Consider the following 54,423-nt stretch of genomic DNA (forward strand, 5'->3'; position numbering starts at 1 on the left):
CCCAATACCCCGAACACTCCGAACACTCCGGGTGGTGGCGGTAACAACACTCCGAACACGCCTAACACCCCGAACACTCCGAACACTCCGAGTGGCGGTGGAAACAACACTCCGAACACGCCTAACACCCCCAACACCCCCAACACCCCGGACTAAAGATCGATCACATGACGGAGCCGCGCAGTGGAAACACTGCGCGGCTCCGCCGCGTGACGTGAAAGTCAGCGGTGTGCTGTGCTTCGGAAGCCGTTACCCCGCGTTCGTGCCACCCGGCGTGTTCGGGGTGTTCGGCGTGTTCGGGGTATTCGGGGTGTTGGGGGTGTGGGAGCCGTTGGGGGTATTCGGGGTGTTGGGAGTGTTCGGGGTGTTGGGCGTGTTCGGAGTGTTCCCGCCCCCCGGGGTGTTCGGCGTGTTCGGGGTGTTGGGCGTATTGGGGGTGTTGGGGGTGTTTGGAGTGTCGGCACCACCCCCCGCGTACGGAGCGTAGGGCGCGTACGGAGCGTAGGGCGCGTACGGCGCGTACGGCGCGTAGGAGAGGCCCGCCGCTGCCCGGCGCGTCGGCGCGGAGGCCGCCTGTGCGGGTTGCGCGAGGCGCAGCACGTGAGCGATCTCCGGAAGCCGGGGGAGCGGCGGCAGCTCCGGCAGCGGAGGGAGCTGGGGGAGGTGGGGGAGCTGCGACAGGTGGGCGATTCCCGGCGACGAGGTGACGGGGGCGCGTGACGAGTCGGCGTGGGCTGCCCCCGTGCCGAGGACGGCCAGGCCCCCCACCGCCAGGGTGGCGATCACGATCCGCTGGAGCTTGTGCATGAAATCCGTACCCTCCGTGCTCTGCATCCGTGCGCGTTCGATTACCTGATGTAATCGGACGGTCGCCAAAGCTACACAGCGTGGCGGAACCGCGACGGCCGGGAGGGGAGTGGCGCGCTCTCCGTCACCCGTTCGACCTCGCCGCCGGGCCCCTCGCCCGCCCACCCGGCGCGCTCCGCCGTACCGGCGCATGCTGGCAGTAGAGGCCGGCGGAGCCGCCGGTGAGCCGCGTCCTGACACGTCCGGCACGGCTCGATTGACGAAACATACGGAGTCATGCATAGTTATGCCTGTCAGTGAATGCATCGTAAGGAGAAACCCGTGACCGAGCGCGTCGTACTCGCCTACTCGGGCGGCCTGGACACCTCCGTCGCCATCGGCTGGATCGCCGAGGAGACGGGCGCCGAGGTCATCGCCGTTGCCGTGGACGTCGGCCAGGGCGGCGAGGACCTGGACGTCATCCGCAAGCGCGCGCTCGCCTGCGGTGCCGTCGAGGCCGAGGTCGCGGACGCCAAGGACGAGTTCGCCAACGAGTACTGCCTCCCGGCGATCAAGGCCAACGCCCTCTACATGGACCGCTACCCGCTGGTCTCCGCGCTCTCCCGGCCCGCGATCGTCAAGCACCTCGTCGCCGCCGCCAAGAAGCACAACGCCTCCGTCGTCGCCCACGGCTGCACCGGCAAGGGCAACGACCAGGTCCGCTTCGAGGCCGGCATCCAGGCGCTCGGCCCGGACCTGAAGTGCATCGCCCCGGTCCGCGACTACGCGATGACCCGGGACAAGGCGATCGCCTTCTGCGAGGAGAAGCAGCTCCCGATCGCCACCACCAAGAAGTCCCCGTACTCCATCGACCAGAACGTCTTCGGTCGTGCCATCGAGACGGGCTTCCTGGAGGACATCTGGAACGCGCCGATCGAGGACATCTACGAGTACACCTCGAACCCCGCGCTCCCGCGTGAGCCCGACGAGGTCGTCATCTCCTTCAAGGAGGGCGTCCCGGTCGCCATCGACGGCAAGCCCGTCACCGTGCTCCAGGCCATCCAGCAGCTCAACGAGCGGGCCGGAGCCCAGGGCATCGGCCGGATCGACATGGTCGAGGACCGCCTGGTCGGCATCAAGTCCCGCGAGGTGTACGAGGCCCCGGGCGCGATCGCACTGATCACCGCCCACCAGGAGCTGGAGAACGTCACCGTCGAGCGCGAGCTGGCCCGCTACAAGCGGCAGGTCGAGCAGCGCTGGGGCGAGCTCGTCTACGACGGCCTGTGGTTCTCCCCGCTCAAGCGCGCCCTGGACGGCTTCATCAACGAGGCCAACCAGCACGTCACCGGCGACATCCGGCTGACGCTGCACGGCGGCCGCGCCACGGTCACCGGCCGGAAGTCCGAGGAGTCGCTGTACGACTTCAACCTCGCCACCTACGACACGGGCGACACGTTCGACCAGTCCAAGGCGCAGGGCTTCATCGACATCTTCGCGCTCTCCGCGAAGATCGCCGCGAAGCGCGACCTCGGCTGATCCCTCAGCACGCCGTAACCCTTGCGACCGCCTCCCCGTTACCTCCGCGCGGGGAGGCGGTCGCACACTGGAAGCAGTCCTCAAGGAGCATCAGCAGTGAGCAGCAACAACGGTGACGTCCGGCTGTGGGGCGGCCGGTTCGCCGACGGCCCGGCCGAGGCCCTCGCGAAGCTTTCCGCCTCCGTCCACTTCGACTGGCGGCTGGCGCCGTACGACATCGCCGGCTCCCGCGCGCACGCCCGCGTGCTGCACAAGGCCGGCCTGCTGACCGCCGACGAGCTGGACCGCATGATCGCGGGCCTGGACAAGCTCGAGGCGGATGTGGCCGACGGCTCCTTCACCGGCACCATCGCCGACGAGGACGTGCACACCGCGCTGGAGCGCGGCCTGCTGGAGCGGCTCGGCCCGGACCTGGGCGGCAAGCTGCGGGCCGGCCGGTCCCGGAACGACCAGGTCGCCACCCTCTTCCGGATGTACCTGCGGGACCACGCCCGGATCATCGGCGGCCTGATCGCCGACCTGCAGGACGCGCTGGTGGGTCTCGCCGAGACCCACGCGGACGTGGCCATGCCGGGCCGGACCCACCTCCAGCACGCCCAGCCGGTGCTCTTCGCCCACCACGTGCTGGCCCACGTCCAGTCCCTCTCCCGGGACGCGGAGCGGCTTCGCCAGTGGGACACCCGCACCGCCGTCTCCCCGTACGGCTCGGGCGCCCTGGCGGGCTCCTCGCTCGGCCTCGACCCGGAGGCGGTCGCCGCCGACCTGGGCTTCGAGCGCGGCTCGGCCGGGAACTCCATCGACGGCACGGCCTCGCGTGACTTCGTCGCCGAGTTCGCCTTCGTCACGGCCATGATCGGGATCAACCTGTCCCGGATCGCCGAGGAGATCATCATCTGGAACACGAAGGAGTTCTCCTTCGTGACCCTCCACGACGCGTTCTCCACGGGCTCCTCGATCATGCCGCAGAAGAAGAACCCGGACATCGCCGAGCTCGCCCGCGGCAAGTCGGGCCGCCTGATCGGCAATCTGACCGGCCTGCTCGCCACCCTCAAGGCGCTCCCGCTCGCCTACAACCGGGACCTCCAGGAGGACAAGGAGCCGGTCTTCGACTCCTGCGACACCCTCGAGGTCCTCCTCCCGGCCTTCACCGGGATGATGGCCACCCTCACGGTCCACCGGGAGCGGATGGAGGAGCTCGCCCCGGCCGGCTTCTCCCTGGCCACGGACATCGCCGAGTGGCTGGTCAAGCAGGGCGTGCCGTTCCGGGTGGCGCACGAGGTCGCGGGCGAGTGCGTCAAGGTCGCCGAGTCGGAGGGCAAGGAGCTGGACGAGCTCACCGACGACCAGTTCGCGAAGATCTCCGAGCACCTCACCCCCGAGGTCCGTACGGTCCTCAACGTGCCCGGAGCCCTGGCCTCCCGCAACGGCCGCGGCGGCACCGCCCCCTCGGCGGTCGCCGTCCAGCTCAACGAGCTCAAGGCGGACCTGGTCATCCAGCACGCCTGGGCCCGGCACAAGCAGTAACAGCACACCGACAGACCCCCGAGGGGGCGGCCGGGGCGGACGGGCCCCGACCGCCCCCTCGGCGCATCCCCGGCCCCTTCCGCCGGCCGCGCCTGCCCGTCCGCCCCCTACACCGCCCAGGCCGCCAGCGCGTCGAAGTCCGGCCTGGTCAGGCCTGTCCGCTCGTCTATGCGCATCAGCAGGGCATGCGCGAGGTGGTGGCGGTCCACGTACTCGCGGTCGCGGTCCGTGATGTCGTCGTCGATCCAGGCGAAGGGGCGGCCGCCCGCGTATTCGAGGATGTACTGGGTCTTCCAGAAGGTGCCGGCCGGGGCGCGGCCGTGCATCTGCGGCCAGTCGATGAACGGCAGCCGCGGCAGGCCCAGGTGCGGGCCGATCCAGTCGTTGGCCTCGTCCTTCCAGGTGGTGGCCCACACCAGCTCGTACGCCTCCGCCAGAGCGAGCAGCTCCGCGCCGTGGCCGTGGTTGAGCCAGACGCGCAGGGGCTTGGCGCTCTCCGCCCCGGTCCAGCCGGTGGGGCGCATCCGATGGGTGGTGTAGCCATCGGGCCGCCGCTCGGCCTGGGCGGCATACGGGTTCAGCGGTCCGTCGACGTCGATCAGCAGCAGTGGCTTCATCGCCTCAGGGTTCCTTTCCGCCCGGCTCCGGGCAGCTGATTTTTCGCTCGCCCACCCGCTCCGAGTGGGTCATCGCTGCCCCGAATGAGACATCGACGTCTCATTCGAGGTATGCTTGTCTCATGGCCATGGATCGTGATCAGGTGCTGCGCGCTGCCGCCGCCCTGCTCTCCCGCAAGTCGACCGCCACGATGGACGAGGTAGCGAAGGCCGCCGGCATCGGCCGGGCGACCCTGCACCGGCACTTCGCCGGGCGGGACGCCCTCGTCCGCGCGCTGGAGGACCTCGGCATCAGGGAGTTCGAGGGCGCCTTCGACCGGGCGCGGCTGGACGACGGCTCCGCCGTCGAGGCGCTGCGCCGGCTCGTCGCCGAGTCCGAGACCGACGCCCAGCTGCTGGCCTTCCTCGTCACCGAGAACCAGCTGTTCGAGGGCGACCAGGTCAACGAGGGCTGGGCCCGGCTCGACGCCCGGGTGTCCGCCCTGTTCAAACGGGGCCAGGAAGAAGGCGACATCCGCATCGACCTGAGCCCGGCATGGCTCACCGAGGCCCTCTACGGCCTCATCGGAACCTGCGCCTGGGCCGTCATGGACGGCCGGGTCGCGGCCAAGGACTTCCAATACATGATCACCGAGCTGCTGCTCGGTGGCGCCCGACGGAGTGTGGAGAAATGAGCGGGACCCAAGCACTGACCGGACCGAGCGGAACGGAGGTCAAGAGCCCCGGACGCTGGCTGGCCCTGTCCGTACTCGTGCTCGCGGTGCTGCTGGTCGCCGTGGACGCGACCGTCCTCGGTCTCGCGACGCCCGCGCTCTCCGAGGACCTCGAACCGTCAGGCAGCCAGCTGCTATGGATCGGCGACATCTACTCCTTCGTCATCGCCGGCCTGCTCGTCTCCATGGGCTCCCTCGGCGACCGGATCGGCCGCAAGAAGCTGCTGCTCACCGGTGCCACCGCGTTCGGTGCCGTGTCCGTTCTCAACGCGTACGCGACCAGCCCCGAGATGATGATCGTGGCCCGGGCGCTGCTCGGCGTGGCCGGCGCGACCCTGATGCCCTCCACCCTGGCGCTGATCCGCAACATCTTCCACGACCCCAAGGAGCGCAGCCTCGCCATCGGCATCTGGGGCGCCACCGCCTCCGCCGGTGCCGCCGTCGGCCCGGTCATCGGCGGGTTCCTGCTCCAGCACTTCTACTGGGGCTCGGTCTTCCTCATCAACCTCCCGGTGATGGCCGTCCTCGTCCTCGTCGGCATCAAGCTGCTGCCCGAGTCGAAGAACGCCGTCGCCGGCCCCTGGGACCTGATCAGCGTCGCCCTTTCGCTGGTCGGCGTCATCGGCGTCGTATACGCCGTCAAGGAAGCCGCCACGCACGGCCTGACCGGGGAGGTCTGGGCCGCCGCGGTGATCGGCGCGGGCTCCCTGTACGCCTTCGTGCGGCGCCAGTTCACCCTCGCCTCTCCGCTGCTCGACATGCGGCTGTTCCGGCACCGCGGCTTCTCCGGGGCCGTCCTCGCCGACCTGCTGACCGTCTTCGGCCTGTCCGGACTGGTGTTCTTCCTCTCCCAGTTCCTGCAACTGGTCCAGGGGCGCGAGCCGTTCGAGGCCGGCCTGGCCGAACTCCCCGCCGCCCTCGGCGCCGTGGTCACCGGTCTCATCGCCGGCCGGTACGCCCGGCGGTACTCGGTGCGCGGGATCGTCACCGGCGGCCTCGCCGCCATCGGTCTGGCCCTCGGCGCGATCACCCTGGTGCACAAGGAGACCGGCTACCCGCTGCTCGGCGCGGCCCTGCTGGTCGTCGGCCTCGGCGCGGGCTTCTCCTTCACCGTCACCGCGGACGTGATCCTCTCCAGCGTGCCCAAGGAGCAGGCCGGTTCGGCCTCCGCCGTCTCCGAGACGGCGTACGAACTCGGCGCCGCCCTCGGCATCGCCCTGCTCGGCTCCATCGTGACCGGCGTCTACAAGGGCTTCACCGCCCCGGCCGGCGTCCCGGCCGAGGCCGCCCGCGCCGCCCACGAGTCGCTGGGCGGAGCCGTCGAGGCCGCACACGGCCTGGACCCGGCCACCGGTACCGCCATGGTGGAGGCCGCGCAGGCGGCGTTCACCGACGGCCTCCGGCTCGCCGCCGGAGTCGGCGCGCTGGTCCTGCTCGGGACCGCCGTCGCCGCCTGGTTCCTGCTCCGCGGCCAGAAGCTCCAGGACGGCATCGAGCACTGACCGATTTCCGGGGTCCGCCAACCGGACGGTGCGCGCCCGTGGTTGACACCATGATCACGGGCGCGACACCATCCCGGTGATGGAGATGACCGATCTGACCCCTGCCGAGCGGCGCATCCGGGACGCCTTCACCCGGGGCGAGGGCGTCGACTTCCGTGAGGGTCCCGACGAGAACTCCGCCGACGGGGCCTCCTGGGGCCCGGAGCGCACCGTACGCGCCGAGGTGCTGCGGGCCCTGCTGGTCAGCGGCCGGGCCGCGGACGGGGAGGTCGCCGGCCTGAAGGTCTACGGCGCCCGCATCACCGGCAAGCTCGACCTGAAGTACGCCGTCGTCGACCACCCCGTCCGGCTGCGCGGCTGCTGGTTCGAACGCAAGCCCCTGATGTACGGGGCCCAGCTGAAGGCGCTGGTGCTCGGCGACTCCACCCTGCCCGGTCTGACCGCCGCGAACCTGCGGGTGGAGGTGGTGCTCCGGCTCTCCGACTGCACCATCAACGGACCCGTCCGGCTGGCCGGTGCCCGGATCACCGGCGGCCTGTTCCTCAAGGACACGGTGATCCGGCGCTCGGCCCAGCCCGACGAGGCCGACGAGCCCCCGCTCCAGCTCAACCACGCCGACATAGGGACGGACATCATCGCGAGCGGCCTCACCGTGCACGGTCCGCTCCGCATCACCGGCGCCAACGTGGCCGGCCAGATCAGCCTGGACCGGGCCAGGCTGCTCAACCCCGGCGGCATGGCCCTGGAGGCCGAGACCCTCTCCGTCGGCACCGACCTGCGCTGCCACCGGCTGGAGGCCCAGGGCATGGTCAACCTCACCGGTGCCCGGGTCCCCTGCCAGCTCAACCTGACCCGAGCCCGCCTCTCCAATCCCGACGGCGTGGCCCTGCGCGCCAGCAGCGCCGTCATCGCCGAGCTGTGGCTCCGCAAGTGCCCGCCGATCGAGGGCATCGTCAACCTGCGCCGGAGCCAGCTGGACATGCTCTACGCGGAGCCCGAGGTCTGGCCCCCCGTGGTGCGGATGGACGGGCTCACGTACCGGGTGCTGCACCCCACCCTGCCGGCCGAGCAGCGGCTCCCGCTGCTGGAGCGGGAAGAGGACGGCTACCACCCCTACGCCTACGAGCAGCTCGCCACCGCGTACCGGACCGTGGGCGACGAGGCCGCCGTACGCACCGTCCAGCTCGCCAAGCTCCGCCGTCACCGCGGCACCCTGCCCCGGCTCGCCCGCCCCTGGGGTGTGCTCCAGGACGCCACCGTCGGCTACGGCTTCCGCCCCATGCGGGCCACGGCGTGGCTGCTGGCGCTGCTGCTCGTCGGGACGGCCGCCTTCGCGGCCCGGCACCCCCGCCCGCTGAAGGCGGGGGAGGCCCCCGAATTCAACCCGGTCTTCTACACCCTGGACCTGATGCTGCCGATCATCGGCTTCGGGCAGGAGCAGGCGTTCGCCCCGGCCGGCTGGCAGCAGTGGCTCTCGTACCTGCTGATCGTGACCGGCTGGATCCTGGCGACCACCACGGCCGCCGGCGTCAGCCGCTCCCTGCGCCGGTCATAGCCGTGCCCCGGGGCGTACACCCCGGGGCACGGCACGGCACGGCACGATGCGGTGCGCGGCTCAGGCCGCCTTCGCCTTGGTCGCGTACATGTCGACGTACTCCTGGCCGGAGAGACGCATGACCTCGGCCATCACCGAGTCGGTCACCGCGCGCAGCACGTAGCGGTCGCGGTCCATGCCCTCGTAGCGGGAGAACTCCATCGGCTCGCCGAACCGGACCGTGACCCGGCCCGGACGCGGCATGCCCGCGCCGCCGGGCTGCAGCTTGTCCGTGCCGACCATCGCGAACGGGACCACCGGCGCGCCCGTCATCAGGGTGAGCCGGGCGATGCCGGTGCGGCCCCGGTACAGCCGGCCGTCGGGGGAGCGGGTGCCCTCCGGGTAGATGCCGAAGATCCGGCCCTCCTCCAGCACCCGGCGGCCGGTCATCAGGGCCGCGACGCCGCCGTTGGCACCGTCCCGGTCGACCGGGATCATGCCCGCACCGGTGAAGAACCAGGCCATCAGCCGGCCCTTGAGCCCCTTGCCGGTCACGTACTCGTCCTTGCCGATGAAGTGCACCGTGCGGTCGCAGACCAGCGGAAGGATCATGGAGTCGATGAAGGTCAGGTGGTTGCCCGCGAGGATGACCGGACCACTGCCCGGGATGTGCTCGGCCCCCTCCACGCGGATGCGGAACATCATGCGCATGACGGAACCGACAGTGGCTTTCAGAAGCCTGGTACGGAACAACGGTGAGCCCTCCGGCATCGACAGGCGGGTGCGCACCGCGCGGGCCGGCAGCAGTGCAGGTGTGGCGGTGCAGGTGTGGACGATACTCGCGGGTTCCGTTCCCGCGCACATCGGGTTCACGTGATGGATACGTCGTGTTGACGCACGTTTCCGCCATGTTCCGGCAGGAGTGGCCCGTTCGACACGCCCCGCTGCCTACGATCGCGGCGCCGATTCGGGCCGAAGGTTCCGGTGCGGCCGGTGATCCCGGCGCTCCCGGACCGCCGGCAGACAAGGATGACCGGGAGACGACGATGACACAGGGCGGGGCGGCACGGCGCACGGTGCTGGGAGCGGCGGTGCTCGCGGCGGGCGGCGGCGCGCTGGGACTCGGCGCGGGGACGGCGCACGCGGACGGTCCGGCCCCGGCCGGCGGGCAGGCCGATGCGGCCGGGCGGGCCGATGCGGCCGGAGCGGGCGACCGGTCCGGCGGGGGCGGCTACCGGGACCTGCCGTACCCCACGGTGATCGGCCACAGGGGCGCCAGCGGCTACCGCCCCGAACACACCATCGGCTCGTACCAGCTGGCCCTGGACCTCGGTGCCGACGTCATCGAGCAGGACCTGGTGCCGACCCGCGACGGCCACCTGGTGTGCCGCCACGAGAACGAGATCGGCGGCACCACGGACGTCGCCGACCATCCGGAGTTCGCCTCCCGCCGCACCACCAAGACCGTCGACGGCGTGGCGGTGACCGGCTGGTTCACCGAGGACTTCACCCTGGCCGAGCTGAAGACCCTCCGCGCGAAGGAGCGCATCCCCGCCCTCCGCCCGCGCAACACCCTCTACGACGGCCGCTGGCCCGTGCCCACCTTCGAGGAGGTGCTGCGCTGGGCCAACCGGGAGGGCCGCCTCCGCGACCGGCGGATCTGGCTGCACGTCGAGACCAAGCACCCCAGCTACTTCCGTTCCCTGGGCCTGGGCCTGGAGGAGCCCCTGGCCCGGCTGCTGCGCCGGTACGGCCGCGACCGCCACGACTCGCCCGTGTTCCTGCAGTCCTTCGAGCCCTCCAGCATCCAGCGCCTGTCCCGGCTGGTCTCCGCGCCCCGGGTGGTCCTGCTCTCCCAGCCGGGCACCCGCCCCTGGGACTTCGAACAGGCCGGGGACCCGCGCACGGTGGCCGACCTGGTCAAGCCCGAAGGCCTGAAGTGGATCGCCGGCTTCGCCCAGGGCATCGGCCCCACCCTCGACCTGGTCATCCCCAGGGACGCGGCCGGGAAGCTCGGGACCCCGACCACACTGGTCCGCGACGCGCACGCGCAGGGCCTGGTGCTGCACCCGTGGACCGGACGCAACGAGAACAACTTCCTGCCCGCCGACTTCCGCAAGGGCACCGACCCGGCCGCCTACGGAGACGTGTTCGGCGCCTACCGGACGTACTTCGAGCAGGGCATCGACGGCATCTTCAGCGACAACCCGGACACCGCGCTGCTCGCCGCCGAGGACTTCCGCCCCGGCCGCCGGCCCGTCAACCGGTAACCGGATCCTCCCGTACGAGTGGGGCGCGGCCGCCGGGGAAACCGGGGGCCGCGCCCGTCGCGTCCCGCCGGGCATGAAACGCGTGAAGGTGGAGAAGGCCGGTCCGGCGCAGGGGTCCGCGGGGCAGGTGGACATGGTGACGGAACTCGGCCCGCTGCTCTCCGCGGAGGCCGCGGCGGAGGCCCCGGCCGCGGGAGTGGACCCGGCCGACATCGAACAGGAGGTCTGGGTACGCCTCCTGGAACGCGGACCGGCCCGGCCGCCGGAACCCGCCCGCTGGCTGCGCGGCGCCGTGCGCGCCGAGGCCCGCCGTGCCCGCCGCCGCACCCGCCGCGAGGTCCCCTGCCGCGAGGTGCCGCACCGGGAGGACGCGTACGGCGGCCCGCCGGGTGCCCGTACCGCCCCCGAGGAGGAGTTGCTCGACCGGGAGACGGGGCTGGTTCTCCGAACGGCGGTCGCCCGATTGCCGGGACGGTGCCCGGAGCTCATTCGGGCACTTCTGTCGCCCAGAGACCTCACTTACCGTGAAATCGCAGGAGAGTTGGGTATCTCACAAGGAAGTTTGGGGCCCATACGTTCCCGTTGCCTGGGATGTCTGCGCAGAATGCTGGCTGCAGAGGTTGCGGCACCCGGCCCGTGGGGAAGGGAGCCGTAGAACGACGGGCCATCAGGGTGAGCGGAGGCATGCGCACATGGGCATGAGCGTGACCATTTCGTCGGCGGCCGCCGAGGACGCGGAGCAGATCTTCAAGCTCCAGTACCTCGCGTTCCAGAGTGAGGCCGAGCTGTACGGCAACTACCGCATCCAGCCCCTCACGCAGTCCTTCGACTCGCTCAAGGAGGAGCTGGCCTCGGACACCGTGCTCGTGGCCCGGCTCGGCGACGAGGTGGTCGGGGCCGTCCGGGGCAGGACCGACGAGAACGGCACCGGCAGCATCACCAAGCTCTGCGTCCACCCCCGCCTTCAGGGCCACGGTCTGGGCGCCCGCCTGCTGCGCGCCATGGAGGAGTCCCTGGCCGGCACCGCCAAGGCCGCCCGGTTCCGCCTGCACACCGGGCGCAAGAGCGAGTCCAACCTGCGCATGTACCGCAAGGCGGGCTACGTCGCGGTCGGCGGCCGTACCGCCTCCGACGGCATCGAGCTGGTCATCCTGGAGAAGGAGGCCAAGGACGCCGCCGACTACGCGGTCAGCGCGTAGCGGCGGCAGCGGCGGGCGCGGACCGGCGCAGCCACAGCATCCCGGTGACCGGCAGGATCACCGGGATGAACAAGTAACCCATCCCGAAGTCCGACCACACCGTCGCGTCGGGGAACGACTCGGGGCGCACCAGCGTCCAGGTGCCCACGGCGAGCACACCGACCAGCTCGGCGGCGCAGCACACCAGCGCCGCCCTGCGGGCGGCCTCCCCGCCGCGCACCAGCGAGTACGTGATGAACGCGTAGACCAGGGCGGCCGACGCCGACAGCGAGTAGGCCAGCGGCGCCCGGTCGAACTCGGTGGCGATCTGGTAGAGCGAGCGCGAGAGCGCGCCCACCACCATCACCCCGTACAGCCAGACCAGCAGCAGTCCCGGTCCGGACACCAGACGTCCGGGCCGGGTCCCGTCCGCCGGCGCCCGCCCGTCCTGCGGGGTCGCGGTCGTGTCGGCCGCCGTCGTCTCAGGCACCGGTGCCTCCCCAGATGTCGTGGAGCCGTACTTCGAGGACGGCCAGGACCACCGCGCCCGCGGCCACGGTCACCGACCCCCACTTGGTGCGCTCGGACAGCGAGAGCATCCCGGCGGCCGGGACCGCCGCGAACGCGCCGAGCAGGTACGCGGTGAAGATCACCCCGCCCTCGTCGGGCTTCTCGCCCTGCCCCAGCTTGACCAGCCCGATCACCAGCTGCGCCAGGGCCAGCACGGTCACCACGGCCATGCCGATGAAGTGCCAGTCCTTGGTCGGCTGGTTCCGGTAGGCGGCGAAACCGCACCACGCGGCGAGGGCCAGTGAGGCCACACCGAGGGCGATCGTCAGGGCGTCGAGCATGCAGCGAGCGTATTACGGGCCGAAAGACCCGATGCGCGCGCCCCTGCGCCCGGCACCCCGCGGACCGTGGTCTTGACCACAGCGCGTCGGCCATCGGGCTCCGTGCGGCCAAGGTCGTATCCGGCCCCCGGGCTGTGTCGGCGCAGGTCACGGCGGGGAACGGGGGTTCGGGACGACCGCGCGACACTGCCCCCGGTGTCCGGAATGCGGCCGAAATCCGTCCGCTATCCGGACATCGTTGATCGGTCAGCGATTCCTTCTGCTTTACTGGGGCCCATGACCACGACGAGCAGCCGCACCCTTGCGACCGAGGCGATGATGACGCCCGGTGCTCGTTGTATGTGTCGAATGTGCGCCTTCTGAGGGCCCTTCTCCCACGCGCCTCGCGCCCCGAAGCGAGACCCCGGCCGAGCCTGTCCGCATCCCGGACGGCTCCTGCCCGCGTCCCCCAGATGATTCGCCCCCGTGCCCGGCCGCCCGTCCGCGCCGCGCACTCGACAGCGACGGAAATCCTGTGATCACCACATCAGGCCTCACGAAGGTCTACCAGTCCCGTGGCCGTGAGGTCACCGCCCTGGACGGCATCGACCTGCACGTCCGCGAGGGTGAGGTCTACGGAGTCATCGGCCAGAGCGGCGCCGGCAAGTCCTCCCTCATCCGCTGCATCAACCTGCTGGAACGCCCCACCACCGGCACCGTGACCGTCGACGGAGTCGACCTCACCGCCCTGGCAGGCCGCGGCCTGCGCGCGGGCAAGGAACTCCGCCGGGCCCGCAGCCGCATCGGCATGGTCTTCCAGCACTTCAACCTGCTGTCCTCGCGGACCGTCCGGGCCAACGTCGAACTGCCCCTGGAGATCCTCGGCGTCTCCGGCCGCGAGCGGTCCCGCAAGGCCCTCGAACTCCTCGACCTGGTCGGCCTCGCCGACAAGGCGGGGGCCTACCCCGCCCAGCTCTCCGGGGGCCAGAAGCAGCGCGTCGGCATCGCCCGCGCCCTGGCCGGCGACCCCAAGGTGCTCCTCTCCGACGAGGCCACCAGCGCCCTGGACCCCGAGACCACCCGCTCCATCCTCCAGCTGCTCCGCGACCTCAACCGGCAGCTCGGTCTGACGGTCCTGCTCATCACCCACGAGATGGACGTCGTCAAGACCGTCTGCGACTCGGCCGCCCTGATGAAGCGGGGCCGTGTCGTGGAATCGGGCCGGGTCTCCGAACTGCTCGCCACCCCCGGCTCCGAACTCGCCAGGGAACTCTTCCCGCTGACCGGCTCCGCCACCACCGAGGAGCACACGGTCATCGACGTCACCTTCCACGGCGACAGCGCGACCCAGCCGGTCATCTCCCAGCTGGCCCGCACCTACAACATCGACATATCGATCCTCGGTGCGGCGATGGACACCGTCGGCGGCAGGCAGATCGGCCGGATGCGCATCGAGCTTCCCGGCCGCTACGAGGACAACGTCGTCCCCGTCGGCTTCCTGCGCGAGCAGGGCCTTCAGGTGGACGTGATCGACGGCGTGGACGCCGAAATCGCAGAGCTCGCCGAGCTCGTCAAGGATGCCAAGGACGGTGCCCGGTGACCTGGTCGGAGATGCAGCCCCTGCTCGGCCAGGGCACGTACGACACCCTCTACATGGTCCTGTGGGCCACCGTGGTCACCCTCCTCGGCGGCCTCCCGCTGGGCGTGCTGCTGGTCCTCACCGACAAGGGCGGCCTGCTGCAGAACCGTCCCTTCAACAAGGTCCTCGGCGTGGTCGTGAACATCGGCCGCTCGCTGCCCTTCATCATCCTGCTGATCTGGCTGATCCCGGTCACCAAGTGGGTGATCGGCCTGATCACCGGCATCCCCACCTACATCGGCCCCACCGCCATGATCGTGCCGCTCTCCATCGGCGCCATCCCGTTCTTCGCCCGCCTGGTGGAGACGGCCGTCCGCGAGGTCGACCCCGGGCTCGTCGAGGCCGCCCAGGCCATGGGCGGCGGCATCCCCACCGTCGTGTGGAAGGTGCTGCTCCCGCAGGCCCTGCCCTCCCTGGTCTCCGGCCTCACCACCACCGTCATCGCCCTGACCGGCTACTCGGCCCTGGCCGGCGCCGTCGGCGGCGAGGGCCTCGGCAGCCTGGCGATCACCTACGGCTACCAGCGCTTCGAAGGCGACTTCATGCTCGCCACCGTCGTCGTCCTCATCGTGATCGTCACCGCCGTCCAGCTGATCGGCGACGGAGCGGTACGGCTGCTCGCCCGCCGCGGCCGGACCGCCTGACCCGCAGGCCCCCTCACACACAGACCTCACCCCCCTCACAGCCCGCACTTGTCGTGCTCGGGCGTAGACCGCACCACCCAAGAAAGAGGCACTCTTCGTGCGCAACACCATCAAGCTCACCGCCGTCGCCGTCGCCGCCGCCACCGGCGCGCTCGCCCTCGGCCTCACCGCCTGCGGCAGCTCCTCCGACCCGGCCCCCGCCAAGAAGGCCGACGGCTCCGTCGACACCAGCGCCCCGCTCCTCGTGGCCGCGTCGCCGACCCCGCACGCCGACGTCCTGAAGTTCGTCAAGGACAACCTCGCCGGGAAGGCCGGGCTCAAGCTGGACGTCAAGGTGTTCACCGACTACGTCCTGCCCAACAAGGCCACCGAGGACGGCCAGGTCGGCGCCAACTACTTCCAGCACAAGCCCTACCTCGACGACTTCAACGCCAAGAACGGCACCCACATCGTGCCCGTCGTCAACGTGCACCTGGAGCCCCTCGGCCTCTACTCCAAGAAGGCCAAGGCCCTCACCGACATCAAGGCCGGCCAGACCATCGCCGTCCCCAACGACAACACCAACGAGGGCCGCGCCCTCCAGCTGCTCGCCGAGAACAACCTGATCACCCTCAAGCAGGGCGTCGGATCCACCGCGAAGCTGTCGGACATCACCGACGCCAAGGGCCTGAAGTTCAAGGAGCTCGAGGCCGCCACCCTGCCCCGCGCCCTCGGCGAGGTCGACGCCGCGGTGATCAACGGCAACTACGCCATCGAGGCCGACCTCAAGCCCAAGGAGCAGGCCCTGGCGCTGGAGAAGGCCGAGGGCAACCCGTACGCCAACTTCCTCGCCGTGAAGAAGGGCAACGAGAACGACCCGCGCGTGGTGAAGCTCGCCGAACTCCTGAACTCCCCCGAGGTCAAGAAGTTCATCGAGGACAAGTACGCCGGCTCCGTCATCACCGCCTTCGGCAAGCCGCAGGCCTGACCCGGCAGCACCCCGAAGGACCCCGCGGGACCCCATCGGACCCCGCGGGACCGGTGGCCCCGCACCCCACGAGCCAGGGGTGCGGGGCCCAGCCATGCACACCGCACGGCGCATGCTGCATGCTGTGGCTCTACGGCCCGCACAAACCGTCCCGCAACGCTGTCTCACGGCATGGAGCTGCGCATGACTACCACCTTCCCGGACGTCTCCATCAGCACGGACCGGTTGGTGCTGCGCCCGTTCGAGGAAGCCGACGCCGCCGCGTTCGCGGAGATGATGAACGACGAACTCGTCACCGCCTGGACCAGCGCGCCGCATCCCTGTACCCGTGCCGACGCCCACCGCTGGGCCACCCGCGGCGCCCACGCCGAACGCACCGAGGGCCGCGGCATCGTCTTCGCCGTCGCCGAGTTCCTCACCCAGAGACTCGTCGGCGCGGTCCACCTGCAGGGCACCGACTGGCGGACCCGCACCACCGAGGTCGGCTACGTCACCGCCCCCTGGGCCCGCGGCGAGGGCTACGCCAGCGAGTCCGTCCTCGCCGTCGCCCACTGGCTCTTCCGCGACCAGCACTTCGAACGCCTCGAACTGCGCACCGCCGCCGACAACACCGCGGCCCAGCAGGTGGCCCAGAAGATCGGCTGCATCAGTGAGGGCGTCCTGCGCAACGCCTGGATAGTGCGCACCCAGACGGCCGACGGCCAGTGGACCGAGGTCCGCACCGACCTGATCGTCTGGAGCCTGGTGCCCGAGGACCTCGACGACCTGGACGAGCTCGACGGCTACCACGGCCATCCGGCCGAAGCAGGCGGGTACGCCGTCTCCACGCACTGGAACTGACACCGCCGCCGGGTAGTCTCATGTGCCCGTGTCCCGTGTGACCACACTCCCACCCCCACCAGGATCTGGAGACTGACGACGATGGCCGACCGGGTCACGGTGATCGGCTGGGACGGCTCGCCCCTCACCGCGGCCGCCAGGTCCGCGCTCTCCGCCGCCACCCTGGTGGCCGGCGCCGCACACCATCTCGCCCTGCCCGAGATCCCGCCCACGGCCGAACGCATCCGGCTCGGCAGCCTCGGCCTCGCGGCCCGCCGCATCGCCGGCCACCGCGGCACCGCCGTCGTCCTCGCCGACGGGGACCCCGGCTTCTTCGGCATCGTCAGGACCCTCCGCGCGCCCGAACACGGCCTCGAAGTCGAAGTCGTCCCCGCCGTGTCCTCCGCCGCCGCAGCCTTCGCCCGGGCGGGCATGCCCTGGGACGACGCCCAGGTCGTCGTCGCCCACCGGCGCACCCTGCGCCGTGCCGTCAACGTCTGCCGCGCCCACCCCAAGGTCGCCGTCCTCACCTCGCCCGGCGCCGGCCCGGCCGAACTCGCGCTGCTCCTCGAAGGGGTCCACCGGACCTTCGTCATCTGCGAGGAACTCGGCACCGACCGGGAACAGGTGACCGTACTCACCTCCGACAAGGCCGCCGACCACACCTGGCGCGACCCCAACGTCGTCATCGTCATCGGCGGCGGAGGGCAGGTCGGACAGGGCGCCAACGAGGCCGGCTGGCTGCTCGGCCACCCCGCCGGTGACAGCCCCCGCGGCTGGGCCCGCCCCGACCCCGACGCCACCGAAGGCGGCTCCGCCCAACTGCGGGCCGCGCAGCTCGCCCGCCTCGGCCCGCGCACCGGCGACCTGCTGTGGGACATCGGCACGGGCTCCGGCGCCCTCGCCGTCGACGCCGCGTCCTTCGGTGCCGCCGTCATCGCCATCGACTCCGACGCACACGCCTGCGAACGGGCAACTGCCGCCGCCCGCAAGCGCGGAGTCCAGCTCCAGACCGTGCACGGCACCGCCCCCCACGTCCTGGAATCCCTGCCGGAGCCCGACGTCGTACGCATCGGCGGCGGGGGCGTTCCGGTGGTCCTCGCCTGCGCCGACCGCCGCCCCGAACGGATCGTCACCCACGCCTCCACCCGCGACGAGGCCGAGGCCCTCGGCCGGGCCCTGACCGAAGGCGGATACACGGTCGAATGCTCACTCCTCCAGTCCGTGGGCCTGGACCCCCGCACCTGGGACGAACAGGAACGTTCCGTGGTGTTCCTGCTGGCAGCGGTACGCCCCGCGCCCCGCTGACCACACCGCCCGGGGTAGGCTGGCCGATCGTCGTACCGGGAGGACGCGTGACGTGGCGCAGTCCACAGTGGACCGGAGCGCTAATGGCCGACACCGCGGCGAACGGGCGCGACAATGCTTAGTGGTTGTCGGCGGCGGCGTGCCTGAGGTGTTCGTGCCGTGCGACGACCGCGCTCGTTCGCCGTGGCCTGCCGGTCATGGCGCCCGGCCCTGCCGGCCGTGCGGGCGCCGGGCGACGGAGGAAGTACAAGCGATGGGCGAGGGGTACGCATGACCGACACCGGCCAGGTTCCGGGCGAGGGCCTTCCGGACAACGCGGACATGATGGATCAGCAGGGCATCCCCGCGCCGATTCCCCCGCAGGCCCCGGCTCCCGGCGGTTACGCCTTCCAGGACCTCGCGGACAACCCCGAGGACGAGGACGAACTGCTGCTGATGCCCAGCGGCCAGGGCGTGGGCGGCTCGTGGAGCGACCCGCAGGTGGTGCCTCAGGCACCCGTGTACCCCGTCGAAGGCTACGTCGAGGGTTACCCGATGGGCTCGTACCCGGAGGGCTACCCGGTCGAGGGCTACGCCGAAGCGCCTTATGCGGACGGGGCGCACGAAGCGGGCGGCCGGGACTCCGGCTCGCTCGACCTCGGCGGCATGCACCTTCCCGGGTCGCCGGTGGCGCCGCCCGTCGCCCCGGTGACACCCATGGCCCCGCCCGCCCGTCGCCCGCTGCACATGGGTCCGCCGATGCCGGACGCCTCCGGCGGCGTCGTACGGTCCCTCGCCGACCGCGGCCCGGCCCCCGCTCCCGTCGCCCCGCCGGTGGCCGTGCCGGCACCGCAGCCCGCACCGGGCCCCGAGTACCTCGACGTACCCGTCCAGCCCGGTGTGCCGTGGTCGGCCGCGCCGGTGGAGGACGTCGCGCCGGTGGAGGACGTCGCGCAGGCGGAGCAGGCCGTGCCCGTGGAGCAGGCCGTGCCCGCGGGTGCCGAGGCCCTCGTGCCGCCGGTGGAGGCGGCTGTGCCGGTGGAGCAGGTCGAGCAGGCGGTGCCGGTGGATCCGGCCGTATCGCTGGTGGCGCCGGTGACGGATGCCGCGGGAGCGGTGGAGCAGGAGCAGGAGCCGGAGCAGCCGCTGGCGGTGGAGGACGCGTCCGTTCCGCAGGCCCCGCAGGCCCCGCAGGTCGTGCAGGTTCCGCCGGTTCCGTCGGAGCCCTCGGTGTCCGTCGTCCCGGATGAGGCGGTCGTTCCGGTCGCCGACGTCGAGCCGGTGGCCCAGGGTGGGGCCGCCCCCGCCGAGTCCGTCGTATCCGCCGAGTCCGTCGCTCCTGGCGAGCCCGCCGCTCCCGCGGAGCCCGTCGTTCCCGCCGAGTCCGTCGTTCCCGCCGAGGACGTTGCCGCCGCGGAGGGTGTCCTTCTGGTGGAGGGTGTCGTCCCGGCCGAGGACGCCGTCCCGGTCGCGCCCGTCGCGGTCGAGGTGTCCGCGTCTCCCGAGTCGCCCCTTGCCCCGGTCTCGCCCGAGGTGCCCGTTGCCCCGGCCGCGGAGCAGGCGCCGGAGCCCGCCGTCGACCCCGCCGTCGCAACGGCCCCGTCCGAGGCGGCCGTCCCGGCGTTCAGCGAGCCGGCGTTCACCGAGCCGGTACCGGCCGCCGAGGCGGTCCTCGTCGAGCCCGTCCCCGCCGAGGCCGGCGGTCTGTTGGCCGCCGCCGTTCCGGCGGGTCCCGCCGGAACGCCAGTCCCCGTGGCCGCTCCGGGCGTTGAGCAGCCCGTCGCACCGGTGGCACCGGTGGCCGAGCAGGCTGTCGAGCAGTCCGCCGCGCCTCTGGCCGAGCAGGCGGCCGCACAGGCCGCGCAGGCTGTCGAGAGCGCCGCCGAGAACGCCGCCGTACCGGTGGGCGAGCAGGCGGTCGAGGCCGCGGAGCCGGAGGTACTTCAGGTCCACCCGCAGCCGGAACCGGTCGGGGCCGTCGTACCGGCCGAGGCCGAGGTCGCCCCGGCGGCGCCGGAGATGCCCGGGGTTCCTGAGGCCCCCGAGGCCCCCGAGGCGGCTGCGGAGCCGGAGGCCCCGGTCGGCGAGCCCGCACCCGGTTACGCCGACGCCGAGCGCGAGGCCGTCCTCCGCGTGATGCGCGAGCGCCGCGACATCCGCAACGGCTTCCGCAGCGACCCCATCCCGCACGAGGTGCTGCTGCGCGTCCTCGAGGCCGCGCACACCGCCCCGAGCGTCGGCCACTCCCAGCCCTGGGACTTCGTGGTGATCCGCTCCGCCGAGACCCGGCGGACCATGCACGAGCTGGCCCAGCGTCAGCGCGAGGCGTACGCCAAGTCCCTCCCGAAGGGCCGGGCGAAGCAGTTCAAGGAAATGAAGATCGAGGCCATCCTCGAGACCCCGGTGAACATCGTGGTCACCGCCGACCCCACCCGGGGCGGCCGCCACACCCTCGGCCGGCACACCCAGCCGCAGATGGCCCCGTACTCCTCCGCCCTGGCGGTGGAGAACCTGTGGCTCGCCGCCCGCGCCGAGGGTCTCGGTGTCGGCTGGGTCTCCTTCTTCGACGAGCGGGAGATGGTCCGCACGCTCGGCCTGCCGGAGCACCTGGAGGTCGTCGCCTACCTGTGCGTCGGCTACGTCGACGAGTTCCCGGACGAGCCCGAGCTGATGCAGGCCGGCTGGTCCAAGCGGCGCCCGCTGTCCTGGGTGGTCCACGAGGAGACGTACGGCCGCCGGGCCCTGCCGGGCGAGGAACCGCACGACCTGCTCGCGGAGACCGTGGGCAGCATCCGCCCGCTCGACGCCAAGGCGCTCGGCGAGGCGTGGGAGCGGCAGAAGCGCATGACCAAGCCGGCGGGCGCGCTCGGCATGCTGGAGATCATCTCCGCGCAGCTGGCCGGTCTGTCGCGGGTCTGCCCGCCGCCCATCCCGGAGCCGGCGGCGGTCGCCATCTTCGCGGGCGACCACGGCGTCCACGCCCAGGGCGTCACCCCGTGGCCGCAGGAGGTCACGTCCCAGATGGTGGCGAACTTCCTGGGCGGCGGGGCGGTCTGCAACGCCTTCGCCAACCAGGTGGGCGCCGAGGTCTGCGTGATCGACGTGGGTGTCGCCGGGGACCTCCCGGCCACTCCCGGCCTGCTGCCGCGCAAGGTCCGGCCGGGCACCGCCGACCTCACCACCGGCCAGGCGATGACCCACGAGGAGGCCGTCGCAGCGATCGAGGTGGGCATCGAGACGGCCCGCGACCTGGTCGCGGCCGGCAACAAGGCGCTGCTCACCGGCGAGATGGGCATCGCCAACACGACCGTCTCCGCGGCGCTCATCTCGGTGTTCACCGGGGTGGACCCCTCGGAGGTCACCGGCCGCGGCACCGGCATCAACGACGAGACCCACGCCCGCAAGGTCGATGTGGTGCGCCGTGCGCTGGAACTGCACCAGCCCGACCCGGCGGACCCGATCGGAGTCCTCGCCGCGATCGGCGGGCTGGAGCACGCGGCGATGGTCGGCCTCATCCTGGGCGCGGCCTCGCTCCGTACGCCGGTGATCCTGGACGGCGTCAGCGCGGGCGCGGCCGCCCTGGTGGCCCGCGCCATCGCCCCGGAGTCCCTCTCGGCCTGCATCGCCGGCCACCGCAGCGCGGAGCCGGGGCACGTGGCGGCCCTGAACAAGCTCGGCCTGCGTCCGCTGGTCGACCTGGACCTCCGCCTCGGCGAGGGCACGGGCGCGCTCCTGGCCCTCCCGCTGGTCCAGAGCGCGGCCCGGGCGATGCACGAGGTCGCGACGTTCGACTCGGCGGGTGTCACCGAGAAGTAGCAGTACGGCGGACCGGCGCCGAAGAACGACGACCGGCAGCGTGCGCCCGCCGCTCCCGCGGCCCCCGACCGGGGCTGCGGGAACGGCGGGCGCCGTACGTCCACGACCGCGCGGACCACGGGCGCCCGACCGAAGCGCACCGCACCGCGAACCACGGGGGGAGAACGGAACATGCGCAGTGCCGTCGTCACGGCCGGGAACGACCGCATCCGGTGGGCCGAGATGCCGGGTGCCGAACCGGCCCGGGTGTACGTCCACGGGCTCGGAGCCACCTCGCCCGCCTACTTCGCGGCTGCCGCCGCCCACCCGCTGCTCGCGGGCCGCCGCTCCCTGCTGGTCGACCTGCTCGGCCACGGACACAGCGACCGGCCCGCCGACTTCGACTACCGGCTGGAGAGCCACGCCGACACCCTCGCCGCGGCACTGACCGCCGCCGGGGTCACCGGGGCCGAGGTGATCGGCCACAGCATGGGCGGGGCCGTCGCGATCGTGCTGGCCGCCCGTCACCCCGGGCTGGTCTCCCGGCTGCTGCTGGTCGACGCCAACCTGGACCCGGCGCCCCGCGTCCCGGTCGCGCCGGGCAGCAGCGGGATCGCCTCGTACAGTGAGGAGGAGTTCCTCGCCGGCGGCCTGGCCGAGGTCCGCGGCCGGGTGAGCGAGCACTGGTGGGCCACCATGCGCCTGACCGACCCGGCGGCCCTGCACCGCACCGCCGTCCACCTGGTGACCGGGACCGTCCCGACCATGCGGGAACTCCTGCTGGACCTGGACGTGCCGCGCACCTACCTGCTGCCGGAGGCGGACGGTCCGCTGACGGGCGCCGACGCGCTCGCGGCGGCCGGGGTCCGGGTGGTACCCGTTCCCGACTGTGGTCACAACATCATGCTGGACAACCCGGACGGGTTCGCCGCCGCGGCCGCGGAGGCCCTCTCGGCACCGTAGCCGCACCGGCCGGCGGGGTGGTGGCGGAAGGGGCCGGGCGGGCTGGAGGGGCCCGGTCCCAGGTCGCGGGCGGGCGGCGCCGTAAGGTGGACCCCGCAGCACAACACCGCACGTCAGTACCCCCGAACCACCCCGACACCACCTCATCACCCCGCCGCTCCAGCGCCGCAGCGGCACCCGAAGCACCACCGCCGCCCTCAGGAGCCGCACCGCCATGGCCGAACACCCCGCCTACCCCGTAGGGCTTCGTCTCGCCGGCCGCCGCGTCGTCGTCATCGGCGGCGGCCAGGTCGCGCAGCGCCGCCTCCCCGCCCTCGTCGCGGCCGGCGCCGACGTGCTGCTGATCTCGCCCTCCGCCACCCCGTCCGTGGACGCCATGGCCGAGACCGGGGAGATCCGCTGGGAGCGCCGCCGGTACCAGGAGGGCGACCTCGCCGACGCCTGGTACGTCCTCATCGCCACCCAGAACCGTGACGTGAACGACCTGGTCTCCGCCGAGGCCGAGCGCAACCGGATCTGGGCCGTCCGTGCCGATGACGCCTCCGCCGCCACCGCCTGGACTCCGGCCACCGGCCGCAGCGAGGGCGTCACCATCGCCGTCCTCACCGGGAACGACCCGCGCCGCTCCGCGGCCGTCCGGGACGCGGTGGTCGAGGGCCTGCGGGACGGCTCGATCGGCGCGCCCGCGCAGCGCCGCGCCCACGTGCCCGGTGTCGCCCTCGTCGGCGGCGGGCCCGGCGACCCCGACCTGATCACCGTGCGCGGCCGCCGGCTGCTCGCCCAGGCCGACGTGGTCATCGCCGACCGGCTCGGTCCCCGCGACCTGCTCGACGAACTCCCGCCGCACGTCGAGGTCATCGACGCGGCGAAGATCCCGTACGGCCGGTACATGGCCCAGGAGGCCATCAACAACGCGCTCATCGAGCACGCCAAGGCCGGGAAGGCCGTCGTCCGGCTGAAGGGCGGGGACCCGTACGTCTTCGGCCGGGGGATGGAGGAGCTCCAGGCGCTGGCCGAGGAGGGGATCCCCTGCACCGTGGTCCCGGGCATCTCCAGCTCCATCTCGGTGCCCGGTGCCGTCGGCATCCCGGTCACCCACCGGGGCGTCGCCCACGAGTTCACCGTGGTCAGCGGGCACGTCGGGCCCGACGACCCGCGGTCCCTGGTCGACTGGGAGTCGCTCGCGAAGCTCACCGGCACGCTGGTGATCCTGATGGGCGTCGACAAGATCGGCCGGATCGCCGAGGCGCTGGTCCGGTACGGGCGTTCCGCCGACACCCCGGTCGCCGTCATCCAGGAGGGCACCACGGCCACCCAGCGCCGGGTGGACGCCACCCTGGCCACCGTCGGCGAGACCGTGTTGGCCGAGGAGGTCCGTCCGCCGGCCGTCATCGTCATCGGCGAAGTCGTGAACGTGCACCGGCCCGAGGGCACCGGCACCGCCGTCTGACCGGAATCCCACCGGCCGACCGTACCGGCGGCCGCCGAGCCGTTGGCACCACATCCAGGACAAGGCAGTATCACCCTGTGGCTGATCTCATCACCATCAAGGACCCCGACGACCCGCGCCTGCGCGACTACACGGGCCTGACCGACGTCGAACTCCGGCGCAAGCGCGAGCCCGTCGAGGGCCTGTTCATCGCCGAGGGCGAGAAGGTCATCAGACGGGCCAAGAGCGCCGGCTACGAGATGCGGTCCATGCTGCTGTCCTCGAAGTGGGTCGATGTCATGCGGGACGTCATCGACGAGCTTCCGGCCCCCGTGTACGCGGTCACCCCCGAACTCGCGGAGCGGGTCACCGGCTACCACGTGCACCGCGGGGCCCTGGCGTCCATGCAGCGCAAGCCGCTGCCCACGGCGCAGGAGCTGCTCGCCGGCGCCCGCCGCGTGGTCGTCATGGAAGCGGTCAACGACCACACCAACATCGGTGCCATCTTCCGCAGCGCCGCCGCGCTCGGCATGGACGCGGTACTGCTGTCGCCCGACTGCGCGGACCCGCTCTACCGGCGGTCCGTGAAGGTGTCGATGGGAGCGGTCTTCTCCGTTCCGTACGCCCGCCTGGAGACCTGGCCCAAGGGGCTGGACTCGGTCCGCGAGGCCGGGTTCAAGCTGCTGGCCCTGACGCCGCACGAGAAGGCCTCGCCGATCGACGAGGCGGCCCCGCAGAACCTGGAGAGGGTCGCGCTGATGCTCGGCGCCGAGGGCGACGGCCTCTCCACGCAGGCCCTGGTGGCCGCCGACGAATGGGTGCGCATCCCGATGGCGCACGGAGTGGACTCGCTGAACGTGGGCGCGGCGGCGGCCGTGGCCTTCTACGCGGTGGCCACCGGCTCTCCCAAGGGCTGACCGGCCGGGTCGACCGGCCGGTGCCGGCTCAGAACGAGAAGGCGCCGGAGCGCATCTTCGCGAAGTGGTTCATGACCCGGATCCCGGGCGCGGGTGCGGCACCGTCCGTGTAGGCCACGGCGGTGCCGAGGCCTTCGGCCAGGGTCCTCAGCTTCTGCAGCACCACCCGGTCGTCGACGAGCTCCTCGACCGGAACGCTCCGATGGGTCTCCTGCAGGACCTCGATGTGCTGGTCGAGGCGGCGGCCGGCGGCCTCCCGGTCGTTGTCGTACAGGTCGTCGAGCGCGCGGTACGTGACCTCGCTGGTCCGCAGTCCCACCGCGTGCACGATCACCGTCTCCTCGTCGAGCGAGGTCCCCTCGGCCAGCGCCAGCTCCCGGCTGCGGCTCTGCCTCGCGAGCGTGTCGGCGTACTGCACGGTGGCAGTGCCGAGCCCGTCCGACGGCTCCCGTCCCTCCGGGACCCGGACCTCCAGCACCACCCAGTACGTCTCGCCGAAGGCCAGGTCCGGGGCGAAGATCCGGATCCCCTTCTCCCCGGTGATCAGATCCGGCAGCACCTCGGTGCCGTACCGCTCCCGCGCGGTCCGGGCGGCCTCCGCGGCCTCCCGGAACACCCGGGTCCGTTCCCTCGGGTCGGACACCAGGTCGTGCCCGTACAGGTGCCACACCTCGACCTCGGGATCGACGTCGATCCTGAGCTGCACGTCGATGGCCGCCAGGTGGTCCCGCCGCTCCAGGTCCTCCAGCAGCCCGGTGCCGACGTCCTCGGGACGGGTCACGAACGCCGAGCTGCCGCCCGCCGTACCGGCGAGGGCCGACAGTTCGGTCATCCGGGCGTCCGCGCCGAAGCCGAAACAGGACAGGGTCAGGTCACCGCGGAGCCTCGCCGCGAGGTTCCTGCGGATCACCGTCCAGTTCCGCTCGCCCGAGGTCGGGTCGCCGTCCGAGAAGAGGTAGAGCCGGTTGACCGTACGGGCGGTGCTCGCCCGGCGGCCGATCTCCGCGATTCCGTACTGCACCCCGAGGTTGATGTCCGTGCCGCCGGAGGCCGTCATCCCGGACACGAGCTGTGCGAAGCGCACTTCCGGCAGATCGGCCTTGCGCGTGGCGGGGAGCAGCGTGGCCACGTCGGTGGCGAAGGTGACGATGCCCAGGCAGTCGGTGGGGCGCAGGCGCCGGTAGATCTGCTGGAGCGCGGACTTCACGGTGTCGAGCTTGGAGCCCGCCATGGAGTAACTGGTGTCGACGACGAAGACGAGGTTGACCGGCAGCGGCTCCTGGGGCGGGGCTTCCTTCGTGGGGCCGGCAGCCGCCTTCAGGGCGATCTCGACGAAGTGGGTGGTCGCCTCGCGGGCCTTCGAGTCACCGGGTACGGCCGCGATGCCGTGGCTGACGGAGACGGCCTCCCCGGCGGGCGGCCCGGGCACCTGGTCGGTGCGGGAGGCGACGAAGTCGTCGAAGCGGATCTGGTCCTGCCCGATGAGCACGCCGTTCTCGATCAGTTCGGTGATCCCGAGCTGCGACCGGGTGCCGTAGGCGGTGCTGCGGCGGATGAAGAGCCCGTCGTGGGGGAGGGGTTGGCCGGGATCCCGGCCGGGGCCGGTGCCCGTGGGCGGGACCGAGGCACGGCGGGTGATGCTGCGGGCGCTCTGGTACACGAGGCCGGTGTTGGCTTGGCCGCCCCAGACGTAAGCGTCGTAGCTCCTGTCCTCCCCGGAGTCGGACGACCCACGGCGAGCGGGGCGTGGGCTCGTCGGCAGGTCCCGGCCACCCGAGTCATTGCGCAGGAAGTCGGGTACATCGAGGTCGTCGTCCCCCGACGAGGCAGGCCCGGTCGACTCCCGGGCACGGTCGTACCTTGGCTGAGGCGCGGATTGCGCGGGAGGCCGCTGTGGATATCCGAGCGGAGGTTCCGACTCCAGGTCCTCCAGTCGCTGCACCTTCTCCAGCACCCGCTCGCGGTGCTCGCGCTGCCGCCTCATACGGTCCTCGTGCTCCAGCTGCTCCATGCGCTCCGGTGCTCGCCTGAGCTCCTGGGCGTCCGCTTCTCCGGGCCGAGGTGCCCCGCGTCGCGGCTCCGGATGCCGTACCCGTCCCGTGGAGTGGATGACCGCCCCGCGCTCCAGCCAGCGCCGGACCGGGCTCCGGTGGGGGAGGTCGGGGCCTGCCACCCTGCGCCACAGCCGGTCCCGGACCGGGCTCCGGCCGCCGGTGTCGGTGGCGAAGGCCTCCTTGTGGATCACCACCGTGGCCCCGGGATCGAGGGGGACGGCGCCGAGTTCCCGGTCGACGAAACGCTCGTACGTCGCCAGGTCGTGCACGGCCTCGCCCCTGTAGGGCGCCAGGTGCAAGGCGTAGCGCCGACAGGCCTTCTCGCGACTGGCCAGCCGGAGCGGGTCGACCGGGGCGAAGGGGTCCGAGAGCAGCAGCACCGGCCGGCCCCCCGTCCAGTCGTCTCGGTCGGGCCAGGTAGCCTCGGCCCCCTCGTCGCAGAGCCGCAGCGTGGCACCGAGCGCGAGGAGGCCTTCGAGGAGGTCCTGGTCCCGCTCCATCAGCCGCTCCCGGAGCGCCCCACCGTCGAGGGAGGGCCGGACGAGCACCGCGGCGCCGGGGTACCGGTCGAGTAAGCCGTCGACCTCCTGCGGATCGTGGACCGCCCTCCTCGGCAGGCGCAGCCCCCGCTTCCGCGCCCGGTGGCGGATCTCGGCCTCCGCTTCCGGGAATGCCGGGGTGTCCCCCGATGCCGATCGCGGCAGGTAGAGCAGGGCCTGGAAGCCGCTCGGGCCGTCCCAGAAATCGTCCGTCATGCGCGTTTCCTCCGGTATCGGTGAGTCAGTGGGACGCGGCACGACCCTGCCGCGCCGGCAGGGGGCAGCGTGCGTCCAGTTGCGTGCCGGTCCGCACGCCGACCTCGAACATGCCCTCCGCCCGCAGGTGCCCCAGCCACACGTCCAGGTCCTCGTCCAGCCCTTCGGACGCCCTGGCGAGCTCCACCGCCTGGCCGAGGGCGGCGGGCTCCTGGGAGACGAGCAGGATCCTGATCTTCAGTGCGATCCCGTGCGGATTGCGCGGCTCCAGCCGCAGGGCCTCCGCCACGTATCCCGATGCGGTCGGGGTGTTGCCCCTGGCCAGCGCGATCCTGGCCATCCAGTACCAGTACTCCTCGGAACCCCGGTCCGTCCCGGGCGCTTCCAGAGCGCGTTCGGCCTGGTCCGGCTCGCCGGCCGAGACCAGCCGGGCCACACGCGGGAAGGTCCGCTCCTCCACGGCCCCCTGGCGCGCCGGGCGCATGAACCGCACCGCCACCACCAGGGCCGCCAGCAGGAAGAGCAGCAGCGCTCCGACCATCACCATGAAGTTCAGCGCACCCGCGCCGTCGGCGAGCGTGGCGAAGATGCCCAGGACCGCGATGGCGAAGGTGAAGGTGATCACTGCCGCGAACAGGCCCGTGGCCTGCGCGGGCGTGAGCGTCCGGAACATCTTCGTGCGGATGAGGTTCCGGATGAAGTCCCGGTAGATCATGAACAGGACGCCGAGGGCCACGCCCCCGAACCCGGCGATGGCGCCGAGTATCTGAAAGTCCAACATGCCACGGACTGTAGGACCTTGGGCCATGGCGACGCAGGGATACCGCCGGAGATTCCTGCCCGGAGGGGACCCCCTAGGGGGTGTCTCGCCGATCACGCCGGGCTCGCGGCGTGATCGACAAGACACCCCCTAGAACTGCTGCGCCGCCGCGATGCCCAGAGCCACGATCAGCGTGACCACCACGAACACGATGAGCCGCTGGCGCAGCAGCCGCCGGTCGGGCCCGGCCGGCCGCCGGCCGCCCGTGGTGCTCCGCGGGGCGGGCCGCCCGTTGGTCCGGGGGCCGGTACGAGGTCCCGTGCGCGCGGTGTCCCGGCCCCCGCCGGGCCGTGCCTGGCCGCCGTCCCGGGACGGGTTGCGGGTGCCGCTCGGTGTGCCGCCCGTCGGCCGCGGGGCCGGGGTGCCCGCCGGGCGGCGTTCCGTGCGCTGTTCGGCGTACTGCTCCGCCAGCCGCCCCGAGGGCCGCTCGGCCCGTTCCGGGCGGTCCGTCCGGGGGCGGCGGTCGGGGATCCGGCCGTCGGTCAGGCCCTGCGCCTCGCGCGCCGCGATCTCCTTCAGCCGCATGGACAGCTGGAGGGTGCTCGGCCGCTCCTCCGGGTCCTTGGCCAGGCAGGCCCGGATCAGCGGGGCGAGCGCGTCCGGGACCCCGTGCAGCTGCGGCTCCTCGTGCACCACGCGGTACAGCATCACCTCGGAACTGCCGTGCCCGAAGGGGGAGTCGGCGGTCGCCGCGTAGGCGAGGGTGGCGCCCAGCGCGAACACGTCGGTGGCCGGGGTGACCGCGGCGCCGCGCACCTGCTCGGGGGCGAGGAACCCGGGTGAGCCGACGGCCGTCCCCACGTGCGTGAGGGTGCTCGCGCCGGTCGCCCAGGCGATGCCGAAGTCGATGATCCGCGGGCCCTTGGGGGACAGCAGGATGTTCGAGGGCTTGAGGTCACGGTGGACCACCCCGGCCTCGTGCACGGCGACCAGGCCCTCGGAGAGCGCGGCACCCACGGCGGCGATCTGCGCCGCGGTCAGCGGGCCGTCCTCCGCCACCCGGTCGTGCAGCGAGGGGCCGGGCACGTACTGGGTGGCGAACCAGGGGCGCTCGGCTTCCAGATCGGCGGCCACCAGGCGGGCCGTGCACCCGCCGCGGATCCGCCGGGCGGCGGACACCTCGCGGGCGAACCGGGACCGGAACTCCTGGTCCTCGGCCAGATCGGGCCGGATCACCTTCAGCGCGACCCGCTGGCCGCGCCGGTCCGAACCCAGGTAGACCACACCCATCCCGCCGGCGCCGAGCCGTCGGTGCAGCCTGAACGAGCCGACGACACGCGGGTCCTCGCGCCGGAGCCGCATCATCGCCATGTCCACCCCGCTGACTGACCGGTCGTCCTGTTGACGTGGCACAGCTTACGGACCATCCGCCACGTGCGCTCAGAGGCCGCGCCCTCGTCGGGAGATTCGATTGTCAGTGCGGTGTACGACACTTGAGGGGTGTTCAGAACTCGTCGGCCGGGACGGCTCCCGTCCCGGCCGCGCGGTCAAGAGTCCATCGCGCAAGGGGGATTGACGACGAAGGGCGACAAGGTCGAGATCGTCGTGGACGCGGGTGACACGACACGGACGTACGAGGTGGCGGCGACCAGGGCGGGACGCCGGGTGGAGACGGCGGTCCGCCGCGGCGTGGTGGAAGTGAGCGAAGTCACTCGGTCGGGGCGCCCGGTGCGCACGGCCCGTTTCATGGCCAACCGGGTGGTCGCACTGGTGGAGCAGCCCCTTCCCGGGGGTCCCCTGGGGGATGACCCCCAGGAAGGGTGAGGGATCTACACCCAGGGGAGTACGCGGGTGGTGCACCCGTCATACTCCTGGATGCCCGCCAAAGGGTACGAAGGCATGAGGCCCCGGCGGCTCAGCGCTCCTAGGGTTGAAGTCAAGCGGTGGGCGGACAACTCGTCCCCCGAGGTCAAGCGCCCACCGCTGCAGACGACAGGGAGAGGACGATGTCCGACACCGCACGGCAGGGACGCAAGGCTTTCGCCTTCCATGCGCACCAGTCCGCGTCCGGTACGCGCCACCCGCTGGTGGCCGCGGCCATGGTCCTCCCTCTGGCCACCCTGCTCGTCTTCCTCTTCGGGGGCTGGGAGCAGGTGGTGACACAGGCGTCGTCCGTGGGCGCGTTGCTGGGGCGCTGAGCGGCGCCCCGGGTCCGGGAGAGCGGCCCGGGCCGGGACACGGCCCATACCCCGTGGGGACGGGGGTGCGGCGGACGGCTGAGAAAGGGTGCCGCCCGTACGACTGGGGAGTCGTACGGGCGGCACCCTTGCCTTTTCCCCGCCCCGGTACGATCCCGGGGGCGGCCGGCGCCCGCACGAACCCCCGGGGGACCACATGACCGAGCCGCGCGGCGAGCCGCTCAGCGGGCCGCTCGCCGCGGCCCTGGCCGGTGCCGCGCTCGACGTCACCGGGGGCGGTGCCGGGCAGCCGTACACCGTCCTCGCCGATCGGGACGACGGCATGGTCGTGCGGCGCGGGGGCGTCGTGGCGAAGGCCCACGCGGCCGACAGCGATCTGGCCGGGCTGGCGGCCCGGCTGCGTACGGCCGCGGCCCCCGAGCTCGCCGGCGTACTGCTGGCCCCGCTGCTGCCCTCGCTCCGGGAGGTCCGGGGCCGGGCCGTGACTCTCTGGCCGTACGGCGTCCCGGTCGACCCGGAGCGCCCCGGGGACGCTCCCTGGGAGGACGCGGCCCGGCTGCTCGCGGCGCTGCACCGAACGGAGCTGGACCGGTTGCCGGGGCCGGTCCCGCCGATGCGCGGGCCCGCGAAGGTGGCCCGGGCGCTCCACCGCATGGCCGAGGCCACCGCCCGGGAGACCGGAGCCGCCACCGCACCGCCTGCTGCCGGGGCCGTGGCGGGGGACGGGCCGGCCGCGGCGGCCGCCGCCGTGCTCGCCGCCGCCCGGACCGTGCCGCGCTGGGCCACCGGGGCCGCGCCCGCGCCCCCCTCCCGGGTGCTGTGCCACGGGGACCTGCACCTCGGCCAGCTGGTCCGGCCGGCCGGAGGCACCGGCTGGCGCCTCATCGACGTGGACGACCTCGGTGTCGGCCTGCCCGCCTGGGACCTGGCCCGGCCCGCCGCCTGGTACGCCGCCGGACTGCTCGCTCCCGAGGTGTGGCTGACCTTCCTCGACGCCTACCGGGCCGCCGGAGGCCCCGCCGCGGGCCCGCCCGGCACCGACCCGTGGCCGGAACTGGACCTGGCCGCCCGGGCCTTGACCGTCCAGACCGCAGCGCTGGCCGTGGCCAAGGCCTGCGCCGAGCACCGCCGACTCGACGACGTGGAGCGGGCGATGACCGATTCTTGTGGCCGAATAGCGACAATCCCACATGAGTTGGAGGAGGGTGCTCCGTCGTAAGGTGGGCGGCACGCCCCCGGCATTGCCTGCCGGAGGCACGTCCGACCGGCGAGGAGTGAGCCGATCATGCAGTGTCCGAAGTGTCACGCGATGATGCATACCTACAACCGCAGCGGTGTCCAGATCGAGCAGTGCAGCGGCTGCCGGGGCATCTTCCTGGACTACGGCGAGCTGGAGGCCCTGACCCGCCTCGAATCCCAGTACGGCCAGGTCCCGCCGCCGCCCGCGCCGCCGGCCTACCCGGCGCAGCACGCCGCGCCCGCGCCCGCCTGGGGCGCCCCGCACCACGGCCACCACGGTCACGGCCACAACCGCGGCTTCGGACGGATGCTGTTCTCCTCCTGAGGGGTCACCTCACGCAGAAGCCCCGGCCGTCGAGACGGCCGGGGCTTCCGGGTGGTGCGCGATACTGGGATTGAACCAGTGACCTCTTCCGTGTCAGGGAAGCGCTCTCCCGCTGAGCTAATCGCGCGGGTCATGCCGCAGGCGGCACGGGTACTGCTCGTTACTGCGTGGTGCTGCGTGCGCGATACTGGGATTGAACCAGTGACCTCTTCCGTGTCAGGGAAGCGCTCTCCCGCTGAGCTAATCGCGCGGGGGATCCTGTGGATCCGGGATCCGAAGATCCAGTGGACGATACTGGGATTGAACCAGTGACCTCTTCCGTGTCAGGGAAGCGCTCTCCCGCTGAGCTAATCGTCCTTGGAGGTGGAGACGGGATTTGAACCCGTGTAGACGGCTTTGCAGGCCGTTGCCTCGCCTCTCGGCCACTCCACCAGGAGTGATTTCGGGGGTTCGGGAAGATCCCCCACATCGAGCGGACGACGAGATTCGAACTCGCGACCCTCACCTTGGCAAGGTGATGCTCTACCAACTGAGCCACGTCCGCATGTCGCCGTGTTGCCCGGGTTTTTTTCCTTCGCTCCCCGGCGACGTGTTGAACTCTAGCGGATTCCCGGGCCAGCTCAAAAACGCGTTTCCGCAGCGTGCTGCCGCTCGATCACCTCAGGTCACGCGATGGTCACCTCTCCGGCGCCTTCCGGCCACCGGTCATAGACTCACAGCCGTGCAAGACCTGCAGCCCATGGCCCGCTTCGGCGGGCTCGTCGCAACCGATCTCCGCGATGTCACCAGTGATGCCTCCGCCCTCGACTCCACCGGGTTCTGGGCGGTCTCGGCCGACTTCGAGGGGCGCCTGATCTGCGCCCGCTTCGGGGACATACGACCCGATCCCGTCCCGGCACCCGTGCCGGGCGCCTGGCGCGGCCCCGCGCCGGACCTGTGGACCTCCTCGCTGGACCGCGACGGGTACGTGGCCGGAGTCCGGCGGATCCGCGAGTACATCGCGGCGGGGGAGGTCTATCAGGCCAACCTGTGCCGGGTGATGTCCGCGCCGCTGACCGACCCGGCCGGGGCCGATGTGGACGCCCTCACCGCACTGCTCGCGCGCGGCAACCCCGCGCCCTACGCAGGAACGATTCGGCTCCCGGCCCACGGCGTGGAGATCGCCACCGCCTCCCCGGAGCTCTTCCTCCGCCGCTCCGGCCGGCACATCGAGTCCGGGCCCATCAAGGGCACCGGCCGCACCGCCGACGACCTGCTGGAGAAGGACCACGCCGAGAACGTGATGATCGTGGACCTGGTCCGCAACGATCTCGGCCGGGTCTGCACCACCGGCACCGTGACCGTGCCCGAGCTGTGCGCCATCGAGGAACACCCCGGCCTGGTCCACCTGGTCTCCCTGGTCAGCGGGGAACTCGCCGAGGGCGCGGGCTGGCCCGAGCTGCTCGCCGCCACCTTCCCGCCCGGCTCGGTCACCGGCGCCCCCAAGTCCTCCGCCCTGCGGATCATCGAGTCCCTGGAGACGGCGCCGCGCGGCCCGTACTGCGGCGGCATCGGCTGGGTGGACGCCGACCGCGGCACGGCCGAGCTCGCCGTGGGCATCCGCACCTTCTGGATCGACCGGCAGGCCCCCGGAGGGCCCCGGCTCCGCTTCGGCACCGGTGCCGGCATCACCTGGGGGTCCGACCCGGAGCGGGAGTGGGCGGAGACCGAGCTCAAGGCCGCCCGGCTGCTCGCTGTAGCGTCGGGTACGTACCAGGCGAGTGAAGGGACCGTACGGTGAGGATCTGGCTCGACGGTGAGCTGCGCGACGCGGACGGCGCACGGGTGTCCGTCTTCGACCACGGTCTGACGGTGGGCGACGGCGTCTTCGAGACGGTCAAGGCGCAGCACGGCACCGCTTTCGCGCTCACCCGCCACCTGGACCGGCTGACCCGGTCGGCGCGCGGGCTGGGGCTGCCCGAACCCGACCACGACGAGGTCCGGCGCGCCTGTGCCGCCGTCCTGGAAGCCAACCCGATGCCGCTGGGCCGGCTCCGCATCACCTACACGGGCGGGCTGTCCCCGCTCGGCTCGGACCGCGGCCAGGCCGGCCCCACCCTGGTCGTCGCGCTCGCCGAGACCGCCCGGCGGCCGGACGCCACCGCGGTGATCACCGTCCCCTGGGTGCGGAACGAACGCAGCGCCATCGCGGGCCTGAAGTCCACCTCGTACGCCGAGAACGTGGTCGCGCTGGCCGAGGCGCACCGGGCCGCGGCCTCCGAGGCGCTGTTCGCGAACACCCTCGGGCGGCTCTGCGAGGGCACCGGCTCGAACGTCTTCGTGGTCCTGGACGGTGAGCTGCACACCCCGCCGGTCTCCTCCGGCTGCCTGGACGGGATCACCCGCGCCCTGGTCGTCGAGTGGACCGGGGCCAAGGTGACCGACCTGCCCTTCGAGGCGCTGGAGCAGGCCGAGGAGATCTTCCTGACCTCCACCCTGCGCGACGTACAGGCCGTCCGGCGGATCGACGGGCGCGACCTGGCGGCGGCCCCGGGACCGGTCACGGCCAAGGCCGTACGGATCTTCGACGAGCGGTCCGGCGCCGACCTGGATCCGTAGGGAGATTGGCCGAGAGCGGCCCTCCGCGCGGCGACGCGGGCCGTAAACGGGCTGACGCGCGGCCCCGGGGTGGGTAGAACAATCCTGATGACCACCACCCTGCGGCCGAGCGGGCCGCTCCAGGAGAGCAGCGGGGGCGCGCGCTCGCGCCCGTACGAGGTCCGGGTCAACAGCAGGCGTGTCGGCGCGCTGCTGCTGGCCTCGGACACCCCCTTCGGCCCCACCGTCGGCGAGATCCGGGACCTGAGCATCGACGGCCCGGACCGGCGGCGCGGTCGCGGCACGGTCGCCGCCCTCGCCGCCGAGGAGGTGCTGCGCTCCTGGGGCTGCCGGCGGGTCCGGGTCGCGGTGCCGGCGGACTCGGTGGCCGGCCTGCGGATGGCGAGCGCCCTCGGCTACGCCGAGTACAGCCGGAACATGGCCAAGGACCTGCCGTCCGAGCCCCCCTCGCTGCCCGCGGGCGTGCGCGGGCGCCCGATGACCGAGGCCGAGTACGGGCCGTGGCTGGCACGGGCGATCGTGGCGTACGCCGAGGACTGGAGCAGCCGGGGCATGCCCGAGGAGGCGGCCCGGGCCAAGTCGGAGGCCGACCACACCGAGTCCCTGCCCCAGGGTCTCCGCACCCCCGGCGCGGACCTGGTGGTGCTGGAGGCGGACGGCGAGCCGGTCGGGCACCTGTGGGTGGCCAGGCCGGGTGGCGAGGCGTACGTGTACGACGTGGAGGTCGCGGCCGCCCACCGGGGCCGGGGACACGGCCGCAGCCTGATGCTCCTGGCCGAGCGCACCGCTCTGGCCACCGGCGGCCGCACCCTGGGCCTCCAGGTCTTCGAGGGCAACACCCCGGCACGCCGGCTCTACGAATCCCTCGGTTACACCCCCACCACCGTCAACTTCGCCAAGAACCTGATCTAGGCCCTCTCCCGGGCTCGCCGGCCATTCCGGGGCGTTACGGTCCGTCCGGACGCGGGGGGCGGGTCAGTTTCCGGCGAGCAGGCGGTCGGCGATCTCCTCGATGCGGGCGCGCAGACCGTCCTGGGACTTGCCGCCGTCCAGGCGCTCGCCGCCGATCACGTACGTCGGGGTGCCGGTCACGCCGATCGCCTTGCCCTCGGCCTGGTCCGCGTCCACGGTCAGGATGTGCCGGCCGTCGATCAGCGAGGTGTCGAACTCCTCGGCGTCGAGGGAGAGTTCACGGGCCACGTCGAGGAGCAGCGCCTCGCCCCGGTCACCCAGTTCCCCGGTGCGGGCCAGCACCGCCTCGGCGTACGCCCAGCCCTGGCCCTGCTCCACCGCTTCCTCGGCGGCCTGTGCGGCGGCGAAGGCGTACTTGTGCTTCTCCAGCGGGAAGTGGCGCAGCACGATCTCCAGCCGGTCCCCGTAGCGGGCGCGCAGGGCGCGTACGTCGTCGAGGGCGCGGTGGCAGTCCGGGCACTGGAGTTCGCACCAGAACTCGAGGACGACGGGGGTGGGGGAGGCGGCGGGAGCGGAGTGGGTCATGAGGACAGTCTCCCAGCCCGCAGGCGGCGCCGGGGACCGGGATCCGGCGCTCGGCCTGGCCGTGGACCCGCCCCGGGCCGGCCCGGACCAGGACCTGCGAAGGATCCGGGACCCGGAGTTCTCCCGGAGATCCGGCCCGGGACCGCCCGGCGCGTGGCCCGGGACGCCGTGCCCGGTGCAGGATGGATGACGGACGCATCACCCAGGGCTGGAGGACCGCATGCTTGCCGAGACCATATGTTCCGCGGTGTCCGCGGCGGGCCTGGGCTTCGCCGCGCTGACCGCGTACCGCAAGCGCTTCCTCGCCGCGACCCGCATCGCCGCGTACTCACTGGTCCCGTTGGGTCTGGTGATGACCGGGGTGGTGGAGTGGCTGACCGGGATCGTCTTCAACCCGACGGTGTGGATCGGCTTTGGCCTGCTCGGACTGGCCTGGCTGCTCCTGCTGACCACCCGGGCGGTGGAGCGCCGCGGCCTGGGCGAGGGCAAGGAGCAGGCGAAGATCAAGGCCGGCCGGGGGAAGAAGGCCGGGGGAGGGCAGGAGGCCGTCGCGCCGGGCGCCTCGGCACCCTCGCTGGGCCCGGGGGCCTCGCGGAAGCCTGCGGCGCCGCAGCGGTCCGCCGCCCCGGAGGACGACTTCTCCGACATCGAGGCGATTCTCAAGAAGCACGGGATCTAGCACGGGAGCCGCACGGGGCCGGTGCAGGACCCGGCGCGGCAGGGCAGTGATCGTAGGTGATCGGGAGTGTGGCCAGGTCGCAAGCCTTGCGGTCACGAAGCGCTGCAAAACGCCAACTCCCGTACAGCTGGTGGCGTGTTGAGGGGTGCGGGGTGGCGCTCTGCGCCATGATCGGCCCGACATGCTCGACACAACACAGAGCGAGCCGCCGGGACGGACGTCCGTCTCCGCGGCCGCCGAGGAACCGCGCGGCTGCCTGTTCGCGCTCTCCCAGCCGCCGCTGATGATCTTCCTGACCGTGATCGGCACCCTGCTGCTGCTCGCCGCCGTGCACGACCTCTTCCTGCTGTGACCGGCCGCCACCGGAAGGCGGATCCGTCCGGGGCTCCCGGCTGCCGGTGCCCTCCGGAGCTACTCCGCCGCTTCCTTGCGGCGGGCCCGGTACGCCGCCACGTGCAGCCGGTTCCCGCAGGTGCGGCTGTCGCAGTAGCGGCGGGAGCGGTTGCGGGAAAGGTCGACGAAGGCCCGCCGGCAGTCCGGCGCCTCGCAGCGGCGCAATCGTTCCTGCTCGCCCGAGACCACGATGAAGGCCAGGGCCATGCCACCGTCCGCGGCCAGGTGGTCCCCGACCGAGGCGCCCGGCGCGAAGTAGTGCACGTGCCAGTCGTAGCCGTCGTGGTTGGTCAGCTGCGGGGTGGTGCCGGCCGTCGCGACCAGTTCGTTGATCAGCGCCGAGGCGGCCCGCGCGGAGGGGGCGGCGAACACCTGTGCGAACTTGCCGCGCACGGTGCGCACCCCGGCGAGGTCGCGCGCGCCGAGCTCGCCGACATCGCTGATGGAGTACTCGACCACAAAGGCGCGCAGTGCCCCGATGTCCGTCAGCCCGTCCGGCTCGTCGCCCTCCGGGGCGGTGTTCACCAGGGCGACGACCACGTCGAGCGCCCGGCGGGTGTCGTGAGGAATCTGCACGTCGTCGACTCTAGCGCTTCGTACGGAAAGCGCACCGGCGCTGGTCCCGCGGATGGCTTCCGCGGGACCAGCGCCGGTGTTGCCGTGTGTGGTTGTCCGTCACGACACCGTCGCCCCGAGTCGGACGGTGTCGAGCGGTGGTCGGGCCGGCTCGGCTGAGTGGAGCGCCGTCAGCTTTCGGCCAGGATGTGGGAGAGCTCCTTGTCGAGGTCGAAGTGCCGGTGCTCGGTCCCGGGTGGGACCGCGGCGTCGGTCCGCTTGAGGAACGACTCGAGAGCTCGGGCGGGTGCTTCGAGCAGGGCTTCTCCCTCCGGTGAGCTCAGGGCGATGCAGACGACGCCCTGGCCGTGGCTGCGCGACGGCCAGACGCGGACGTCTCCGGTACCGGTGGGCCGGTGCAGGCCCTCGGCGAGGAGGTCGCGGGCGAAGACCCACTCGACCGTCTCCTCGGCGCCGGTGTGGAAGGTGGCGTGCACGGCGTAGGGATCGGCCGTGTCATACCGCAGGCCCGCGGGAACAGGCAGTGAGGACTCGCTCGACACAACGAGGCGCAGGTGCAGCTCGCAGCTGACCGTGGTGTTCATAAGCGCCAGGGCCTTTCGCTCAGTGTGCGCTCGGGGATTCGCACGTCGGCGAAATCGACATGCCACCTACGGTGCCGTTGTAAACCCCTCTGACCGTTTTGCGGACCTTCGGGTCCCTCGGACGGCGGATCCAAAGGGTCATTCACGTGTGCTTCCGGCTCGGGTAGATTCGGGACCATGAATACGGGGAGTGACCAGGAGAAGGTGGCGGAGACGCCCGAAACGGAGCAACCGCTCGGCTCGAGGGCGCCGGCCTTCATCCAGGCGCGCAGGAGCCTCCACCTCAGCTGGCAGGTCGGAGTCTTCATCGTCGGCCTGGCCGTCGTCGTCGCCGGCATCATCATGCTGCCGCTGCCCGGCCCCGGCTGGGTGGTCATCTTCGCCGGCATGGCGATCTGGGCGACCGAGTTCGTGTGGGCCCAGCTCGTCCTGCGCTGGACCAAGCGCAAGGTCACCGAGGCGGCCAAGAAGGCGCTCGACCCCAAGGTCCGCCGCCGCAACATCATCCTCACCACCATCGGCCTGGTGATCTGCGGAGCGCTGCTCGCCGTGTACCTGTCCAAGTACGGGTTGGCCATGCCCTGGGACATCAACGTCCGGTGATCTCCGGCAGCCCTCCGGGCCGCAGTCCCGCCTCGGTCCGGACGGTGGTCAAAGGCGCCGCTGACATGCGGTAATGTTTGCGGTGCGCCGGGGCGATTAGCTCAGTGGGAGAGCGCTTCGTTCACACCGAAGAGGTCACTGGTTCGAACCCAGTATCGCCCACCCGGACCAAGGCCCGGAGACTTCCCGAAGTCTCCGGGCCTTCGGCATTCCCGGGCCCGCCCCGGGGCCCGAGAGGGGCCCGAGAGGGGCCTGACCCGGGAAGGGCCCGGGGCCCGGCCTCCCGAGCCCCCCGGCCTCCCGAGCCCCCGGCCTCAGCCCAGCCGCCCCAGGGCGTCCCGGAGCCGCCGGGCGTCGCGCAGCCGCTTCTCGTACGTCGCCCCCACCGCCAGCAACAGCAGGCCCGCCAGGGCCGGCGGCAGCCAGCGCGGCAGCGCGTCGACCACCTGCACCACGTACGGCGTCAGCTCGTGCAGCGCGTCCAGCGCCAGCACCGCCCCGCCCAGCACCAGCGGCGCCTGCAGCCGGCGGTGTGCCCCCACCAGCGTCACGCCCAGCGCCCCCAGTCCCAGCAGCAGCGGCCGCAGCCAGTGCGGATCCCCCCAGGCCGCGACCAGACTCGGCAGCAGCGTCGCCGCAAGCCCCGGCCCGTACGCCGTCCACGACGGCGCCTCGGGGTCGCGCCGGCGGCGCAGCAGCCCCACCGCCAGCGCCGGCACCGTGACCGGCAGGGTGTACGCCTCAGGCACCGCCACCCCGGAGGCGGCCAGCCGCACCCAGGTGGCCGCCACGAACAGCGCCCCCGCCGCGTACCCGACCCGCCGCCGGTCCGCCCGTACCGCCGCGCCCGCACACACCACCCCGGCCAGCGCCAGCAGCAGCGCCAGCCACGCCGGGTCCCCGGCCGCCAGGACCACCGCGAGCAGTCCCGCCCCGGCCGCAGCCAACTCCACCGGCACCCGCGGCACCGGGCCCCCGGCCCGTCCCGGCGGGCGCACGGCCACCGCCGCGGGGACCGCCAGCACCAGCAGCCCCCAGCGGTGCACCGGGAGCTCCAGCAGCGCCCCCAGGGCCGCCAGGAGCGCCGTCGCGTACCCGACGGCCGCCACCGCCGAGCAGGCCCGCAGCCAGGCCGGAGCGGGCCCGTACGCCGCGCCCGCCGCGCAGGCCGCACCCAGCACGCCGAACACCGCGAAGGTCGCGGTCCGCCCGTCCAGCGCGGCCACCGACACGGCCACCGCACCCACGGCCGCGCAACAGGCGACGGCCGCCCCCGCCGCCCGCATCCCGGCCCGCCCGGTCCACCGCAGCGCCGCACCCAGCGCGGCGATCACCACGGCGACCTGCACCGCCGGCACCGCACCGGCCGGCAGCCCCGCCGCCACCGGGGCCGTGAACAGCCCGGCCCAGCCCAGCAGCACCGCCACCACACCCGGCTCCGGCCGGCGCAGCACCCGCCCCAGCCACCCGGCGGCGGCCGCCGCCGGCAGCAGGACCACCGGAACGGCCGCACCCGGCCACAGCGGCGACCCGGCCGGGGCCGACGCCTCCCACACCTCGTCCAGCACCCCGAGCGGGGCGCCCACTGCCGCCACCACCGCCGGCAGCACGAGCACCACCGGCAGCGCGGCCGCCGCGGCGCCCGCCGCCGCCAGACCCCGCCGGACCGGAGCCGGCCACCCGGCCGCCCGGACCGCCGCCGTCAGCGGCAGCGCCACCGCCAGGAACACCACCGGCAGCCACTCCGAGTCCAGCGGCGGCCGCAGCACACCCCCGACCGCGCCCACCGCGGCGAACCCGCCCGCGGCCGCGAGCCCGTACCCGGCCACCCGGCCCACCCCGCCCGCGGCCGACCCACCCGCGGCCCGCCAGGCCACCGCCAGGCAGCAGCCCGCCAGCGCCGCCAGCAGCGCACCCGGCGCCGCCGCGTCCAGGCCCGCCCGGGAACCCGCAGACTCGGCCAGCCCGGTCAGCAGCACACCCGTCCCGAGCACCGCGCCCGACACCCCCGCACACCACCGGGCGACCGCACCCGGCCGGGACCACAGCGCGAGCCCCGCGTCCAGGGCCGCGGTCAGCAGCAGCGCCCAGCCCGTCCCGGTCACCCCCGCCGCAGCGGCCAGGGCGGCCAGCGGCAGCGGCAGCTGCGCGGCGAACACCGCCGCCGGCAGCGGCGTCCGCAGCCCCGGCAGGACCAGCCCGTACGCCGCCCAGACCGCCGCCAGCACCGCCGCGGCCCCCGCCGCGTACGCCGTGCCGTCCGTCCCCGGCAGGCCGACCGCGTACACCGCGTACGCGTCGAGCACGGTCAGCACCATCGCCACCCCGCCCACCGATTCGGCGGTGGAGCGCAGGCCCCGGCGCAGCAGGACGGCGGGCGCGCCCAGCGCCGCCGCGGTCACCACGGCCAGCACCGTCGCCCGGCCGCCGATGCCCATCGAGCCCCAGCTCACCAGCGTGAACGCGAGCGCCGCCACCGCGAGGAGCACGGCACCCAGCGTCAGCAGCACGTTCTGCGCTCCCGGCGCGGACGCGTCCCGGCGCGGCCCGGGCGGCGCCCAGGGCTGCCCCGGAACGGCCGGAGCCGGCGGCGCGGCGGCCGACGGGGCCTGCAGCAGGCTCAGCAGCCAGGCCCGGCGACCCAGCAACCAGGTACGTCGGGCATCGAGTTGGGCCAGCTCACGGTCGATGAGCGCCAGCTCCTCGGCCGGCGGCAGCGGAATGTCCATGCTTCGCAGTGTGGTGCCGGTCACGCGCTCGGCACATGGGTACGGATACTCAGATGCATGGACTGGAGTCACTACCGCTTCCGTAGTGTCTGGGACCTGCCGGCGCCGCCCGGGCGGGTCTACGCCGTGCTGGAACGCCCGGCCGACTACCCGCTCTGGTGGCCCCAGGTCCGCCGGGTCGACCCCGACCCCGACGACGACCGGGCCGGATCGGCGGTGTTCCGCTCGTTCCTGCCGTACGAGCTGCACGTCACCGCCCGCGAACGGCGGGCCGATCCGGACCGCGGGGTGCTCGAGGTCGCGCTCCACGGAGACCTCGAGGGCTGGGTGCGCTGGACCCTGCGGCCGCTCGGCACCGGTGGCACCCGGGCCCTCTACGAGCAGGAGGTCGTCGTGCGGAAGCCGGTGCTGCGCCGGCTGGCGATTCCCGGGCGGCCGTTCTTCCGGTTCAACCACGCCCTGATGATGCGGGCGGGACGGCGCGGTCTGGCCGCCCGGCTGGAAGCGGTTTGAACGAACCCCCGCGGGATGTGTATTGTTCAGTCCGTTCCCGGGCGATTAGCTCAGCGGGAGAGCACTTCGTTCACACCGAAGGGGTCACTGGTTCGATCCCAGTATCGCCCACCGGGAGAAGCCGGTCCGTCTCAGACGGACCGGCTTTTTCGTGTGCTCACGAGGTGTGCGCCGGTGACCCGTGTGCTCACGCCGCCGTGGACATCTCCGGCCGGACCGGCCAGTGCGGATCCACGGCCTCCTCCGAGCCGTTGCGGGCGAACCACGCCTGCAGCCCGCGCGCCTGTGCCGCGTGCCACACCGCCTGCAGGGTGTGCAGCTCCGCCGGGCTCAGCCGCTCCAGACGCGCCGAGAAACGGCGGCCCACCGCACGGACCACCTCCAGCGAGGCCAGCGCGTCCGCCGCCGCGTCGTGCGCTTCCGACAGCTCTATGCCGTAGTGCGCACAGAGGTCGGTCAGGGTCCGGCGACCCTTGCGGTACCTGTCCAGGTGCTTGTCCAGCACCCGCGGATCCAGCACCGTCAGCGGCCGGTTGTCCAGGTACCGGGCCAGCGAGGAGGCCCGGTGCCGGCGCAACTCCCGGTCCAGCAGCGTCAGATCGAAAGGCGCGTTCATCACCACCACCGGGCGGCCTGCCACCTGCTGCTCCGCCAGGCAGCGGGCTATCTCCTCCATCACCGGAGACGGCCAGCGGCCGTTGCGCTGGAGGTGGTCGTCGGTCAGGCCGTGCACCTCGGTGGCGCCGGGCGGCACCGGGATCCCGGGATTGACCAGCCAGCGGGTCACCCGGGCCCGGCCGCCCGCGCACTCCTGGACGACGACGGCGGCGGACACGATGCGGTCCTGCTCGACGTCCACCCCGGTGGTCTCTGTGTCGAATGCGGCCAGCGGCCCCTCGTACCAGCGCGTCATGGCGAACTCCTCGTTCCCGAAGGGCAGGCGAGGCCTGCCCGCATCCGTGATACCCGGGAGGTTTGCCCCGTACGCCGTTTGCGGCGGGCCGGGTGCGGAGACAACACCCTTGGGGGACCGTACAGGTGAACGGGCGTCAGGACCCGGCGGCATCGGCGCCGGTCACGCCAGTCGCATCGGTCACGTCGGTCACATCGATCACGTCGGTCAAGACAGTCACGTCGGTCCGGACAGTCACCTCGGTCCGGACATTCAGGTCGGTCAAGCCGGCCGAGCCGTTCGCCCCGGTCGGGCGAGTCAAGCCGTTCGAGCCTGGAGGCCTGGGGGAGCCATGGCGCTCGCGCATCCCGAGCCGGGCGAGGTACTGCGCGGCAGCCTCGCCACCACCGCCTGCATGGAGACCCTGCAGGTGGCGTATCTGCACGCCGTGGCGGCGGCGGCCGGGTGCTCGCTCTCCCAGCCGTTCCCCGACAACGGCATCGACTGGCACGTCAGCCACGGCGCGCCCGCACACACGGTCGACGACGAGGTCACCATCAAGGTGCAGCTGAAGGCCACCTACCAGACCCCCGCCCGGCCGCCCGGGCCGACCTTCCCCTTCACCCTCGACAACGAGCACCTGGTCAAGCTGGCCAGGACACCGGTCGCGGTCCACAAGATCCTCGTGGTGATGCTCGTACCCCGGGACCGCGCGGACTGGCTGCACGCCGGGCACGACCGGCTCGACCTGCGGCACTGCTGCTACTGGACCAACCTCGCCGGCCACCCGGTGACCGGCCGGCACCGCACCACCGTCCGGATCCCCACCGCGAGGATCTTCGACGACCGGGCGCTCTGCGAGATCATGACCCGGGTCGGGTCGGGAGGGACACCCTGATGCACTGGTACCCGCAGGACCCGGCACGGCACCCGGCGCGGCTCACGGCCGCGCACCCCGCTCTGCCCCCGGCGCCGGACGCGGCACCCGGTCCCGCGCCGGACCCGGCCCGGGTCGACCCGGCGGTGCTCACCGCGCTGCTGCGCCGGCACGGCTGGCAGCGGCGCGGCGGCGCACCCGGCCGGTACGGGCGCTGGACCCCGCCGGACGGGCGCGGCGGCACCAGCGTCCTGGTCCCGGAGAGCCGCGCCTTCCCGGACTGCGCCGACCTGCTGGAGGAGACCCTGGCGGCCCTCACCCGCAGCGGGCTCACATCGGCCCGGGAGGTGCTCTACGGGCTGACGGTGCCCAGCGACGAGGTCCGCTGGGTCCGCGAGGCCGGACCCGAGGAAGAGGCGTCCTGGCCCGCCCAGGAGCGACTCCGTTCGGCGGCACGGCAGTTGCTGCTGGCCGGCGCCCTCGCGGACCGGGCCAGGGCGGGCTACTACGGCGCGCGCTGGCGCGGCCAGGCCGAACGGGCGCTGGACGAGGTGCTCGTCGGACCGGTGCCGGGCGGGCGGCGGCTGACGGCGTACGTCCCGGTGGACGGCGGCCGCGGCACGGTGACCCGGCTGCACCACGCCCTGCACGCGGCCCGGGAGGCGGTCGACTACCGGCGGGCCACCGGCGGCATGGAGGCGTTCGACGCCGCCGTCGCGGCGGGGGTCAGCCGGGAGCTCGCCGAAGCGCTGATCGCCCTGGTGCACGGGAGCGAGGGCGCGACGGTGGCGCTGGCCTGGGCGCCCGCGGCCGGCGTCCCGGCGGGCTGCGCCGCCCGCCCCGAGCCGGTGGACTTCTCCCCGGGCGACCTGCCCGCGCTCCGCGAGGCCGCCGCCCGCTACACCCGGGACGAGCCGGCCGTCCCGGTGCGGCTGGCGGGAGCGGTGGTTCGGATGCGGCGCTCCGCCCCGGGCGGCGGGGGCACGGTCCGGCTCAGGGTGCTGTCCGGCGCGGAGATCCCGTACGTCCGGGCCGCGCTCGACGAGGCGGCGTACCGGGTGGCCGGCCACGCCCACCTGGCGGGCGTGCCGATCAGGGTCAGCGGCCGACTGGAACGGCGGGGCGGCTTCCGCCGGCTCACGGAGGTCTCCGACGTCGCCCCGGTCCCGCTGGACGGCGTCGACCGGGACCGGCTGCGCAAGTCGCTGGAGGACGACCTCACGGACCCGGGCCCCGCGTTCCCCGACGACTGACCGGGGCGGCGGGCGGAAGGAATGACCGGGCCGGGAGCGAAGAGGGTCTCAGGCGGCGGGCGTCGCCCGGAGGGCGGCCACCAGGGCGGCGGGCGAGTCGGCCGAGGTGTACACCACCGAGGCCTCGACGACACCGGCCCGGCCCAGGTCGAGGCGGACCGGAGGGTCCAGCCGGACCGCCACGTCGAGGGAGCCCTCCAGCGAGCAGGCCACCGCGTCCGGCTCGCCCGGAACCGGGCGCGGGCCGCGGCCCGGGACGGTCCGGACCACCGGCGCGGCGGAACGCACCGACCCGCGCGGCAGGCTCACCTCCCCGAGGAAGCCGGTCCGCAGGACGACCCGGTCGGGGTGCACCTCGTGCGGGTGCCGCACCACCGCGGCCACCAGGCCCAGCCCGGCCAGCACCAGCAGCAGTTCCAGCACGGCGTGCACCGGCCGCACCGCCGGCGGCAGCATCGAGGACATCAGGAAGGCCACCACGACCTCGGTGCCCGCCAGGACCAGCACCAGCTGCCGGGTCCCCGCCGAGTGCCGCAGCACGGTCCCGGAACTGGTGACGGCCCCGGTCCCGGTGACGGCCCCGGTCCCGGGCCGTCCGGGCCCGGCGCGCCGGGCGGCCACCGCCAGCAGCGAGCGCGCCCATATGCGGCCGATCCCGGCCTTCGTCGGCCTGGCCGTCACCGTTCCCGCTGTGTGCTCCGTCGCCGTCACCGGCCGCCCCCCTGGGTCCGTTCCTTTCCCTCAGGGTCGGGCCGGGACGGCCGCGCGGACAGTGACAGATGTCATCGATCCGGGTGGGACGCGTACAGATCGCGCAGCAGGGCGATCTCCGCCCCGTGGTGCAGCACCTCCTGGTTCACCCACCAGACGATCTCCAGGAACAGGTCCTCCGCGTCGCTGCCGTACGGGTACCGGCTGTACCCGACCGTGTCCAGCGCCGCGTCGTCCACCCGGAGCAGGGTGCTCCGCCAGGCCGTGGCCGCCTTCGCGTACGAGGCCACCGCGGACTCGGCGTCGCCCGCCGGGTCGAACTCCTCCCGGACCAGCGAACGGGTGCCGTCCGTGTGGTCCGACCGCAGCGCGAGCATCTCCGTCAGGTGGCTCAGCCGCCACGCGAGCGTGGTGAACGGCGGCGGCACCGGGTGCGGGGCGGGCGCCGTGTCCCGGCCCCACCGGCCGTCCGGGCGGCGGCGTACCGACCAGCAGCCGGGTACCGGCTCCCGGAAGTACTCGGCGTCGGTCATCGGAGCGTTCCCGATCTCCTGGCCGTTCCCGCTGTCCCGCACCGGGCCCGCCATCCGGTCCAGCAGCCGGGCGCTCGCATGCTCGTACTGCGCCAGCAGCGGCACCAGCCGGGCCGGAGTCGGCGGCCGGGTGAACGAGGCCAGGCGTACACCCGGTTCCGGCTCGACGTCGGCCCCGCGACCGAAACCCAGGCCCCCGTACAGGGCGAGGGCCGGGGTGTTCGCCGCGCCCGTGGTGACCGAGACAGGCCGCCCCGCCGGCACCTCGGCCAGCAGGCTCCCCAGCAGGCCCGCGCCGATGCCCTGGCGGAACCGGCCGGGGTCCACGCACAGCCGGTCGATCACCGTGCCGCCGTCCGTGTCCTCCGCCCAGGCGACGAACCCGGCGAGCTCCCCTCCGGGGGTGTGCGCCCCGAGCCAGCGCAGCGGCCGGGCGCGCAGCTCCGCGAGCCCCTCGCGCAGGGCGGGGATCCCGTCGTAGCCGATCAGGCGTGCCTCCACGGCGTAGGAAGCCTGGCCGACGGCATGGACGGCCTTCGCCACCGTGTCGTCGGAGAGGTCCAGCGGGCGGACGGTGGTGATGCGCACGGGTGGCGCCCCCTTTGCTGCTCGGTGGATCTGGCGCGCGGCGGACGGGGTCCGCCGTGAACGCAGGACAGGGCCACTCTCGCCGCGATCGCGCCCCACCGGTAACCATTTAGCGGACGCCCCTCCCCGCTCGGTACGATTCAGGCTGCGCGCAGTGTCCGCTGCCGCACCCCCTTGAGTCAGGAGAGACCGGTGTCAGACGTCCGTGTGATCATCCAACGCGATTCCGAGCGGGAAGAGCGCGTGGTGACCACGGGCACCACTGCGGCCGACCTCTTCCCCGGTGAGCGCACCGTCATCGCCGCCCGCGTGGCCGGCGAGCTGAAGGACCTGTCGTACGAGGTCAAGGACGGCGAGACCGTCGAGCCCGTGGAGATCGCCTCCCCGGACGGCCTCGACATCCTCCGCCACTCCACCGCGCACGTCATGGCCCAGGCCGTGCAGGAGCTGTTCCCCGAGGCGAAGCTGGGCATCGGCCCGCCGGTCCGGGACGGCTTCTACTACGACTTCGACGTCGCCAAGCCCTTCACCCCCGATGACCTCAAGGCCATCGAGAAGAAGATGCAGGAGATCCAGAAGCGCGGCCAGCGCTTCGCGCGCCGCGTCGTCACCGACGAGGCCGCCCGCGAGGAGCTCGCGGACGAGCCCTACAAGCTGGAGCTCATCGGCATCAAGGGCTCGGCCTCCACCGACGACGGCGCCAGCGTCGAGGTCGGTGCCGGCGAGCTGACCATCTACGACAACCTGGACGCCAAGACCGGCGAGCTGTGCTGGAAGGACCTCTGCCGCGGTCCCCACCTGCCCACCACCCGGAACATCCCGGCGTTCAAGCTGATGCGCAACGCGGCCGCCTACTGGCGCGGCAGCGAGAAGAACCCGATGCTCCAGCGCATCTACGGCACCGCGTGGCCGTCGAAGGAGGAGCTGAAGGCCCACCTCGACTTCCTTGCCGAGGCCGAGAAGCGCGACCACCGCAAGCTCGGCAACGAGCTCGACCTGTTCTCCATCCCGGACGAGATCGGCTCGGGCCTCGCGGTCTTCCACCCCAAGGGCGGCATCATCCGCCGCACCATGGAGGACTACTCGCGCCGCCGGCACGAGGAGGAGGGCTACGAGTTCGTCTACTCCCCGCACGCCACCAAGGGCGCCCTCTTCGAGAAGAGCGGCCACCTCGACTGGTACGCGGAGGGCATGTACCCCCCCATGCAGCTCGACGGCGGTACCGACTACTACCTCAAGCCGATGAACTGCCCGATGCACAACCTGATCTTCGACGCGCGCGGACGCTCCTACCGTGAGCTGCCGCTGCGTCTGTTCGAGTTCGGCACCGTGTACCGGTACGAGAAGTCCGGCGTGGTCCACGGCCTGACCCGGGCCCGCGGCTTCACCCAGGACGACGCGCACATCTACTGCACCCGTGAGCAGATGGCCGAGGAGCTCGACCGCACCCTCACCTTCGTGCTGAACCTGCTGCGCGACTACGGCCTGACCGACTTCTACCTGGAGCTGTCCACCAAGGACCCGGAGAAGTTCGTCGGCTCGGACGAGGTCTGGGAGGAGGCCACCGCGGTCCTCCAGCAGGTGGCCGAGAAGCAGGGCCTCCCGCTGACCCCCGACCCGGGCGGTGCCGCGTTCTACGGCCCGAAGATCTCCGTGCAGGCGCGCGACGCCATCGGCCGCACCTGGCAGATGTCGACCGTGCAGCTCGACTTCAACCTCCCGGAGCGCTTCGACCTGGAGTACACCGGCCCGGACGGCTCGCGCCAGCGCCCGGTCATGATCCACCGTGCGCTGTTCGGCTCCATCGAGCGCTTCTTCGCGGTGCTGCTGGAGCACTACGCGGGCGCCATGCCGCCGTGGCTGGCCCCGGTCCAGGCGGTCGGCATCCCGATCGGTGACGCCCACGTCGAGTACCTGCAGGAGTTCGCCGCCGAGGCGAAGAAGAAGGGCCTGCGGGTCGAGGTGGACGCCTCCTCGGACCGGATGCAGAAGAAGATCCGTAACCAGCAGAAGCAGAAGGTCCCCTTCATGATCATCGTCGGTGACGAGGACATGGCCGCGGGCACCGTCTCCTTCCGCTACCGCGACGGTTCGCAGGAGAACGGCATCGCGAAGGACGAGGCCCTCGCCAAACTGGTGAAGGTCGTCGAGGACCGCGTCCAGGTCTGACGTACGGCCGGCTCGTGTGGCGGGGCCCCCGGGGATCACTCCTCGGGGGCCCCGCCCTTCTCGTCCCCGCGCGTGAACACCTGGACCAGCCAGGACGAGAACGAACCCGTGACCGCTCCCAGCAGCGCCAGCCCGCAGGCCATCAGTCCGACCGCCACGGTCCGGCCCAGCGGGGTCACCGGGGTGACGTCGCCGTAGCCGACCGTCGTGAGCGTCTCGGCCACCCACCACACCGAGTCGCCGAAGGTCAGGATGTTCGCTCCGGGTGCGTCGTGCTCGCACTGGTAGACGGTCAGCGCCCCGGCGAAGCCCAGCAGCACCGAAGACAGGCCGGCGTACGTGATCACCCGCGCGTGCAGGCTCAGGCGCGGCTCGTTGTGCCTGCGCTGCATGGCGTTGTACAGCCTCACCACCCGCAGCGGACGCAACAGCGGCAGCACGAGCACCACGCAGTCCAGCCAGTGCGTCCGGACGAACCGCAGCGGGCCCATACCGCTCATCACCAGGCGCACCACGAAGTCCACCACGAAACACAGCCAGGTGCCCCAGATCGCCACGAAGCCGAGGTCGGGCCAGAAGCCCCTGCCGGGGGCCAGTACGTGCGCCGCGTAGCCGGCCAGGAACACCAGGGAAGCGACCAGGAGCGGGAGCTCGGTCCGGTCCTCCCACCGCCGCAGGCGAGGGTTAACTTCGTCCTTCATCTGGCCAGGATGGCCGCCCGCCGGACGATCTCCGCCCCGGCGACACGCCGCCCGTCGGCAAGGTCATATGCTGCATTGCATGACGACTGAGCCGGAGCAGCAGAACGGCGTGGGTACGCAGGACGCCTTCCAGCGTCTGTGGACCCCGCACCGGATGGCCTACATCCAGGGCGAGAACAAGCCCACCGGCCCCGAGGCCGGGGACGGCTGTCCCTTCTGCGGGATCCCGGAGATGTCGGACGAGGACGGGCTGATCGTCGCCCGCGGCAAGCACGTCTACGCCGTGCTGAACCTCTACCCGTACAACGGCGGGCACCTCATGGTCGTCCCCTACCGCCACGTCGCCGACTACACCGACCTCGACTCCCCGGAGACCGCCGAGCTGGCCGACCTGACGAAGCGGGCCATGGTCGCGCTGCGGAAGGCGTCCGGGGCGCACGGCTTCAACATCGGCATGAACCAGGGCGCGGCCGCCGGCGCCGGCATCGCCGCCCACCTGCACCAGCACATCGTGCCGCGCTGGGGCGGGGACACGAACTTCATGCCGGTCGTCGGCCACACCAAGATCCTGCCGCAACTCCTCGCGGACACCCGCCAGATGCTCGCCGAGGCCTGGCCGACGGGCTGATCCCGGGCGTCTGATCTTCCCGCGGGCGGGTCTCCTCACGGCCCCGCGCGCCCCCGCCGCTCCGTGATCAGCCGTCGTGCCCGCGCAGCCGGCGCACGGCCTGGACGGTCTGCAGGAGAGAGAGCACACCCAGGCCCACCGGCAGCAGGAACCACCAGGTGAATCCGGTCAGCACCAGGGTCACGGCGGAAGCCGCCGATGCCGCGGTGAGCGTGCCGAAGGTCGCGGCGTTCCAGGGCGCCGCGTCCCGCCGCAGGTCGAGCCGCCGGTCCACGACGCGCTCGGCCTCGGCCCGCAGGGCCTCGCGCCGGTAGAGCATTCCCGCGAGGCGGTCCTGCTGGGCCGCCAGTTCGTTGTCGTCCGGGTCGTCCGATTCCGCGCGCTCGCGCTCGTCCGGCACGCGCCCGACGGACTCCTCGCGTCCGCGTCCGCGGCGGAGGAGTCTCCGGAGCACCTCGAAGCGGCTCATCAGGGACCGTCCAGGACCAGGGATGCGGCGACCACATGTCCCAGTGTGGCCATCAGCTCCCTGTGCGCCTCGATGAAGTCCCCGCACTCGGGCGCGTCCACGGTCAGTACGCCGTAGAGGACGGTGCCGGAGCGCACCGGGGCCACGATGACCCCCTGGTAGCTCGCGTTGCCCGGCCCCGGAGCGTCCAGCTCGACGTCGTCACGGGTGGTGTCCTTCTCCCGCCAGTACGGCTGGTCCATCTGGAGCACCGCCAGCAGCTTGGCGCCGCAGGCATCGCCCTGCCACGGGATGTCCCGTCTGATCGTCGCCGTACGGGCGCCGTGGGCGATGCCCTGGAGACGGAAGACCTGCCCCGTGCCGTCCCACCGGTAGAAGGCACTGCGGGCGCGCGGCAGCCGTGGGGGGCCGGGTGTGTACGGCGCAGTGAGCGTGGCGGCACCGTCCAGGGCATGCTGGAGGATCAGCGCCCGGTGAGCGGTCTGTAAGCCCGTGGCCGGGGGAGCGGTCGGCGGGTTCTCCTGTGCGTACTCCGCCGCGAGACCCTTGAGTTCCAGAGTCAGTGGACGCAGGGCCTGCTGGTAGGCGTTGGCCAGTTCGGACAGGGAGTCGACGGCGAGCTCGTGGGTCTTGCGCCGGGCGGACTCCGCACGGTGGTTCTCGTACGCGGCCACGGCCACCACGGCGATGGCCACGATGCTGCCGAGGGCCGTCCAACGGACCTTGGCGGCTCCGCTTTCGGCGTCCGCGATGATCGACAGCGTGAAGACGCCGCCACCCAGCAGGCCTGACAGCGCCAGCAGCATGATGCGCTTGAGCCTGCCGCTCCCGTCCGTGCTCACCCCGTGCCCCTCTGCCCCGACCCCGGCCCCTGCCCTCCCCGCGGTGCCACGTCAGGCGTCGTAGACGTCCGCCTTGCGCGGGGACGGTTCCTGGACCATGCCGCTGACGATCATGGAGCGGTTGGTGAAGCGCTCGGTGTCGCAGCCGTTCTCCTCCAGGACGCGCATCGCCGCCGCGTGCACCACGCGGAGGACCGGCGTCGCGGCGCGCATCGCGTCGTCCGCCATGAAGCGGTGCCGCCACATCGAGCCGGCCCAGACGTGGCGGGCGCCGAAGGGCTCGGGGAGGACCAGCTTGCCGCCCAGCCATTCCAGGATCGGCGGGTACCAGGTCAGCGGGGCCCGGACCATCAGGCGGACCACCTCGGAGGTGTCGCAGACGGGCAGCACCCGTTCCACCGTCTCCCAGAAGCGGATGCTCTTGGGCACCTCGATCTTCTGCGGCTCGGACTTGGTGGTGAACAGGCCGTGCACCGGCCCCAGCGCGTGGCCGGTGACCTCGATCCGGAGCGTCTCGTGGAGCACGGTCACGGTGACCATCATGGTGATGACCAGCTGACCGTCCCACAGCGGCCACTGGATCCCCAGGTAGTGGCGGTTGCCGGCGCCGAACTGCTGCTCGTTGCAGATCCGGATGATCTCGTGCGGCTTGACCTGGAAGGTGTCGACCACGTCCCCGGACGGCCGGGTGACCTCGCCGGCGCCCTCGCCGACCGGGGTCACGATCCAGTGCTTGACGTCGGGGTTGGGGAAGCCGCCGGTGTGCAGCGGGCCGCGGTGGATCTGGGTGAGCCGGTCGTGGATGGCGCGGATGACGTCCCAGCTGCGGAACGGGTGGATCTCCGCGCTCCCGGCCTTGGGGACCAGTTCCTCGGCCAGCTGCCAGCTGCCCCAGCGCGTGCCCATGCCGAGGATGCCCTTGGGACCCGCGTAGAAGACGGAATTGCTGCGGTCCTCCGCGGTGAGCTTGGCGAGCTGGTGGCGCAGCTCCTCCGCGGACTTCTCCCCGGGGTTGCCCGGGACCGCCTCGGGGATCTTCGCGGCGATGCCGCCGCCGGAGAGCATCCCGTCCCAGCGGGACCTCAGGTCCACCGCGGTGCCGGTGCAGATCCGGCGGGCCAGGAACCAGCCCAGCGCCGGAGCGATGATCATGCCACGCAGGTAGTAGGCCCAGAAGCCGGTGTAGGGGAGCCGGAACATCATCACCAGGGCCGCCAGCGCGACGCCGACGAGCAGGGCCGTGCCCATCCAGGAGGCGCGCTTGCCCTCCTTCCCGGCGAGCAGCTTGCGGAGCTGGAACAGGCCCAGCCACAGCAGCATGCCGGGCAGGAAGACCACCCCGCAGAGGAAGGTGATCCAGCGCAGCTTGCGGTCCCGCTCGCGGCGGATGCGGGAGGCGGCCAGGCAGTGCTCGACCACGGTCTGCGGGTCGGCGCCGAAGCTCTGGATGAGCGCCTTGCGGGCACCACCGAGCATCCGGGCCTCCACGGCCCGGCTGAAGGCCTCGCCGAGATTCGGCTTGAAGATGCTGGCCCAGGGCTTCGGGGGCTTGATCGTGGACTTGTGGTACTCGTTGTCGGCCTTGAGGATCGTGTCCAGCCCGGCGTCCCAGCCGTCCCGGTAGGCGGCGGAGGCGAGGGCGTTGGTCGAGGCGGTCTGCCCGCCCGTCCCCTGCAGCGGGACCTGCGCTCCGGGCCTGAAGTCGAAACCGTCGTCCGCCACCGCTGCCGCCCCCATCGTTTCGTGCTGTTCTGGTGCTCCCCGTCCCCGGCCTTATGGGACAGGGAAATGCCGCCCACCGCAAGCGCGTTGGGTGGGCGGCCGGTCACACGCTATGACAATTAGGCTGCCCCCTCCGCTTGTTCGCGAATCTTGTCCGCCAGCTGGGGTGGCATCGGTTCGTGCCGGGTGTAGTTCCGGTTGAACCGGCCCGTCCCGTGCGAGACCGAGCGCAGGTCAAGGGCGTACCGGTCGATCTCGATCTCCGGGATCTCGGCCCGCACCAGGGTCCGTCCGGGGCCCGCCGGCTCGCTGCCGACCACCCGGCCGCGGCGCCCGGCCAGGTCGCTCATCACCGGCCCCACGTACTCGTCGGGGACCATCACGGTCAGCTCGGCGACCGGTTCGAGGAGATGGATCCGGGTCTCGGCGGCGGCCTCGCGCAGGGCCAGCGCCCCGGCCGTCTGGAAGGCGGCGTCGGAGGAGTCCACCGAGTGCGCCTTGCCGTCGACCAGCGTGATCCGTACGTCGACCAGCGGATAGCCGGCCGCGACGCCCTTGGCCGCCTGGGACCGTACGCCCTTCTCC

The 54,423-nt window shown here is 72.7% G+C and carries 53 protein-coding genes, 7 tRNA genes and 1 pseudogene (1 of these 61 cut by a window edge); 34 read left to right on the plus strand and 27 right to left on the minus strand.

The features are described 5' to 3' along the window. Nucleotides 1-249 precede the first annotated feature (249 nt). Nucleotides 250-807: a hypothetical protein gene (locus ACGFQ9_RS30040; protein ID WP_393578102.1), complete on the minus strand. Its 558-nt coding sequence runs from the start codon at nucleotides 805-807 to the stop codon at nucleotides 250-252. A 321-nt stretch (nucleotides 808-1,128) separates the two neighbouring features. On the opposite strand from ACGFQ9_RS30040, the gene ACGFQ9_RS30045 reads away from it, so the two are divergent. Together ACGFQ9_RS30045 and argH are read left to right on the plus strand one after the other, a co-directional pair. After that, entirely contained in the window at nucleotides 1,129-2,322 is a 1,194-nt protein-coding gene (locus ACGFQ9_RS30045) for an argininosuccinate synthase (protein WP_393578104.1), read from the plus strand. Nucleotides 2,323-2,418: 96 nt separating this feature from the next. Continuing rightward, on the plus strand, nucleotides 2,419-3,846 hold the full coding sequence (gene argH / locus ACGFQ9_RS30050) for an argininosuccinate lyase (protein ID WP_393578105.1): 1,428 nt from the start codon (nucleotides 2,419-2,421) through the stop codon (nucleotides 3,844-3,846). A gap of 107 nt (nucleotides 3,847-3,953) precedes the next feature. Here argH and ACGFQ9_RS30055 read toward each other — a convergent pair whose 3' ends face one another. Then, nucleotides 3,954-4,463, minus strand: a complete 510-nt coding sequence (locus ACGFQ9_RS30055; RefSeq protein ID WP_393578106.1) for an HAD domain-containing protein — start codon at nucleotides 4,461-4,463, stop codon at nucleotides 3,954-3,956. Nucleotides 4,464-4,585: 122 nt separating this feature from the next. On the opposite strand from ACGFQ9_RS30055, the gene ACGFQ9_RS30060 reads away from it, so the two are divergent. From ACGFQ9_RS30060 to ACGFQ9_RS30070, 3 genes are all read left to right on the plus strand, one after another. Further along, entirely contained in the window at nucleotides 4,586-5,137 is a 552-nt protein-coding gene (locus ACGFQ9_RS30060) for a TetR/AcrR family transcriptional regulator (protein WP_393578108.1), read from the plus strand. Next, nucleotides 5,134-6,678, plus strand: coding sequence for an MFS transporter (locus ACGFQ9_RS30065; RefSeq protein WP_393578110.1), 1,545 nt, complete (start codon nucleotides 5,134-5,136; stop codon nucleotides 6,676-6,678). The genes ACGFQ9_RS30060 and ACGFQ9_RS30065 overlap by 4 nt, the downstream gene beginning before the upstream one ends. A 79-nt stretch (nucleotides 6,679-6,757) precedes the next feature. Then, nucleotides 6,758-8,233 carry a membrane-associated oxidoreductase gene (locus ACGFQ9_RS30070; protein WP_393578112.1) on the plus strand — a complete coding sequence of 492 codons (1,476 nt, stop codon included), beginning with the start codon at nucleotides 6,758-6,760 and terminating at the stop codon, nucleotides 8,231-8,233. A 60-nt stretch (nucleotides 8,234-8,293) separates the two neighbouring features. Here the strand turns inward: ACGFQ9_RS30070 and ACGFQ9_RS30075 are convergent, their stop codons facing one another. Continuing rightward, nucleotides 8,294-9,076 carry a lysophospholipid acyltransferase family protein gene (locus ACGFQ9_RS30075; RefSeq protein ID WP_393578113.1) on the minus strand — a complete coding sequence of 261 codons (783 nt, stop codon included), beginning with the start codon at nucleotides 9,074-9,076 and terminating at the stop codon, nucleotides 8,294-8,296. 182 nt (nucleotides 9,077-9,258) lie between these two features. Between ACGFQ9_RS30075 and ACGFQ9_RS30080 the strand changes: the two genes are divergently transcribed. The 3 genes from ACGFQ9_RS30080 to ACGFQ9_RS30090 all read left to right on the plus strand — a co-directional run bounded on the left by ACGFQ9_RS30080 (nucleotide 9,259) and on the right by ACGFQ9_RS30090 (nucleotide 11,681). After that, nucleotides 9,259-10,482, plus strand: a complete 1,224-nt coding sequence (locus tag ACGFQ9_RS30080) for a glycerophosphodiester phosphodiesterase (RefSeq protein WP_393578114.1) — start codon at nucleotides 9,259-9,261, stop codon at nucleotides 10,480-10,482. A gap of 133 nt (nucleotides 10,483-10,615) precedes the next feature. Then, nucleotides 10,616-11,137 (plus strand): RNA polymerase sigma factor, encoded by a 522-nt coding sequence (locus ACGFQ9_RS30085; RefSeq protein ID WP_393578194.1) that lies wholly within the window; start codon nucleotides 10,616-10,618, stop codon nucleotides 11,135-11,137. A gap of 37 nt (nucleotides 11,138-11,174) precedes the next feature. Beyond that, on the plus strand, nucleotides 11,175-11,681 hold the full coding sequence (locus ACGFQ9_RS30090; RefSeq protein WP_393578116.1) for a GNAT family N-acetyltransferase: 507 nt from the start codon (nucleotides 11,175-11,177) through the stop codon (nucleotides 11,679-11,681). Here ACGFQ9_RS30090 and ACGFQ9_RS30095 read toward each other — a convergent pair. Next, on the minus strand, nucleotides 11,671-12,069 hold the full coding sequence (locus ACGFQ9_RS30095; protein WP_393578196.1) for a hypothetical protein: 399 nt from the start codon (nucleotides 12,067-12,069) through the stop codon (nucleotides 11,671-11,673). The two genes, ACGFQ9_RS30090 and ACGFQ9_RS30095, sit on opposite strands and share 11 nt — an antisense overlap. Before the next feature lie 73 nt (nucleotides 12,070-12,142). Beyond that, entirely contained in the window at nucleotides 12,143-12,511 is a 369-nt protein-coding gene (locus tag ACGFQ9_RS30100; protein ID WP_393578117.1) for a hypothetical protein, read from the minus strand. 514 nt (nucleotides 12,512-13,025) lie between these two features. Here ACGFQ9_RS30100 and ACGFQ9_RS30105 point away from each other — a divergent pair. The 9 genes from ACGFQ9_RS30105 to ACGFQ9_RS30145 all read left to right on the plus strand — a co-directional run bounded on the left by ACGFQ9_RS30105 (nucleotide 13,026) and on the right by ACGFQ9_RS30145 (nucleotide 24,950). Continuing rightward, nucleotides 13,026-14,090: a methionine ABC transporter ATP-binding protein gene (locus tag ACGFQ9_RS30105; RefSeq protein WP_393578118.1), complete on the plus strand. Its 1,065-nt coding sequence runs from the start codon at nucleotides 13,026-13,028 to the stop codon at nucleotides 14,088-14,090. After that, the gene (locus ACGFQ9_RS30110; RefSeq protein WP_393578120.1) at nucleotides 14,087-14,773 is read left to right on the plus strand and encodes a methionine ABC transporter permease; all 687 of its coding nucleotides are present in this window, start codon (nucleotides 14,087-14,089) and stop codon (nucleotides 14,771-14,773) included. The genes ACGFQ9_RS30105 and ACGFQ9_RS30110 overlap by 4 nt, the downstream gene beginning before the upstream one ends. A gap of 97 nt (nucleotides 14,774-14,870) precedes the next feature. Then, nucleotides 14,871-15,740 (plus strand): MetQ/NlpA family ABC transporter substrate-binding protein, encoded by an 870-nt coding sequence (locus ACGFQ9_RS30115; protein WP_393578121.1) that lies wholly within the window; start codon nucleotides 14,871-14,873, stop codon nucleotides 15,738-15,740. A gap of 183 nt (nucleotides 15,741-15,923) precedes the next feature. Next, nucleotides 15,924-16,580 (plus strand): GNAT family N-acetyltransferase, encoded by a 657-nt coding sequence (locus tag ACGFQ9_RS30120; RefSeq protein ID WP_393578122.1) that lies wholly within the window; start codon nucleotides 15,924-15,926, stop codon nucleotides 16,578-16,580. 81 nt (nucleotides 16,581-16,661) lie between these two features. Then, nucleotides 16,662-17,867, plus strand: a complete 1,206-nt coding sequence (gene cbiE, locus ACGFQ9_RS30125) for a precorrin-6y C5,15-methyltransferase (decarboxylating) subunit CbiE (protein ID WP_393578123.1) — start codon at nucleotides 16,662-16,664, stop codon at nucleotides 17,865-17,867. Between the two features lie 270 nt (nucleotides 17,868-18,137). Then, nucleotides 18,138-21,662, plus strand: a complete 3,525-nt coding sequence (gene cobT / locus ACGFQ9_RS30130) for a nicotinate-nucleotide--dimethylbenzimidazole phosphoribosyltransferase (RefSeq protein WP_393578124.1) — start codon at nucleotides 18,138-18,140, stop codon at nucleotides 21,660-21,662. Nucleotides 21,663-21,833: 171 nt separating this feature from the next. Next, entirely contained in the window at nucleotides 21,834-22,604 is a 771-nt protein-coding gene (locus tag ACGFQ9_RS30135) for an alpha/beta fold hydrolase (protein WP_393578126.1), read from the plus strand. Nucleotides 22,605-22,818: 214 nt separating this feature from the next. Next, nucleotides 22,819-24,054 carry a uroporphyrinogen-III C-methyltransferase gene (cobA, locus tag ACGFQ9_RS30140; protein ID WP_393578127.1) on the plus strand — a complete coding sequence of 412 codons (1,236 nt, stop codon included), beginning with the start codon at nucleotides 22,819-22,821 and terminating at the stop codon, nucleotides 24,052-24,054. A gap of 77 nt (nucleotides 24,055-24,131) precedes the next feature. Further along, nucleotides 24,132-24,950: a TrmH family RNA methyltransferase gene (locus tag ACGFQ9_RS30145; protein WP_393578129.1), complete on the plus strand. Its 819-nt coding sequence runs from the start codon at nucleotides 24,132-24,134 to the stop codon at nucleotides 24,948-24,950. Nucleotides 24,951-24,978: 28 nt separating this feature from the next. Here the strand turns inward: ACGFQ9_RS30145 and ACGFQ9_RS30150 are convergent, their stop codons facing one another. From ACGFQ9_RS30150 to ACGFQ9_RS30160, 3 genes are all read right to left on the minus strand, one after another. Beyond that, entirely contained in the window at nucleotides 24,979-27,759 is a 2,781-nt protein-coding gene (locus tag ACGFQ9_RS30150; protein WP_393578130.1) for a VWA domain-containing protein, read from the minus strand. Nucleotides 27,760-27,784: 25 nt separating this feature from the next. Beyond that, the gene (locus tag ACGFQ9_RS30155; RefSeq protein WP_393578132.1) at nucleotides 27,785-28,540 is read right to left on the minus strand and encodes a hypothetical protein; all 756 of its coding nucleotides are present in this window, start codon (nucleotides 28,538-28,540) and stop codon (nucleotides 27,785-27,787) included. Nucleotides 28,541-28,669: 129 nt separating this feature from the next. Continuing rightward, entirely contained in the window at nucleotides 28,670-29,890 is a 1,221-nt protein-coding gene (locus tag ACGFQ9_RS30160) for a protein kinase (protein WP_393578198.1), read from the minus strand. 201 nt (nucleotides 29,891-30,091) lie between these two features. On the opposite strand from ACGFQ9_RS30160, the gene ACGFQ9_RS30165 reads away from it, so the two are divergent. The 4 genes from ACGFQ9_RS30165 (at nucleotide 30,092) to ACGFQ9_RS30180 (ending at nucleotide 32,281) form a co-directional block, all read left to right on the plus strand. Further along, on the plus strand, nucleotides 30,092-30,343 hold the full coding sequence (locus ACGFQ9_RS30165; RefSeq protein WP_393578133.1) for a hypothetical protein: 252 nt from the start codon (nucleotides 30,092-30,094) through the stop codon (nucleotides 30,341-30,343). Nucleotides 30,344-30,525: 182 nt separating this feature from the next. Then, nucleotides 30,526-30,717, plus strand: coding sequence for a hypothetical protein (locus ACGFQ9_RS30170; RefSeq protein WP_393578135.1), 192 nt, complete (start codon nucleotides 30,526-30,528; stop codon nucleotides 30,715-30,717). A 196-nt stretch (nucleotides 30,718-30,913) separates the two neighbouring features. After that, nucleotides 30,914-31,936 (plus strand): phosphotransferase, encoded by a 1,023-nt coding sequence (locus ACGFQ9_RS30175; protein WP_393578137.1) that lies wholly within the window; start codon nucleotides 30,914-30,916, stop codon nucleotides 31,934-31,936. 66 nt (nucleotides 31,937-32,002) lie between these two features. Further along, complete coding sequence (locus ACGFQ9_RS30180) at nucleotides 32,003-32,281, plus strand: zf-TFIIB domain-containing protein (protein WP_393578138.1); 279 nt, start codon at nucleotides 32,003-32,005, stop codon at nucleotides 32,279-32,281. Nucleotides 32,282-32,333: 52 nt separating this feature from the next. On the opposite strand, the gene ACGFQ9_RS30185 is transcribed toward ACGFQ9_RS30180, so the two are convergent. The 5 genes from ACGFQ9_RS30185 to ACGFQ9_RS30205 all read right to left on the minus strand — a co-directional run bounded on the left by ACGFQ9_RS30185 (nucleotide 32,334) and on the right by ACGFQ9_RS30205 (nucleotide 32,825). Beyond that, nucleotides 32,334-32,408, minus strand: a tRNA-Val gene (locus ACGFQ9_RS30185). A 51-nt stretch (nucleotides 32,409-32,459) separates the two neighbouring features. Next, a tRNA-Val gene (locus tag ACGFQ9_RS30190) sits at nucleotides 32,460-32,531 on the minus strand. A 35-nt stretch (nucleotides 32,532-32,566) separates the two neighbouring features. Beyond that, nucleotides 32,567-32,638 (minus strand) — tRNA-Val (locus ACGFQ9_RS30195). Nucleotide 32,639: 1 nt separating this feature from the next. Further along, a tRNA-Cys gene (locus tag ACGFQ9_RS30200) sits at nucleotides 32,640-32,713 on the minus strand. Between the two features lie 39 nt (nucleotides 32,714-32,752). Further along, nucleotides 32,753-32,825, minus strand: a tRNA-Gly gene (locus ACGFQ9_RS30205). A 177-nt stretch (nucleotides 32,826-33,002) separates the two neighbouring features. On the opposite strand from ACGFQ9_RS30205, the gene ACGFQ9_RS30210 reads away from it, so the two are divergent. The 3 genes from ACGFQ9_RS30210 to ACGFQ9_RS30220 all read left to right on the plus strand — a co-directional run bounded on the left by ACGFQ9_RS30210 (nucleotide 33,003) and on the right by ACGFQ9_RS30220 (nucleotide 35,791). Then, nucleotides 33,003-34,061: a chorismate-binding protein gene (locus ACGFQ9_RS30210; protein ID WP_393578140.1), complete on the plus strand. Its 1,059-nt coding sequence runs from the start codon at nucleotides 33,003-33,005 to the stop codon at nucleotides 34,059-34,061. Beyond that, the gene (locus tag ACGFQ9_RS30215) at nucleotides 34,058-34,879 is read left to right on the plus strand and encodes an aminotransferase class IV (RefSeq protein WP_393578141.1); all 822 of its coding nucleotides are present in this window, start codon (nucleotides 34,058-34,060) and stop codon (nucleotides 34,877-34,879) included. Before ACGFQ9_RS30210 ends, ACGFQ9_RS30215 begins: the two co-directional genes overlap by 4 nt. An 87-nt stretch (nucleotides 34,880-34,966) precedes the next feature. Further along, a complete protein-coding gene (locus tag ACGFQ9_RS30220) occupies nucleotides 34,967-35,791 on the plus strand; it encodes a GNAT family N-acetyltransferase (protein ID WP_393578143.1) in 825 nt (274 codons plus the stop codon). Nucleotides 35,792-35,854: 63 nt separating this feature from the next. Here the strand turns inward: ACGFQ9_RS30220 and ACGFQ9_RS30225 are convergent, their stop codons facing one another. Next, complete coding sequence (locus ACGFQ9_RS30225) at nucleotides 35,855-36,376, minus strand: DsbA family protein (RefSeq protein WP_393578144.1); 522 nt, start codon at nucleotides 36,374-36,376, stop codon at nucleotides 35,855-35,857. 220 nt (nucleotides 36,377-36,596) lie between these two features. Between ACGFQ9_RS30225 and ACGFQ9_RS30230 the strand changes: the two genes are divergently transcribed. Both ACGFQ9_RS30230 and ACGFQ9_RS30235 read left to right on the plus strand, forming a co-directional pair. Next, nucleotides 36,597-37,055, plus strand: coding sequence for a hypothetical protein (locus tag ACGFQ9_RS30230; RefSeq protein ID WP_393578146.1), 459 nt, complete (start codon nucleotides 36,597-36,599; stop codon nucleotides 37,053-37,055). Between the two features lie 181 nt (nucleotides 37,056-37,236). Next, nucleotides 37,237-37,407: a hypothetical protein gene (locus ACGFQ9_RS30235; protein ID WP_393578147.1), complete on the plus strand. Its 171-nt coding sequence runs from the start codon at nucleotides 37,237-37,239 to the stop codon at nucleotides 37,405-37,407. Nucleotides 37,408-37,466: 59 nt separating this feature from the next. Here ACGFQ9_RS30235 and ACGFQ9_RS30240 read toward each other — a convergent pair whose 3' ends face one another. Both ACGFQ9_RS30240 and ACGFQ9_RS30245 read right to left on the minus strand, forming a co-directional pair. Further along, complete coding sequence (locus ACGFQ9_RS30240) at nucleotides 37,467-38,024, minus strand: CGNR zinc finger domain-containing protein (protein WP_393578148.1); 558 nt, start codon at nucleotides 38,022-38,024, stop codon at nucleotides 37,467-37,469. A 170-nt stretch (nucleotides 38,025-38,194) separates the two neighbouring features. Continuing rightward, nucleotides 38,195-38,608: an SsgA family sporulation/cell division regulator gene (locus tag ACGFQ9_RS30245; protein WP_030011909.1), complete on the minus strand. Its 414-nt coding sequence runs from the start codon at nucleotides 38,606-38,608 to the stop codon at nucleotides 38,195-38,197. A 177-nt stretch (nucleotides 38,609-38,785) separates the two neighbouring features. Here ACGFQ9_RS30245 and ACGFQ9_RS30250 point away from each other — a divergent pair, with 177 nt between their 5' ends. Together ACGFQ9_RS30250 and ACGFQ9_RS30255 are read left to right on the plus strand one after the other, a co-directional pair. Next, entirely contained in the window at nucleotides 38,786-39,211 is a 426-nt protein-coding gene (locus ACGFQ9_RS30250; RefSeq protein ID WP_393578150.1) for a TIGR02611 family protein, read from the plus strand. Between the two features lie 90 nt (nucleotides 39,212-39,301). After that, a tRNA-Val gene (locus tag ACGFQ9_RS30255) sits at nucleotides 39,302-39,373 on the plus strand. A 152-nt stretch (nucleotides 39,374-39,525) separates the two neighbouring features. Here ACGFQ9_RS30255 and ACGFQ9_RS30260 read toward each other — a convergent pair. Then, a complete protein-coding gene (locus ACGFQ9_RS30260) occupies nucleotides 39,526-41,940 on the minus strand; it encodes an SCO7613 C-terminal domain-containing membrane protein (RefSeq protein WP_393578151.1) in 2,415 nt (804 codons plus the stop codon). Nucleotides 41,941-41,997: 57 nt separating this feature from the next. Here ACGFQ9_RS30260 and ACGFQ9_RS30265 point away from each other — a divergent pair, with 57 nt between their 5' ends. Together ACGFQ9_RS30265 and ACGFQ9_RS30270 are read left to right on the plus strand one after the other, a co-directional pair. Continuing rightward, nucleotides 41,998-42,453 (plus strand): SRPBCC family protein, encoded by a 456-nt coding sequence (locus tag ACGFQ9_RS30265; RefSeq protein ID WP_393578153.1) that lies wholly within the window; start codon nucleotides 41,998-42,000, stop codon nucleotides 42,451-42,453. A 39-nt stretch (nucleotides 42,454-42,492) separates the two neighbouring features. Continuing rightward, a tRNA-Val gene (locus tag ACGFQ9_RS30270) sits at nucleotides 42,493-42,564 on the plus strand. 76 nt (nucleotides 42,565-42,640) lie between these two features. Here the strand turns inward: ACGFQ9_RS30270 and ACGFQ9_RS30275 are convergent. Next, nucleotides 42,641-43,366: a 3'-5' exonuclease gene (locus ACGFQ9_RS30275; protein WP_393578154.1), complete on the minus strand. Its 726-nt coding sequence runs from the start codon at nucleotides 43,364-43,366 to the stop codon at nucleotides 42,641-42,643. 136 nt (nucleotides 43,367-43,502) lie between these two features. Continuing rightward, entirely contained in the window at nucleotides 43,503-43,667 is a 165-nt protein-coding gene (locus tag ACGFQ9_RS30280) for a hypothetical protein (protein WP_393578155.1), read from the minus strand. Nucleotides 43,668-43,697: 30 nt separating this feature from the next. Between ACGFQ9_RS30280 and ACGFQ9_RS30285 the strand changes: the two genes are divergently transcribed. Continuing rightward, nucleotides 43,698-44,243, plus strand: coding sequence for a DUF4365 domain-containing protein (locus tag ACGFQ9_RS30285; RefSeq protein ID WP_393578156.1), 546 nt, complete (start codon nucleotides 43,698-43,700; stop codon nucleotides 44,241-44,243). Continuing rightward, nucleotides 44,243-45,475, plus strand: a complete 1,233-nt coding sequence (locus tag ACGFQ9_RS30290; protein ID WP_393578158.1) for a hypothetical protein — start codon at nucleotides 44,243-44,245, stop codon at nucleotides 45,473-45,475. The genes ACGFQ9_RS30285 and ACGFQ9_RS30290 overlap by 1 nt, the downstream gene beginning before the upstream one ends. A gap of 48 nt (nucleotides 45,476-45,523) precedes the next feature. On the opposite strand, the gene ACGFQ9_RS30295 is transcribed toward ACGFQ9_RS30290, so the two are convergent. From ACGFQ9_RS30295 to ACGFQ9_RS30305, 3 genes and pseudogenes are all read right to left on the minus strand, one after another. Continuing rightward, nucleotides 45,524-46,156 (minus strand): hypothetical protein, encoded by a 633-nt coding sequence (locus ACGFQ9_RS30295; protein ID WP_393578159.1) that lies wholly within the window; start codon nucleotides 46,154-46,156, stop codon nucleotides 45,524-45,526. A 101-nt stretch (nucleotides 46,157-46,257) separates the two neighbouring features. Beyond that, on the minus strand, nucleotides 46,258-46,863 hold the full coding sequence (locus ACGFQ9_RS30300; RefSeq protein ID WP_393578200.1) for a DinB family protein: 606 nt from the start codon (nucleotides 46,861-46,863) through the stop codon (nucleotides 46,258-46,260). Nucleotides 46,864-46,914: 51 nt separating this feature from the next. After that, nucleotides 46,915-47,406, minus strand: a pseudogene (locus ACGFQ9_RS30305) (GNAT family N-acetyltransferase); the annotation flags it as partial. A 93-nt stretch (nucleotides 47,407-47,499) separates the two neighbouring features. On the opposite strand from ACGFQ9_RS30305, the gene thrS reads away from it, so the two are divergent. Next, a complete protein-coding gene (gene thrS / locus ACGFQ9_RS30310; RefSeq protein ID WP_393578161.1) occupies nucleotides 47,500-49,476 on the plus strand; it encodes a threonine--tRNA ligase in 1,977 nt (658 codons plus the stop codon). Between the two features lie 35 nt (nucleotides 49,477-49,511). Here the strand turns inward: thrS and ACGFQ9_RS30315 are convergent, their stop codons facing one another. Continuing rightward, on the minus strand, nucleotides 49,512-50,177 hold the full coding sequence (locus ACGFQ9_RS30315) for a potassium channel family protein (RefSeq protein ID WP_393578163.1): 666 nt from the start codon (nucleotides 50,175-50,177) through the stop codon (nucleotides 49,512-49,514). 67 nt (nucleotides 50,178-50,244) lie between these two features. Between ACGFQ9_RS30315 and ACGFQ9_RS30320 the strand changes: the two genes are divergently transcribed. Next, entirely contained in the window at nucleotides 50,245-50,805 is a 561-nt protein-coding gene (locus tag ACGFQ9_RS30320; RefSeq protein WP_393578165.1) for an HIT family protein, read from the plus strand. A gap of 67 nt (nucleotides 50,806-50,872) precedes the next feature. Here ACGFQ9_RS30320 and ACGFQ9_RS30325 read toward each other — a convergent pair whose 3' ends face one another. From ACGFQ9_RS30325 to ACGFQ9_RS30340, 4 genes are all read right to left on the minus strand, one after another. Further along, nucleotides 50,873-51,274 carry a hypothetical protein gene (locus ACGFQ9_RS30325; RefSeq protein ID WP_393578166.1) on the minus strand — a complete coding sequence of 134 codons (402 nt, stop codon included), beginning with the start codon at nucleotides 51,272-51,274 and terminating at the stop codon, nucleotides 50,873-50,875. Further along, nucleotides 51,274-52,116: a GAF domain-containing protein gene (locus ACGFQ9_RS30330; protein ID WP_393578168.1), complete on the minus strand. Its 843-nt coding sequence runs from the start codon at nucleotides 52,114-52,116 to the stop codon at nucleotides 51,274-51,276. The genes ACGFQ9_RS30325 and ACGFQ9_RS30330 overlap by 1 nt, the downstream gene beginning before the upstream one ends. Before the next feature lie 51 nt (nucleotides 52,117-52,167). After that, nucleotides 52,168-53,838 carry a hypothetical protein gene (locus tag ACGFQ9_RS30335; RefSeq protein ID WP_393578169.1) on the minus strand — a complete coding sequence of 557 codons (1,671 nt, stop codon included), beginning with the start codon at nucleotides 53,836-53,838 and terminating at the stop codon, nucleotides 52,168-52,170. A 119-nt stretch (nucleotides 53,839-53,957) separates the two neighbouring features. Further along, nucleotides 53,958-54,423, minus strand: partial view of an elongation factor G-like protein EF-G2 gene (locus tag ACGFQ9_RS30340; RefSeq protein WP_393578171.1) — the final stretch only. It continues 1,766 nt past the right edge of the window; only the last 466 of its 2,232 coding nucleotides appear in the window; the start codon falls outside the window, past its right edge — the gene reads right to left on this strand; the stop codon is at nucleotides 53,958-53,960.

The organism is Streptomyces sp. NPDC048603, assembly GCF_043199475.1.
In the GTDB taxonomy this organism is placed as follows: Bacteria; Actinomycetota; Actinomycetes; order Streptomycetales; family Streptomycetaceae; genus Streptomyces.

Bases quoted from the DNA above. Each gene is read 5' to 3' on its own strand.
- ACGFQ9_RS30155 (WP_393578132.1), bottom strand. From the start codon at position 28,540: ATGTTGGACTTTCAGATACTCGGCGCCATCGCCGGGTTCGGGGGCGTG.
- ACGFQ9_RS30275 (WP_393578154.1), bottom strand. From the start codon at position 43,366: ATGACGCGCTGGTACGAGGGGCCGCTGGCCGCATTCGACACAGAGACC.
- ACGFQ9_RS30250 (WP_393578150.1), top strand. From the start codon at position 38,786: ATGAATACGGGGAGTGACCAGGAGAAGGTGGCGGAGACGCCCGAAACG.
- ACGFQ9_RS30180 (WP_393578138.1), top strand. From the start codon at position 32,003: ATGCAGTGTCCGAAGTGTCACGCGATGATGCATACCTACAACCGCAGC.
- ACGFQ9_RS30260 (WP_393578151.1), bottom strand. From the start codon at position 41,940: ATGGACATTCCGCTGCCGCCGGCCGAGGAGCTGGCGCTCATCGACCGT.
- ACGFQ9_RS30290 (WP_393578158.1), top strand. From the start codon at position 44,243: ATGCACTGGTACCCGCAGGACCCGGCACGGCACCCGGCGCGGCTCACG.
- ACGFQ9_RS30170 (WP_393578135.1), top strand. From the start codon at position 30,526: ATGTCCGACACCGCACGGCAGGGACGCAAGGCTTTCGCCTTCCATGCG.
- ACGFQ9_RS30225 (WP_393578144.1), bottom strand. From the start codon at position 36,376: ATGACCCACTCCGCTCCCGCCGCCTCCCCCACCCCCGTCGTCCTCGAG.
- ACGFQ9_RS30230 (WP_393578146.1), top strand. From the start codon at position 36,597: ATGCTTGCCGAGACCATATGTTCCGCGGTGTCCGCGGCGGGCCTGGGC.
- ACGFQ9_RS30040 (WP_393578102.1), bottom strand. From the start codon at position 807: ATGCACAAGCTCCAGCGGATCGTGATCGCCACCCTGGCGGTGGGGGGC.
- ACGFQ9_RS30070 (WP_393578112.1), top strand. From the start codon at position 6,758: ATGGAGATGACCGATCTGACCCCTGCCGAGCGGCGCATCCGGGACGCC.
- ACGFQ9_RS30065 (WP_393578110.1), top strand. From the start codon at position 5,134: ATGAGCGGGACCCAAGCACTGACCGGACCGAGCGGAACGGAGGTCAAG.
- ACGFQ9_RS30320 (WP_393578165.1), top strand. From the start codon at position 50,245: ATGCTGCATTGCATGACGACTGAGCCGGAGCAGCAGAACGGCGTGGGT.
- ACGFQ9_RS30120 (WP_393578122.1), top strand. From the start codon at position 15,924: ATGACTACCACCTTCCCGGACGTCTCCATCAGCACGGACCGGTTGGTG.
- ACGFQ9_RS30100 (WP_393578117.1), bottom strand. From the start codon at position 12,511: ATGCTCGACGCCCTGACGATCGCCCTCGGTGTGGCCTCACTGGCCCTC.
- ACGFQ9_RS30060 (WP_393578108.1), top strand. From the start codon at position 4,586: ATGGCCATGGATCGTGATCAGGTGCTGCGCGCTGCCGCCGCCCTGCTC.
- ACGFQ9_RS30265 (WP_393578153.1), top strand. From the start codon at position 41,998: ATGGACTGGAGTCACTACCGCTTCCGTAGTGTCTGGGACCTGCCGGCG.
- ACGFQ9_RS30080 (WP_393578114.1), top strand. From the start codon at position 9,259: ATGACACAGGGCGGGGCGGCACGGCGCACGGTGCTGGGAGCGGCGGTG.
- cbiE (WP_393578123.1), top strand. From the start codon at position 16,662: ATGGCCGACCGGGTCACGGTGATCGGCTGGGACGGCTCGCCCCTCACC.
- ACGFQ9_RS30075 (WP_393578113.1), bottom strand. From the start codon at position 9,076: ATGTGCGCGGGAACGGAACCCGCGAGTATCGTCCACACCTGCACCGCC.
- ACGFQ9_RS30160 (WP_393578198.1), bottom strand. From the start codon at position 29,890: ATGGCGATGATGCGGCTCCGGCGCGAGGACCCGCGTGTCGTCGGCTCG.
- ACGFQ9_RS30085 (WP_393578194.1), top strand. From the start codon at position 10,616: ATGGTGACGGAACTCGGCCCGCTGCTCTCCGCGGAGGCCGCGGCGGAG.
- ACGFQ9_RS30220 (WP_393578143.1), top strand. From the start codon at position 34,967: ATGACCACCACCCTGCGGCCGAGCGGGCCGCTCCAGGAGAGCAGCGGG.
- ACGFQ9_RS30235 (WP_393578147.1), top strand. From the start codon at position 37,237: ATGCTCGACACAACACAGAGCGAGCCGCCGGGACGGACGTCCGTCTCC.
- ACGFQ9_RS30285 (WP_393578156.1), top strand. From the start codon at position 43,698: ATGGCGCTCGCGCATCCCGAGCCGGGCGAGGTACTGCGCGGCAGCCTC.
- ACGFQ9_RS30325 (WP_393578166.1), bottom strand. From the start codon at position 51,274: ATGAGCCGCTTCGAGGTGCTCCGGAGACTCCTCCGCCGCGGACGCGGA.
- cobA (WP_393578127.1), top strand. From the start codon at position 22,819: ATGGCCGAACACCCCGCCTACCCCGTAGGGCTTCGTCTCGCCGGCCGC.
- ACGFQ9_RS30150 (WP_393578130.1), bottom strand. From the start codon at position 27,759: ATGACGGACGATTTCTGGGACGGCCCGAGCGGCTTCCAGGCCCTGCTC.
- ACGFQ9_RS30135 (WP_393578126.1), top strand. From the start codon at position 21,834: ATGCGCAGTGCCGTCGTCACGGCCGGGAACGACCGCATCCGGTGGGCC.
- cobT (WP_393578124.1), top strand. From the start codon at position 18,138: ATGACCGACACCGGCCAGGTTCCGGGCGAGGGCCTTCCGGACAACGCG.
- ACGFQ9_RS30090 (WP_393578116.1), top strand. From the start codon at position 11,175: ATGGGCATGAGCGTGACCATTTCGTCGGCGGCCGCCGAGGACGCGGAG.
- ACGFQ9_RS30175 (WP_393578137.1), top strand. From the start codon at position 30,914: ATGACCGAGCCGCGCGGCGAGCCGCTCAGCGGGCCGCTCGCCGCGGCC.
- ACGFQ9_RS30245 (WP_030011909.1), bottom strand. From the start codon at position 38,608: ATGAACACCACGGTCAGCTGCGAGCTGCACCTGCGCCTCGTTGTGTCG.
- ACGFQ9_RS30315 (WP_393578163.1), bottom strand. From the start codon at position 50,177: ATGAAGGACGAAGTTAACCCTCGCCTGCGGCGGTGGGAGGACCGGACC.
- ACGFQ9_RS30055 (WP_393578106.1), bottom strand. From the start codon at position 4,463: ATGAAGCCACTGCTGCTGATCGACGTCGACGGACCGCTGAACCCGTAT.